The sequence below is a fragment of the Chitinimonas sp. genome (assembly GCF_036568685.1).
GTDB lineage: Bacteria > Pseudomonadota > Gammaproteobacteria > Burkholderiales > Chitinimonadaceae > Chitinimonas.
Window position 1 is genome coordinate 1 of sequence record NZ_DATCSC010000125.1, and the last position, 57,175, is coordinate 57,175.

Genomic DNA, 57,175 nt, shown 5'->3' on the forward strand with positions numbered 1-57,175 from the left:
GAGTAAGACTGTGACTGCGCCACCGCCAGTTGCAGCCCCCGCCGCCAGCCCGGCCAAACCGGTTACCGCGCCGCCCCCCACCACCAACACGATGGCGGGCAACAACAAAGGCAGCCTGGTCCTGGCACCGCCACCCAAGGCCTATACACCACCGCCACCACCTACGCCTGAGCAGACCATCACCTCCTTGGCCGCGGGCGCCCTGCCACCCGGCAGCCGTGGCTTCACCGTTCAAGCGGGGGTATTCCAAAGCAGCGACAATGCCAGCAAACTGATCGAGCGACTCAGCGCGGCCGGCATCCCTGCGAGACTCGAAACCCGCGTCCAGGTCGGCCCCTTCAAAAACAAGGAAGAGGCCGACCTGATCATGCGCCGTCTGCGTGACCTCGGTATAACACCGATATTGCAGTCGCCGGCACCGTAATTGCAAAGGCGGTGGCGGGACACCCTGCCACCGCGGCCTCTGCCCGCTCAATGATCGCGACTGTCTTGCTGCAAGCCTTGTTTGCAGCGAGTTTCACCGGGAGGAGGCTGGTTGCTGAAGCGCCCCTTGCACAGTTCGTTCTTTATGCGGTCACGACACACCACGCCAAATAGACCCCGCGCACACTCGGCCGCCACGCGGCGGTTGTATTGCTCATCAATGCTGACTACCGGCGGCGGCAGGCTGGCCTCTGCCGGCGCAGCAACCGCTGCAGATGGCGGCGCAGGCGCATAGCGCTCGGTCGGCGCAGCCGCACACTGAGTCACAAATACCCGCGATGCCAATTTTTGCGCCTGCTTGGCTGGCAAACCATATTGCCCCTCCAACCAGCGCACACCTTCATCGCAACTCTCCGGTTGTGGGCGCAGGGCTTTGGCAGCAGTCTGCATCTGCGCCAAACTCGGCTTGCCCTCGGCCTTGGGTATCGCAACCGGCTCGGACCTAGTATCGACCGGCATTGCTGGCGGAGGTGCAGGCGCAGGCGCAGGTGCAGGTGCAGTTTGAGCTTGTCGCCCGTTGGCAAGTGGCATTTCCTGCGGCGATGGCCTCACCACCCCTGCCGGCACAGGTCGAACCTCGGCAGCCGGCACCACAGTAGCCGGGACTGGTTGCGAGGCCGGCGCCACAGCCTGGCCGCGCCACCACCAACCACCGAGGGCAAGCACTGTCACGACAAGCAGGCCAGTTAAATAGCCACCCACGCGCCCCGCAGAGGTTACCGATGCAGCCACTTGCGCCGGACCAACCGGCGCGAGTGCCGCGACCGGAGGCGGCGCATCAGCCAGCTCGATCACCAATTCAGATCCCGGCGCCGCAGCAGTCAGCGATGCACCGCAGGCCTCGCAGACGCTTGCACCCGGCAGATTCTGCCGACCACAGGCAGGACACGCCATGCCACCCTCCCCTCGCACCAGGCCTGCGGGATCGGTTGATCCCAATCGGGCTTTACAGGTTTGGTATAGCGTGCAATTGGCCGAACAACCACGCCTTGCGCATGGTGCTTACGACAACCCGCTCAGCCGGTGAAATCCGGCCAGTCTGCCGGTCGCCAGGCGGGCCACAATCCCTGGTCAGCCTGGCTATCCGCAGCGACCGCGATTCCCGCCACCGCAACCAGGCGCTCGCCCTGCCAGAGCAGGGGCCAGCGGCTGCGCAGCCAGGGCGGAATGCCGGCCTCCTGCAACAGCAATTTGACCTGCCGATTCGGACCACCCGCGCGCGGCCGTATCTGCTCGCCGCCGCGACGGGGGCGCAGCCAGAGACCGTCACAAGCCGCCGGCGCCAGGCCCATATCATGGCGCTGCCAGAGCAACTGACCATGCCAGGCCGGCAGCACGACCCTCTCGCCAGCCGGCAGCAATTGGTCACCCACCTCAGCACCATGCCACGCCAGCCAGACTTCGCCGCGGTAACGGTGCACAGCGCGATCACCCAGGCGCAAGGTGGGGTTGGCATCTTCCCGCGCGTTCAGCAACTGATCGAGCAGGAGCAAAAGCTGCCGCTCATCGGGCCGCACATCGTGCCGAGCCAGGAACCAACGCAGCAGATTGCGCTGCCGGGCACCCGCCAGCGCAGCCAATCGCGAGACAGGCAACCGCACGCCGGCACCCTGGGCGTCCTCCTCGGCAATCGCGTCGAGCAGACCTGCCGCCTCGGCAAAGTGGCGAGCCGCACGACTCATGGCTGCCTGAGCCGAGGGAAAGCGCATCAGCAGCGCAGGCATGACCCGCTGCCGCAGATAGTTGCGGTCATAGTCCAGTTCCGCATTGCTCTCGTCTTCGACCCAGGTCAACGCCTGGCTGTCCGCGTAATCACGCAAGATGGAGCGCGGCTCATCCAGCAAGGGGCGCCAGATCTGGCCGCCACCCGCCAGCGGCCGATGCGGTGGCATGCCGGCCGCACCATGCACCCCCGTACCGCGCGCCAAACGGTAGAGCACGGTTTCTGCCTGGTCGTCGCGATGGTGCCCCAAGGCCACAACATCCACCCCAAGGCGGCTGTATGCGGCATAGCGGATCTGCCGCGCGCGCGCCTCCAGGCTGTCCGCTGCATCGGCATCCAATTCGGCACGCTCAAACGAAAAAGGAATGGCACGCTGCTGACAATAGTCGGCACAAAAAGCCAGCCAGGCATCCGCATTCGGGCTCAGCCCGTGGTGCAAATGAAATGCCTGCAGCGTGAAAGACTGCTCCTGCCGCACGCGCTGCAACAGATGCAGCAGCACCGTGGAATCGAGCCCGCCAGAAAAACCGACCGCCACCCTGGCGCCGGGCAGCAAGAACTGGCCGGCAAGGTGGCGGAAACGGCGATAGAGCGCCTCAGCGCGATCAGGAGGCGGCAACTTCCTTGAACTTGCCATAGCTCATGAGCCGCTCGAAACGATTTTCCAGCAGCTTGTCGACCGGCTTGTCCTGCAGATTCTTGAGCGCATCCTGCAGACTCTTGCGCAAGGTCAACATCATGGCCTGGGTATCGCGATGAGCACCGCCGGTGGGTTCGGTCACTACCTTGTCAACCAGGCCCAGGGTCTTGAGCCGGGCGGCGGTGATACCCAAGGTTTCGGCAGCCTCGGGAGCCTTCTCTGCACTCTTCCAGAGGATGGAGGCGCACCCTTCAGGGGAGATCACCGAGTAGGTGGCATATTGCAACATCTGCACCGTATCGCCGATGGCGATGGCCAGCGCACCGCCCGAGCCACCCTCACCGATTACGGTGACAACGATGGGCACGCGCAGTTTGCTCATTTCGAACAGATTGCGGCCGATCGCCTCGGACTGGCCACGCTCCTCTGCGCCAATACCAGGGTAAGCCCCCGGGGTATCGACAAAGGTCAGGATGGGCAAGCCGAACTTTTCAGCCAGGCGCATCAGTCGCAAAGCCTTGCGGTAGCCCTCGGGGCGCGGCATGCCGAAGTTACGGTAGATCTTTTCCTTGGTATCGCGCCCCTTCTGGTGGCCGATCACCATGACCGACTGGCCGTTGAGCCGGGCCAGGCCGCCAACGATGGCGGGATCGTCCGCATAGGCCCGATCTCCGTGCAGCTCCTCGAAATCGGTAAATATCTCGCGGATATAGTCGAGCGCGTAAGGGCGCTGGGGGTGCCGGGCGACCTGCGAAATCTGCCAAGGCGACAGCTTGGCGTAGATCGACTTGGTCAGCTCCTGGCTCTTTTTCTGCAGATGGTCGATTTCGACCGAGATATCGACCGCCGAATCATCCTGCACAAAGCGTAGCTCGTCGATCTTGCTTTCGAGCTCGGCGATGGGTTGTTCGAAGTCGAGAAAAGTGGTTTTCATACTCGCTGCTGGCCACGTCGCTTGATGCGTACGCGCTCCCTAGGTGCCGGACGTTCGGCGAAATCGCGCCATTATGGCGAAACTCGGCCGCCCCGCAAGATTGACATGACGGTCGTTCGAGCAGCCGTCCGGCACTTTTACCCTCAGCCTACTCGTTGGTGAAAACGATTTCCGCCCGCACGCCGCCCTTCTGAAACGCCAGTCGGCTCGCGACATTGAGCAGGATGGGCGCCTGGGTATTGGCCCGGATTCCATTGCCTGCGCCGTCGCGTATCAGCGTCAGCAAGAGTGCGAGATTTTCTTCAGCTGGGTTGTCGATCAAGGCCATTTCCTCGTCAGACAGCCGCAAATTAAAGTTCAGACCCAACACACGGCTGTCGATTACACTGAAAACAACCGAGGGCTCATCCAGCGACTGCAGCCACATCACCTTGGGGTCAGGGCTTTCCTCATGCAGCAATTTGAAGCGCGTACACGCCTCAAAGCCCGGCAGACCCTCCGGAAAAGTGATGACCGTGCTTTCGTCGATCTCAATAACGCCGAAGCGAGGGGTGGTAACTTGCATAGAAAAGTAGGCTCCGCGCGTTCAAGTTGAACGAAATCTAGCCGAAATAAGGGACGCAAGCCAAGGGTGATGTAGCACAGATACGAATGTAAACACCTGTTTACAGATTTTTATTCGCCAAGCGCTAAAGTTTTTCAATATTCTGTCGATATGGCGGATAGACCATAGACAGGACTCGGCCAATGTAGCCGAGAGAGGATCGTTATGAAGATCGACAATTCAGGCAAGCCGATCAGCTCGACGCCCTCGCGTAGCGAGGCGAAAGCGGCAGCCAAGGCCAGCGGCGGGGAAACTGCGGCCACCGAGAGTCGCAGCGACAGCGTTGACCTCAACGCTTTCAGCGCCCGGCTTTCCTCGCTGGAATCGAGCCTCGTAAGCCAACCAGTCATCGATGAGAGCAAGGTGGCGGAAATTCGCCAGGCCATCAAGGAAGGCCGCTTTACCGTCCATGCCGATGCAATTGCCGACAAGCTGATCGCCAGCGTCAAGGAATTGCTGTCCGGCAACAACTGACGCCGCCTCGCGAACAAGGCATACTAGCCAGAGACCGGCCGCCGACTTGCTCGGTAGGCCGGTTTGCTTTTTATTACGGCCCTGCGACTGGAATACGCGATGTCCTCTCCCCTGCTCCTGACCACCCTGGAAAATGAGCTTGCCCATATCCAGACCTTTATCGAGACGCTGGAGCAAGAGCAGCAGGCATTGATCGACAACACCTTGGCCGAGCTGGAAACGCTCTCCAAGCAAAAGACCGCCCATGCCGCCACGTTGGAGCAACTGGCCCGTGAGCGTAAGCGCCTGTTTGACGTCAATGGCGTGGAACTCTCGCCACACCCACCGCACCAACTGGTGAGCGCACGCCACCTGCCAGCCGAGCAATTGCCAGCCCTGCAACAAGCCTGGGACAGACTGATCCAGGCCGCGAGACAAGCCAGCGCGCTCAACAACACCAATGGCCAGCTGATCCAGACCAGGCAGCAGCAGAACCAGCAACTCATGAGCCTGCTACAGAACAGCCAAAACGCCAACTTGTCCTACGATGCCCTCGGTCAACCGCGGCTTTCTCGTTCCTCCGGCTCGCTCGGCAAGGCCTAGACCTCCACCCATCGGCCGGCGGGACGACCCGCCTGCGCTGCAAGCCAACGGGGACGGCCCCAACACTTCAAACGAGGGGGCTTCCATGGCCTGGATCATTCTTATCGTCGCCGGTCTGCTGGAAATAGGCTGGGCGGTCGGGCTCAAATACACCGAAGGATTCACCCGACTCTGGCCCAGCGTCGCTACCGGTGCAGCCATGCTTGCCAGCGTCACCCTATTGGGATTGGCCGTACGCAGCCTGCCGCTGGGCACGGCCTATGCTGTATGGACGGGCATAGGTGCGGTCGGCACGGTCGTTTTGGGAATTGTGCTGTTTGGCGAATCAGCCCAACCGATGCGGTTGCTGTGCATGGTGCTGATCGTCGCCGGCATTGCCGGCCTTAAGCTGACCCACAGCGGGGCCTGAGCCTTCCCCAGCCTCAACGCGGCTGCGCAGGTGCTGGCGCAGGCTGGGCGGGCACTTGCGTGCCCGGCATAGGCAAGGTCGCCACCTCATCCTTGTTATCAGCGAGGATCTGGATAGTGACACGCCGGTTGCGGGCACGGCCTTCTGCAGAGTCATTGGGCTCTACCGGCCGGTTTTCGGCATAGCCCAGCGCCACCAAGCGCTTGGCTGCCACGCCATTGGCTTCAAACAGCCGCACCACGGTACCAGCCCGGGCCGCCGACAGCTCCCAGTTGGAAGGGAATTGGGTGGATGCGATGGGCACGTTGTCGGTATGCCCTTCGATCTGAATCAGGTTGTCACTACCCGCCAGCTTTTGGGCAATGGAGGACAAGGAACCCGCCGACTTGGCATCGAGCGTGGCCGAACCCACCGGAAACAGCAGGCTGGCATTGACCTCGATGGCGATACCCCGCTTGCTCTCGGTCACCCGCACCTGCCCCTGGTCGATCAGCTTGGCCAGGTCCTGCTTGAGCTCGACCGCCATATCCTTCATGGCCGCCGCCTGCTGAGCGCGCTCCTGCACCAATTGTTGCACCTGGGCCGCTTCCCGGCGCTGCCGGTAAGGCAAGGCGATCAGGCTCTGGTTATTGCCATTGGGGTCGTTCTTGATCAGCGCATCGGTCGAGGCGTCAGGTTTGTTGAAGGCCACGGTCAAGGAGTTGGAAAGCACCTTGTACTTGCCCTCGTTGACCTGGGAGATGGCATACATGACCACAAAGAAAGCAAACAAGAGCGTGATGAAGTCCGCATAGGACACCAGCCAGCGCTCGTGGTTTTCGTGGTCTTCCGGTTTGTGCTTGCGCGCCATACCTCTCCCAGACTCCTCCAAGCCGCCCCAGCCAGGGCGGTAACGGGCGGCACGAAGCCGCCCGCCGATTCGTTATTACTTTAGTTTGAACTCAAGATAGCTGCCCAGCTTGGTACCGGCAGCAGCACCGATGGAGCGGGCAAAACGTTGCGCCCAGTCCTCATGCGGGGTGAAGTCGACAATCTCTTCGGCCTTGATCACGTCGCGGGCCACGGTATCGGCCGAACCCAGCGCATCCGCCAGACCCAGCTCAACGCTTTTCTCCCCGCTCCAGACCAGGCCGGAGAACATATCCGGCGTTTCTTTCAGGCGCTTGCCACGACCTTGTTTCACCACATTGATGAACTGCTGGTGCACCTCGCCCAGCATTTGCTTGGCGTACTCAACCTGAGTCGGCGACTGCGGCGAGAACGGATCGAGAAAGCCCTTGTTGGCGCCGGCAGTCAGCAGGCGACGCTCGACGCCCAGCTTTTCCATTGCGCCGGTAAAGCCAAAGCCATCCATCAACACGCCGATCGAGCCGACCAGACTGGCCTTGTCGACAAAGATCTTGTCTGCGGCGACGGCCACATAGTAGCCACCAGACGCACAGATATCGTCCACCACCACGTAGAGCGGGATGTCCGGATGCAATTTGCGCTGGCGCTTGATCTCGTCATTGATCTGCCCCGCCTGCACCGGGCTACCACCCGGGCTGTTGATGCGCAGGATCACGCCCTTGGTGTTCTTGTCCTTGAACGCATTGCGCAGGCCTTCATTGATATTGTCGGCATTGGCATTGTCGCCGGCAGAAATGACGCCATTGAGCTCAACCAGGGCAGTGTGCGGCCCCAGGCTGCGGCTGCCGCCTTCGCGCGCATCGCCACGATGCCAGGTCACGATCACCGCCAGGAACAGGAACAGCCAGCCAAAGCCGACAAACTTGAAGAAGATGCTCCAATTACGCCCCTTGCGCTGCTCCTTCAGGGCGGTGACCACCAGTTTTTCCAGGACCTGACGTTCCCAGCTCGGCTCTTGCTGCTCGCTCATGCTTACCCTCGATTTCGATCAAACCGTCATTGGGAGCCGCTAACAAAACCCTTCTGCGCCTTGTGGTACAAGCCGGTCGTGCCAACTGCAATGTCCTCGCTTGCACACTTGGCCAGAACCACTTCGCCGGGTTTTGTTAGCGGCCCCTACTTTTATATAGCTACATCGGGCAGGAAGTAGACCTCCCCACCCTCCTCCTCTACCGCCAGCTTGGTCAGGCGGGCGCCCTTGCAAGGCCCACCCAGGCACAGCCCGGTATCCGGCCTATAGTAAGCGCCGTGCGTTGCGCAGATCAAATAGGAGCGGCTCAGATCAAAGAAGTCGCCTTCGTTGAAGTCCATTTCCACCGGAATATGTGCACAGGCATTCAGGTAGCCGTGCACCCGGCCGCCCCAGCGCACCACGAAACCTGGCGCCGGAATGCCCGCCCACTCGGCCTGAAAGCGCTTACCCAAGCCACCATCCTGCAGCTCTTCCGAGCCGCAGATACGCCAGCGACGCGGTTCGCCCGGTACCTCAACCATGGCGAACCAACCAGGTGTCGAGTTCGCCAAAGCTATCGAACAGACCCAAAGGCTGCAGCGCCGCCAGCTCCTCCTTGGGGTGTGCACCATAGGACACGCCCAAGCCGGCCGCACCGGCATTGATCGCCATCTGCAGGTCGTGGGTGGTGTCGCCGATCATCACACTGCGCGCAACCGGCACATCAAGATCCTCGACCAGCTCCAGGATCATCTGCGGGTGGGGCTTGGAGTGGCACTCGTCGGCACAACGGGTGGCATCGAAGTAGCGCCCGAGCCCGGTCTGCTCGAGCACCCGATCCAGCCCGCGGCGCGATTTGCCGGTCGCCACCGCAAGGCGGTAGCCGGCCTGCTGGTAGCGCGCCAGGGCTTCGGCCACACCATCGAACAAGGCGATCTCGCCATCACGCGCCAGATAATGGTGCTTGTATGCCTCTACCACCCGCCCCACCACATCGGGACCAGCACCCGGGGCCAGATACTGCATGGCCTCATTCAAGCCGTAGCCGATCACGAAACTGGCCTCCCGCCGGCTCGGTACCGGCAGGCCGGCATCGCCAAAGGCGGCCTGGATGGCATGGGTGATCAGCGCGGTGGAATCAGCCAGCGTACCGTCCCAGTCAAAGATCAGCAGGTCAAAACGTTCAGCCATCGCGTTTTTCCAATGTATTCATATAGGCCTGCAGCTCTTCGGGCAGCGGCGCCTCCAGCTTGAGCGGCTCGCCGCTCAGCGGGTGATTGAGATTTAGCCGCCAAGCATGCAGAAACATGCGCTTGAGCCCCTGCTTGGGCAAGGCCTTGTTGAGCGCAAAGTCGCCGTACTTGTCGTCCCCAAGGATAGGGAAGCCCGACTGGGCGCAATGCACCCGGATCTGGTGGGTGCGACCGGTCTTGAGCTCGCATTCAAGCAAGGTCGCCTCACTGAAGGCCGCACGCCGGTTCAAGACCGTGTGCGAGTCCTGCCCATCGGGCGTGACGCTGACCCGGCGCTCACCATCAGCGGTCACATATTTTTGCAGTTTGAAGCGGACATGGCGGCGCGCATCGGGAAACACCCCCTTGACCAGCGCCAGGTAGCGCTTGTCCATGCCGCGATCGGTGCGCAACATTTCATGCAGCGCAACCAGCGCGCTACGTTTCTTGGCGATCAACAGAATGCCGGAGGTCTCCCGGTCCAACCGATGAACCAGTTCCAGGAATTTGGCCTGCGGGCGCTGGGCGCGCAATTGTTCAATGACCCCAAAGCTGACCCCGCTGCCACCATGCACCGCGAGGCCGGCGGGTTTATCCACCACCAGCAGTGCCTCGTCCTCAAACAGGATGGGCAGGGCCGGACCACGTGCCGCGGCGACCGAATGATCGGGCTTGGCATCCGGATCGGCGAGCCGGATGGGCGGTATGCGTATCTGGTCGCCACCCTGGATGCGGTAAGTCACATCCGCACGGCCTTTGTTCACCCTCACCTCGCCGGAGCGGACGATGCGGTAGACCAGCGACTTCGGGGCACCTTTGAGGTGCTTAAGCAAATAATTGTCCAACCGCTGACCAGCTTCTTCGGCATCGACGGTTAGGTAGGAAACTTTGCTCGGGTTGTGCATCTGACATATACTCATGCGGTCTTGCCAACCGCTCAGGCCGGTCCTACCGGTACCCCCGGCAACAAGACCATCCGTTCCACCGAACCGGCCACGATGTCGCCGATACGGTCTGTTAAAGCGGCGGATTATCTCACGCGCGACCGGCTCGCGCGGCCTTTCCCGCTCTTTTCCCGCGTCTTTTTCTCTCTTGCCGTGCCAGACCATCCCGTCGGCACCTAGCGCGCAAGTCAGACGCAAGCGCTTGATGCGCCCCAGGGGAAGACACGGTCCAGGCCAACAGCCGGTGCGGTTAACGTCGTTCACCGCCAAGCAACGACGGTACAAAGTGACAAAACGCACGACCGGACATGTGCAGGCTGATGCCCCAACCCTGGCTATCAGTCGGCAAAAGAGAACACACCCGTGCGCGGCAACGACCTTTCGGCCGCGACGACAGTACGGAATCCCAGGAATCCTCGCCTTGCATATCCATAAGCAACGCCATTTCGCCTGAGTCCTCCCTCGATGGCCAACCGCCGTCGGTGTGTTCGCCCCTGCCCGTCCGGCGGCGGGAGAACAAAACATGAAACGCATGCTGTTCAATGCGACACAAGCTGAAGAGCTACGTGTCGCCATCGTTGACGGTCAGAAGCTCATCGATCTGGATATCGAGACCGTTGGCAAGGAACAACGCAAGAGCAATATCTACAAGGCCGTCATCACCCGGATCGAGCCCTCCCTCGAAGCCTGCTTCGTCGACTACGGCACCGACCGTCACGGTTTCCTCCCCTTCAAGGAAGTTGCCCGCGCTTATTTCAAGGAAGGCGCCGATGGCCGCTCCCGCATCCAGGACGCGCTCAAGGAAGGCATGGAGCTGATCGTCCAGGTTGAAAAGGACGAGCGCGGCAACAAGGGCGCAGCCCTCACCACCTTTATCTCGCTGGCCGGCCGCTACTTGGTCCTGATGCCCAACAACCCGCGTGGCGGTGGTGTTTCCCGCCGTATCGAGGGTGAAGAGCGCCAGGAATTGCGCGCCACCATGGATCAGCTGGATGTGCCGCCCGGCATGTCCATCATTGCCCGCACCGCCGGCATCGGCCGCAGCGCCGAAGAACTGCAGTGGGACCTGAACTACCTGCTGCAACTGTGGCGTGCCATTGAAAACGCCGCCGGCTCGCAAAGCGGCCCCTTCCTGATCTACCAGGAAGGCAGCCTGGTCATCCGCGCCATCCGCGACTACTACCAGCCCGATATCGGCGAAATCCTGATCGACACCGAATTCGTGTACGAGCAGGCCCGCCAGTTCATGAGCCATGTGATGCCCGGCTTTGTGAACCGCGTGAAGATGTACAAGGACGACGTCCCGCTGTTCTCGCGCTTCCAGATCGAACACCAGATCGAGACCGCCTTCTCGCGCGAAGTCGCCCTGCCTTCCGGCGGCGCCATCGTGATCGACCACACCGAAGCCCTGGTGTCGGTCGACGTGAACTCGGCCCGTGCCACCAAGGGCGGCGATATCGAGGAAACCGCGACCCGCACCAACCTCGAAGCTGCCGACGAAATCGCCCGCCAGCTGCGTCTGCGCGACCTGGGCGGCCTGATCGTGGTCGACTTTATCGACATGGAAAAGGCCGGCAACCAACGCGAGGTGGAAAACCGCCTGCGTGATGCCCTGCGCCATGACCGTGCCCGCGTACAGACCGGCAAGATCTCGCGCTTTGGCCTGATGGAGCTGAGCCGCCAGCGCCTGCAACCCTCGCTGGGCGAGACCGCCCACCAGCCCTGCCCCCGTTGCCATGGCACCGGTTTTATCCGCGGCACCGAATCCTCGGCCCTGCACATCCTGCGCATCATCCAGGAAGAGGCCATGAAGGAAAACACCGGCGCCGTCCACGCGCAGGTGCCGGTCGACGTAGCCACCTTCCTCCTGAACGAGAAGCGCGCCGAGATCTTCTCGGTCGAATCCCGCCTCAAGGTGGGTGTGGTGCTGATCCCCAACATCCACCTCGAAACCCCCAACTACACCATCACCCGTCTGCGCCATGACGACCTCAACCATATCGAGGAAGTCTTGCCGTCCTACAAGATGATGGAAGCACCGGCCGAGGAAGAACACGGCCATGGCAAGGGCAAGGACAACGAGCCTGCCAAGCCGCGCCAGGAAGCCGCCGTCAAGGGCATCACACCGACCCAACCGGCACCGGTTGCTGTCGAGAAGCCCGAGCCGGTCGTCACCAAGCCCTCGCTGTTCGACCGCATCATCCGCTTCTTCAAGGGCGAAGAAGCCGAAGAAGTGAAGCAGCCCGTGCCTGCCAGCAAGGGCGGCCGTGACCGTGGCAACCGCCGCGGTGGCGATGGCCGTCGCGAGCGCAATAACGAACAGCGCAACGAGGGTAAGCGTGGTGAAGAGCGCCGCGCCGGTGGCGGCAAGCCGCGCATCGAGGAGGACGAGCAGCCGCGTCCGCCACGCGAGCGCCGTGAGCGCGGCGAGCGCGGTGAAGGCCGTAACGAGCGTCAAGGTGGCGAAGGCCGCAATGAGCGCCAGAACGATCGTCAATCGGAAGCCCGCAGCGAGCGCCAGGAAGGCCGTGAGCAACGCGAGCCGCGCGAACCGCGTCAGGGTCGTGAACCGCGTGAAGGTGGCGAAGCCCGTGCTGAGCGCGAACCGCGTCAGGAACGTCAGCCGCGCGAACCCCGCGAACCGCGTGAACCACGTCAGCCGCGCGAACCACGTGAAGGCGGCGAAGCCCGTGCCGAACGTGAACCGCGTCAAGAGCGTCAACCACGTCCGCAAGCCGAGCCCAAGCCGCAACTGGAAGCCAGCGAAGAGCCGAGCCAGCAGGAACTGTTGCCGGTAGATGGCGCCCAGGGCGAAACTCCGGAAGCGACCGGTGAAGGCCGTGGTCGTCGTCGTCGCGGCCGTCGCGGTGGCCGTGGTGAGCGTGGCGCCGAGGCGCAAGCATTGGCCGGCCAGGAAGGTGAAGCCCAGGCCGAGTTGCCGGTTGAAGCGGGTGAAACTGCTGAAGTCGCGCCTGCTGCCGCAGTAGAGACCGTGGCTGCGGCCCCCGCAGCCGTCGCCGAGCAGGCCGTTACCATCGAAGCGCCCGTCGCCAAGGCTGTCGACGCTGAAGTAGCCGTAGCGCCCGAAGCCGTTGAACCGGCACCTGTCGCTGTCGAGCCGATCGCAGCGGCTGAGCCGGTCGCGGTCGCCACCGAGCAGCTCGCGCCGGTCGTCGAGACCAAGGTCGAGATCGCCAGTGCGCCGGTTGCACTGGTTGTCGTGGAAGCCGCACCGGTTGTGGCCGAAAGCAAGCCAGTTGCATCCAGCGTGCCGGAGATCGGTACGCCAGAAGATGTCGGCCTGATCCAGGTCGCCACCCAGCTCAAGGCTTTCGAGCCGCTGGACCTGCCCACCGTCGCCGCACCGACCCGCCGTCGTCGTAGCGAAGTGAAGCCGGAAGCCAAGGCTGCGCCGGTGCAAGAGGAGTTGGTCATGGTGGAAACCAGCCATGCCGCCGCCCCTGCCGAAAGCAAGCCGGAGCAGTCCGCCTAAGCAGCGAGACTAGCGCCAACGAAACAAGGGAGCCTACGGGCTCCCTTGTTTTTTGTCCGTCAAGTTAGCGCAGCTAACTGATCAACTGCACGGCCAGTTTGATCAACTACGCAACAGCGAGCGCGCCGCCTCGTAGCGGGTGGCGAAGTATTTGGTCTTGAGGCTTTCGATGCGCACCTTGCCGTTGGTGCTCGGGGCATGGATGAACTTCTCATCGCCGATATAGATGCCCACATGGGAAAACGGCCGGTTCATGGTATTGAAGAACACCAGATCCCCCGCCTGCAGGTCATCGCGCCGCACCGAGCGGCCGCGCTTGGCAATATCGGCGGCACTGCCGCTGACATCCAAGCCCAGCGCATTGCGGTAGATGAAGGTGACCATGCCCGAGCAATCCAGCCCTGCCTCGGGGTTCTTGCCGCCGAACTGGTAACCCACGTCGATCAGGCCCAGTGCGTACATGACGATCTCGCGGCCGGAATCATCGGCTTCAATGCGCGCGGTACTGGTATCGGGCCTGGACTCAGGTTTGACCACCACCTTGCCGCCGCTGGCTGGGCGCGAACTGGCTACCGGTTTGGGCGGGGCACTGGCGCAACCAGCCAGCAACAGCCCGGCCAGCAGCAAGCTGCCGCAACCCGCGGCGGAGGAAGGCATCCGCACTATGCGGCTCGTTACTGCGATCATGGCAAAGTCTCCAACCAGCTTGCTACAGCACTGGCCGCAAGCGGCCAGGCCTGATCCAACATCAACATATGCCCCATGCCATCCAGATGCTGGGCAGGAACGCCCAGTTGCATAGCGGTCTGCTCGATCAGATGAGTGGGCATCAATTTGTCGCCATCGCTGCCCAGTACCAGCACCGGCGGCAAGCCCAAAGGCGGCCGCTGGTCCCATTGCGGCAAGGTCATCTCCAGCAGCGCCCTGTCGGACTCATGCTGGAAGCGGCTGGCATAGCCCAGCAGCGTGGCCTCATCAAGCCCTTCGGAGAACAGCAGCTCGCGCAGCTTCTCCAGGTGGGGCGGGCGACCGCCGTGCTGCAACAGGTTCAACTCCCACAGGAGTTGCGGGTGCTGCCAGAGCATATGCATGGCCGAGCCCAGCAAACCACCAGGTGGCACGCTGGCCAGGAGCGCCAGACCGGCCAGGCGTAACTCGCGCGCGCAGGCCAGGGCCACAAAGCCACCCATGGAATGGCCCAGCAAGATAGGTTTGCATCCATGCAAAGCCGTTATCTGCTCCGCAACACGCCGTACATCGGCGACATAGTCAGCCACCGAAGCCTGCGCCAGCGTGTCGCGCCCTTCGCTGTGACCATGCCCACGCAAGCTCAGGGCATAGCCGTGATAGCCGCGAGCGGAAAAATAAGGCAGGAAGTTCGGTTGCCAGCACCAGGCAGCGCCGTAGGCCCCGTGCACAAACAGAAGCGGCGGTCTTCGACGCGCTCCGGCGGGTGGTGATTCGACTATTTCCAGATGATTTTCAGTTACTTGCACTGGTTTCTTGTCAAATCAGGTGAATATTAGCGAACACCATACGACAAACCTTGCTACGAGACAATCATCTCCGCCCTTCTTGTTGACCTTGGGTTCATTAAGTAATAAATTACCGCTGAGTCATTAGCTCAGGAAGCACTATGGACACCACCCCGCCGCGCTGGAAGCGCCGCAAGGAAGCGCGCCCGGCCGAGATTATCGAATCTGCGCTGACGCTTTTTGTCGACAAAGGCTATGCCGCGACGCGGTTGGATGATGTAGCCAAGCTGGCCGGCGTTACCAAGGGAACGGTCTACCTCTACTTTGACAACAAGGAAGAGCTGTTCAAGGCCGTGGTGCGCGAAACCGTGTTGCCCAACCTGGAGTTTGCCGAGACCGTCGTCGCCGAGCACCAGGGCAGCAGTGAAGCCTTGCTCTGGCACCTTTTGGAGCGCTGGGCCGAGCGCATGACCGAATCCCCGACCACCGGCATCGCCAAGCTGATGATCGCCGAGGCCGGCAACTTCCCTGAGCTTGCCCGCTTTTATATGGATGAAGTGGTACTGCGCAGCCGCAAGCTGTTTTCGGCGGTCATCGAGCGCGGCATCCAATCCGGTGAATTCCGCCCGGTCGACGTTGCCTTGGCCACCCGAGCCACGACCGCGCCCCTGATGATGACCAAGGTCTGGTCGCAGAGCTTTGCGCTGTGCGACCCCGAGATCATCGACCTCAGGACCTTCGCCCGTTTTCATTTCGAGCTGATGATGGCTGGCCTCAGGGCCTGAGTCTGCAGCCGCAAAACCAACCAGAACATCCGGATACGGATGCCGCAGCACCGACTACAGGAAGCCTCATGAGCGACGCTCCACAAGCACAAAAGCAAAGCAAGGCCCGTCTGATCCTCGCCCTCGCCGTTGTTGGCATCGGCGGCTGGATCGCCTACCACTGGTGGCATGGCCGTACTTTCGTCGAGACCGATAACGCACAGATCGAGGGCCATATCGTGCCCATCGCCGCCCGTGTCTCGGGTTATGTCCAGGCGGTGAATATCAGCGACAACCAGACCGTGACTGCCGGCAGCCAACTTGTGAAGATCGATGACCGCGACTACGGCGCGCGGTTGGCCCAGGCCAATGCCGACCTGAATATCGCCATCGCCGCTGCCGGCGGCAAGGGCACCACCGGCCAGGCCGAGGCGCAGATCGGTTACGCCCAGGCCAGCGCTGCTGCGGCCCAGGCCACCATCGCCATGGCGGAGGCCAATGCCGAACGCGCCCGTAACGACCTGGTACGGACCCGCTCGCTGGCCACCAAGGGCATGGCCACCTCCGCCCAGCTCGACGCAGCCGTGAATGCCGAGCGTGCCGCCGAGTCGCAACTCAAGACCGCGCGCGATACCGCCAGTGCAGCCAGCCAACAAGTTGGTGTGGCCGGTGCCGGCCTCAAGTCGGCCCAGGCCAAGGTGGATTCGGTCCGTGCCCAGCGCGACCTGGCTGCCATCCAGTACAAGGACACCGAGGTCAATGCCCCTATCACCGGCGTGACCAGCAAGAAGTCGGTCGAAGTCGGCCAATTGGTGCAGCCTGGCCAGACGCTGTTCTATCTCGTACCACTCAATGACGTCTGGGTGACCGCCAACCTCAAGGAGACGGAAGTCGGCAACGTACGCGTCGGCCAGCCGGTTGAGGTGGAAGTAGATGCCTACCCGGGCAAGACCTTCAGCGGCAAGGTGGATTCCTTCAGCCCGGCCACCGGCGCCAAGTTCGCGCTGCTGCCGCCGGACAATGCCAGTGGCAACTTCACCAAGGTGGTGCAACGCGTTCCGGTCAAGATCAAGCTCGATACCTTTGACGAGAAGACCACCCCGCTACGCCCCGGCATGAGCGTGATCGCCAGCGTCCGTATCCGCTAAACCACGAGCGCCACCATGCTTGGTACCCACAACCTGGCCTTGTTCATCGCTTCCGGCCTGCTGCTCAGGCCGGATTCGCTGTTTATTGCCAGCCGCGCCGCCGGGCAGGGCTTTCGTGCCGGTTCGGCTGCTGCACTGGGCATAGGTGCGGGTACCTTCGTCCATATCCTGGCGGCAGCCTTCGGCCTCTCCGCCTTGCTGGCGACCTCGGCCGCGGCCTTCACCGTGGTCAAGCTGATCGGCGCCGCTTACCTGTTGTGGATAGGGCTGCAGATGCTTCGCAGCCGACCGGTTGTGGCAAGCACGGACGTACCGCTTGCTGGGCAAGCTGCGCCGCTGGCCCGCATCTTCTGGCAAGGCTTCTGGACCAACGTGCTCAATCCGAAGGTGGCTTTGTTCTTCCTGGCCTTCGTGCCGCAGTTCATTGCGCCGGAAGCCCCCGGCAAGGCCTTGGCCTTTCTGTTCCTGGGCACCGTGTTCAACTTCAACGGCATGCTGTGGTGCCATCTCCTGGCCTATAGCGCCGCGACGGCCAGCCGCCGTTTCAAGGCCAGCCAGCGCCTGGTGCAGTGGCTGAACCGCAGCATCGGCGCACTGTTCATTCTGCTCGGCGCGCGGCTGGCACTGGCCCGCCAGGCCTGAGTCACGCAGCCCCTTTCGCTCCATCGACAAGACTCGATCCATGAAGCCCATACTTCCCGGCCTCTTGCGCAGTACCGACGCCGCCAGCATCCATCGCAACCGCTTCATCATCGCCATGATTGTGACGCTGGCCTGTGTGCTGGAGCTGCTCGATACCAGCATCGTCAACGTCGCCGTGCCGCACATGATGGGCACGCTCGGCGCCACGCTGGACGAAATCACCTGGGTCTCCATCGGCTACGTGGTCGCCAACGTGATCGTGCTGCCGATCTCGGGTTTTCTGGCCAACCAGTTTGGCCGCCGCAACTACCTGGCCATGTCCATCCTGGTATTCACCTTCGCTTCCTGGGCCTGCGGCAATGCCCATAGCCTGGGCGAGCTGGTGTTCTGGCGCATCATCCAAGGTCTGGGTGGCGGTGGCCTGATCGCCACCGCGCAAGCCACTTTGTTCGAGGTCTTCCCTCCCAAGGAGATCGCCACCTCCATGGCCATCTTCGGTATTGGCATCATGTTCGGCCCTTCATTAGGGCCAACTGTTGGCGGTTGGTTGACCGAGGCCTACTCCTGGCCTTGGATCTTCTATATCAACCTGCCCCTGGGCGCTGCCGCCCTGCTTTTGGTGCTCACCTACGTGCCGGATTCCGCCCATAGGCGGATCGCCAAATCCGTGGACTACCCCGGCCTTCTATTGCTCGCACTGGGCGTGGGCACGCTGCAGCTGATGCTGGAGCGTGGCGAGAAGCAGGACTGGTTTGAATCCACCGAGATCATTGCCTACACCATCATCAGCTTTATCTCGCTGTTCGTATTCGTGATCCGGCAGCTCGAGATCGATCACCCCATTGTCAATCTGCGGATCCTGCATGATCGGCAGTACTCCGTCGGCCTGATCTTTACCTTCTTCCTCGGTGCTGCACTCTTTTCGACCGTATTCCTGTTCCCGGTCTACGCCCAGACACTGATCGGCTTTGACGCCTTCCAGACCGGCATGATCATCCTGCCCTCGGCACTGGCTGCCGCCTTTACCATGCCGGTGGCGGCCAAGCTGCTAGCGCGCGGCGTACCCGCACGACTGGTCATCACCGTGGGCGCTTTCATCTTCATGTACGCCATGTGGGGTCACCACCTGTTCACCACCGAATCGGGCCAGGACGACTTTTTCTGGCCGCTGCTGATGCGCGGCTTTGGTCTTGGCCTTGTGTTCATGCCGCTCAACAACCTGACCCTGGCCGCCATCGCACCGCAAGAGATTCCCGACGCCACCGGCATCTACAACCTGACCCGGCAGCTCGGTGGCAGCGTGGGCATTGCGCTCTCGGCCACCTTGTTGACCAAGTTCGAGAACAGCAAGCGCGCCAGCCTGGTGAGCCACCTGGCCAGTGACAATGACGCCATGGCCGAGCGGCTGAGCATCTTTACCCAGTTGTTTCAGCAAAAGGGCCACGCAGCCAGCATGGCCGGCCAAAAGGCCTATGCGCTGATCGACGGCCAGGTCAACAAACAAGCCATGATGCTGGCCTTCAGTGATCTGTTCCTGCTGTTTGGTCTGGCCATCTGCCTGCTCCTGCCGCTGCTGCTTTGGATGAACAAGCCCCCCCGCATGGCGAAGGCCACGGAAGTCTCGCACTGACCTGCATCCGGCAATTCGGCGGGCCTTAGGCTCGCCGGGCAGTTAGAATTCACCCCATGCATACGATTTCCACCGATATTGACGCAGCCCTGGCGCTCCTGAAGGCTGGCGAGCTCGTCGGCATCCCTACCGAATCGGTCTATGGCCTGGCGGCGGATGCCGCGCAGCCGGAGGCCGTGGCTAAGATTTTCGCCATGAAGGGACGCCCGGCCGACCACCCGGTGATCGTCCACGTGGCCGGCAAAGCACAGTTGGCCGATTGGGCCCGCGACATACCGGACGAGGCCTGGAAGCTGGCCGATGCCTTCTGGCCCGGCTCGCTGACCATGATCCTGCCACGCCAGCCTCATGTGCCTGATGCAGTCACCGGTGGCCAGGATACGGTCGGCATACGGGCCCCAGCCCACCCGCTGACCCACGAACTGCTGCAGCGCTTCGGCGGCGGCTTGGCAGCCCCTTCGGCCAACCAGTTCGGCCACGTTAGCCCCACCACGGCCCAGCATGTCTATAACGAGTTCGGCCCTGCCTTGCGGCTGATCCTCGACGGCGGTCCTTGCCGTATCGGCGTCGAATCTACCATCGTCGGCCTGACAGGCGAGCAGCCGACACTGCTACGCCCTGGTGGCGTGCCCGCAGCGGCGATCGAGGCCGTGCTCGGTCGCAAGCTGGTCCATCACGAGAAGCCGAGCACCGCCAAGATGCGAGTCTCCGGCCTGCTTGACTCGCACTACGCACCGCGTACACCGCTCCTGGTCGGTAGCCTCAAGGCACTGGAGAACGAGGCTTATACCCGCTTCGAAGCCGGTCAGAAGGTTGCTTTGTTGCATCACAGTGACTACACCGCCAACATCTGTGGCCTGGAGAGCCAGCGCATGCCGGCGGAGGCCGAAGCCTACGCGCGTGCCCTCTACGCCACCCTGCGGCAGTTTGACCTGGGCGGCTTTGATGCCTTGCTGCTGGAGGCCCCACCGCAGCACCCTGACTGGCTGGCGGTCAACGACCGCGTCAAGCGGGCCACCACGCATCGGCTCGATTGATGCCGCCAGCCAAGGCCGATCCGCACTGGTGGCACGACGGCCGAACGTTGGCCTTGCTGTCGGCGGCCGGCTTTTCGCTCAAAGCCATCTTCGTCAAGCTGGCCTATGCCGCCGGCCCGGTCGATGCCATTACCCTTCTGGCCATGCGCATGGGCCTGGCCCTGCCTGCCTTTATCTGGCTGGTATGGCAAGCCGGCGGTGATCCGCTCTCGACCGCCGACAAACTCGGCATGGTGGTCCTGGGCATGGTCGGATACTACCTTTCCAGCCTGTTCGACTTCCTGGGCCTGCAGTACATCACGGCCGGCCTGGAGCGGCTGATCCTGTTCACCTACCCTACCCTGGTACTGCTGATGGAGGCTGCCTGGCGGCGCCAGCGCATTGCCGGGCGGGTCTGGGCGGCAATGGGGCTGTGCTATCTGGGCCTGTTGGCTGCCTTTTGGCACGACCTGCGGCATACCGCGGTCAGCAGCCTGGTTCTCATGGGAGCTGGCTGGGTGTTCCTGTCTGCCCTGACCTTCTCTGCCTACTACCTGGGCACCGCCCGCTATGTGAAGCGGCTGGGTGCCAGTCGCCTCTCCGGTCTCGCCGGCGCGGTCGCCAGTGGCTTTGTGCTCGGCCACTTCACGCTGGTCCGCCCGCTTTCTGCCGTGTTTAGCCAGCCTACTGCCGTCTGGGGCTGGGCCCTCGCGATGGCGCTTGTCTCCACCGTTCTTCCCATCTGGCTTGCCGCCCGCGCGGTAGAGCGGCTGGGGCCTGGCCGGGCCGCTGCCATGGGCACTGTCGGACCGGTGCTGACTATCGTGTTCGGCTGGATCATCCTCAGTGAGCCCTTTTCGATGATGCAGCTCGTGGGTCTAGTGCTGGTTCTGGCCGGGGTAAGCTGGATAAGCAAGGCCAAAGCCAGCTAGATATTTGCATGCGGACCTGCTCCGTGGCAGAACAAAGCGGCCAGAGCCGTTACAATCGCGCCGTTCTGAAAGAAACAAACCGAGATATCGCGTGACGCCAGATCAATACTGCGAAGACAAGGCCGCCCAGAGCGGTTCGAGCTTCTATTACAGTTTCCGCTTTCTGCCGCTGCAGACGCGCCTTGCCATCACGGCGCTCTACGCTTTTTGCCGGGAAGTGGACGATGTGGTGGACGAAACCCACGATGAAGGCGTTGCCCGTACTACCCTCAACTGGTGGCGCTCGGAAGTCGGCAACCTCTACGCTGGCACACCGCAGCACCCGGTGACTCGCGCCCTGCAGCCCCATGTGGTGCGTTTGCAACTGCCGCAGGAGCAGCTGTTGCAGATCATCGAGGGCATGGAGATGGACCTGACCCAGGCCCGTTACAACGCCTTTGCCGACCTGCAGCGCTATTGCTATCTGGTGGCCTCGGTCGTGGGCCTCTTGTCCGCCCGTATCTTCGGCGTGACCGATGAGCGTACCTACCAGTATGCCGAGCGTCTGGGCCTCGCGTTCCAACTGACCAATATCATCCGCGATGTGGGAGAGGATGCCCGCCGCGGCCGTATCTACCTGCCGGTAGAAGAGCTGCAACGCTTCAATGTGCCGGCAGCGGACATACTTAACTACCGCGAAAGTGATAACTTCCGGGCCTTGATGCAGTTCCAGATCGAACGTGCCGAGGGCTACTACGCGGAAGCGCTGGCGGTGCTGCCCAAGGCCGATCGTCGCAACCAGCGGGCAGGCCTTGTGATGGCGGCGATCTATCGCGCCACGCTCGACGAGATCAAACAGGATGGCGCCGGCAAGGTGCTCAACCAGCGCCTGAGCCTGACACCTGTGCGCAAGCTCTGGCTGGCCTGGAAGACCTGGTGGTTCGCCTGAGCGAACGACACCGCCTGGCGGCTGTACGTAGGGCCGCACCGACCAACTGATGGACATGCTGGATGCGACTCTGAGCGCGTAAATGGACAAGCTGCCCTTCTCACCCTGGTACCTGTTTTTTGCAGCCCTGGTGATCGTTGCCATCCTGGTGGCCGGTTGGCTGGAGATGCGGCAGGCGGATAGGGTGGCCATCCGCCGGCGCAAGATCCGCGAGGCGCTGGAGACCTTCCGTGTCTCTCGCACCTACCAGCGCGAGGACGGCACCGCCGACCTGTTTCTCTACAGCGCCGACAATTCCAAGCGGCTCCTGGAGATGAGCAACCAGATCGCCAAGCACGGCCTGGGCTCGGCTTCCTGGCTCTATTTCATGCCGGAGCGGCGATTGTTCTTCATCCTGGAGCTGGTGGCGATCGAGCCGGCCGGCAATCTGCATTTCATCCAGACCATCCATCCCATCAAGCCCGACCGTGCCCGCCAGGTACTGGCGCGCTACCCAGACCTGTACCGCGATATTTTCCGTGAAGACATCTAGACGCACGGCCGTCATCGGCGGCGGTTACGCCGGCATGGCGGCCGCCATGACCCTGTCGACCGCCGGCTGCCCGGTAGACGTATACGAAGCCGGCCCCGTACTGGGCGGCAGAGCCCGCCGTATCGAAGTGGACGGCCTCGCACTCGACAACGGCCAGCATATGGCGATCGGTGCCTATGGCACCTTGCTAGGCCTGATGCAGGAAGCCGGCGTGGCAGAGGCGGATGCCTTTGTCCGCCTGCCACTGGAACTGGACGTGCTCGATGGCCCTGAACGTGCCATGCGGCTGGCCTGCCCTCGCCTGCCGGCCCCGTGGCATACCCTGCTCGGCCTCTTACGTGCCAAGGGGCTGAGCTGGGCCGAGCGGACCAGTGCGATCCGGACCATGAGTCTGGCTCGCTTGCAGGGTTGGCGCCTGAAGCAGGATTGCAGCGTTGCCGACTGGCTGGCGCAGCAGCGCCAGTCCACCAAGCTGGTGCGCTGCCTGTGGGAGCCCTTGACCCTGGCAGCCCTCAATACGCCGATAGCCAGCGCCTCAGCCCAGATACTGCTCAATGTACTACGCGACAGCCTGGCTGCAGACCGTGCCGCCAGCGACTTCCTGATTCCCCGTTGCGACCTGTCCGCCGTCTTTCCCGAGGCAGCCGGCCGCTATATCTCGGCTCGTGGCGGCCAGGTGCAATGTGGCGCCATGGTCCGTCATTTGCGCCGGGATAAGCATGGCTGGCAGCTGGACCGTAGCGAGGCGAATTACGAACAAATTGTGGTGGCCCTGCCCCCACACCGGCTGAACATGCTGACCCTGCCCGATGGCATGAGTCTGCCCACGCTGGCGGACTGGCACTGGCAGCCTATCTGCACGGTCTACCTGCGCTACCCTGCCGGCACCCGCTTGCCGCGCCCCATGCAGGGCATGGTGGGTACGACAGCCCAGTGGTTGTTCGATCGAGGCCAGCTATGCAATCAGGATGGCCTGATGGCCGCGGTGGTCAGTGCCGAAGGGCCGCACCAGCAATGGGAGCAGCGCCGCTTGGCCGAAGTGGTCGCCGCGGAAGTCGCCCGCAGCTTTCCTGCCCTGCCGGCGCCACTATGGCAACGGGTGGTAGCGGAAAAGCGCGCCACCTTTGATTGTCGCCCTGGCTTGCTACGGCCTGGCAACGCCACCTCCCTGTCTTCCTTGGTACTGGCAGGCGACTACACTGCCGGCGACTATCCGGCTACGTTGGAAGGGGCGGTTCGTAGCGGCGTGGCCGCCGCGCAAATCCTGCTGAACCGATGACGCCGTCCATCGGCTCAACTGCCTGGGTTCGGTTTTGCCGGGCGAGCCATCCATGGCGTGCAGATATAGTGGAATGACGTTGATCGCGACGCGCGCCATGCCACGTTTTTCAAACCTTGCCCTGCTAGGGCTACTGATTCCCACCTGTCAGGCCGCCGGCCCCGATCTGATCCTCTACACCGAGGATCTGCCGCCATTCAACTTTCAACTGCCCGATGGCCAGATCAGTGGCAGCGTCACCGAGAAGATTGCACTGATCAGCAAGCAGGCAAGCTTCCAGTACCAGGTGGTGATGATGCCCTGGGCGCGGGCGCTGAGCACAGCCCGCAGTCAGGCCAATGCCTGCGTCTATTCGACGGCGCGTACCACCGAGCGGGAAGCCTGGTTCAGCTGGATCGGGCCCATGGCCCACAATGAGGGCATACTCTTTAGCGTAGCCGAACGACCACCGGTGGCCAGCAGCCTGCAAGGGGCCATGACGGCGCGGATAGGTGGCTATAACGGTTCGGCCAGCGCCATTTATCTGAGCCGGCGTGGTTACAACGTGATCATGTCCGCCAACCACGATATCTCGATCAAGAACCTGCTGGCAGGCAGGCTGGACTACTGGCTTACCAATCGCCACACCGCCAATGCGATGAGCGAGCGGCTTGGCCTGCGCGGCCGGCTGGTGCCGGCCATACCAGTGGTTAACATGGAGCTCTACCTGGCCTGCAATCCGGCTCTGGACGGACAGCTGCTCAAACGCATCCGACAGGCCTACCTGCTGTTGCAGCAGAATGGCAGCCTGGCTGCCGTCGACCGCAAATATGGGGAATAGGCCCGACTCAAGCCTCGAATAGTTCTTCGGCAGTAGCGACGGCGGTACCCAGCTTACCAACCACGATACCCGCCGCCCGGTTGGACCAGCGCATGGCCTCGGGCAAGGTCTGACCCGCAGCCAGCATGGCGGCAAGCGTCGCGATCACCGTATCGCCCGCACCAGAGACATCAAACACTTCCTGGGCAAGCGTGGGCACGTTGGTCACGCCTGCAGCTTCGAACAGACTCATCCCCTCTTCGGAACGCGTCACCAGCAGCGCATCAAGCTGCAGAGAAGTACGCAGGGCTTGCGCCTTGCTGGCCAGCTCAGCGTCGTCGGCCCAACGGCCGGTCACCTGGCGCAGCTCGGCGCGGTTGGGTGTCAACAGCGTCGCACCAGCGTAGCGGGAGTAGTCGTCCCCCTTGGGATCGACCAGCACCGGCTTGCCGGCTGCACGAGCGGCTTCGATCATGGCACGGACATGGGTCAGGCCACCCTTGCCATAGTCCGAGAGAATGACCACGTCGTGCGCCGCCAGCGCGCCGCGGAAGTCGTCGAGCTTGGCGGTCAGGATTTCATGGCTGGGGCTGTATTCGAAGTCCAGCCGGATCAGCTGTTGCTGCCGCGCCACCACGCGCAGCTTGACCGTGGTGGTGATGCTGGGATCGCGGTGCAGGCTGGTCGCCACGCCGTGGTCTTGCAGCAAGCGCTGCAGGGCATCGCCCGCTTCATCCTTGCCGACCACCGACAGCAAGGTGGCCTGACCACCAATGGCCGCGATATTGCGCGCTACATTGGCAGCACCACCGGCCCGCTCCTCAACCCGGCTGATCTTGGCCACCGGCACCGGTGCCTCGGGAGAGATACGCTCCACGTCACCGAACCAATAACGGTCCAGCATGACGTCACCCACCACCAGTACACGGGTCCGGGCCAGCGCCTGGCGGATATCTTCATACTTCATGCGGTAAAACCCTTGTCTGCAGATTCATGCCTCTCACTGTCGAACCGGCTCCCAGGGCGAGCCGGCCGGAGTGTTTCAACGGCCGATCGCATCATAGGTAATACCAAGTTCGCGCATCCAGTGCGGATCATACAGATTGCGGCCGTCTATGATCAGTGCCTGCTTGAGACTGCGCTTGATCGCCTCAAAGTCCGGGCTGCGAAATTCCTTCCATTCGGTCGCGATCAACAGGGCATCCGCCCCGTCCACCGCTGCCATGGGGCTCACGGCGTAGCGGATACGATCCCCCAGCAGACGACGCGCGGAGGCCGCCGCCGCGGGGTCGTAGGCCACTACGCTGGCGCCACGCGCCAGCAACCCTTCGATCACGGCAAGACTGGGCGCCTCACGCATATCGTCGGTATTGGGTTTGAACGCCAACCCCCAGAGTGCGATACGGCGGCCCTGCAGATCGGCCCCAAGGTGGCCTACCAGCTTGTCCACCAGGCGCCGCTTCTGGGCCTCGTTGGCTTGCTCCACAGCCGCCAGCACTTGCATGGGTACCTCATGATCGGCCGCGGTACGGCGCAGCGCCTTGATATCCTTGGGGAAGCAGGAACCACCATAGCCCAAGCCCGGGTAGAGAAAGTGGTAGCCAATGCGCGGATCGGCACCAATGCCACGGCGTACCAATTCGATATCGGCGCCCAGGGCCTCTGCCAGGTTGGCCAGCTCGTTCATGAAGGAGATGCGCGTGGCCAGCATGGCGTTGGCGGCATACTTGGTCAGCTCGGCCGAACGCACATCCATGGTCACCAAGCGTTCGTGGTTGCGCTGGAACGGTTGGTACAAGGCCCGCAGCAACTGGGTTGCCTCGTCATCGTCGCTGCCGATGATGATGCGATCGGGCCGCATGAAATCCTCGACCGCCGCCCCCTCCTTGAGGAACTCCGGGTTGGAGACCACCGCATAAGGCAGGTCCCGGCCGCGTGCCCGCAGGACCTCGGCAATCTCCTGCCGGACGCGGTCGGCAGTACCCACCGGCACAGTGGACTTGTCGACCACCACCTTGTAGCCCTCCATCCGCTCGCCGATGGCGCGCGCCGCCGCGACCACATGCTGCAGGTCGGCCGAACCATCCTCCTCGGGCGGCGTCCCCACCGCGATCATCTGCAGGGTGGCAAAAGCCACCGCTTCGGCCACGTCGGTGGTGAAGTGCAGGCGCCCGGCCGCAGCATTACGCTGGACCATGGCATCCAGGCCCGGCTCGTAGAGCGGTATCTCGCCACGCTTGAGCTGCGCGATCTTGGCCGCATCCAGATCGAGGCACAGCACCTCGTTGCCAACTTCGGCGAGGCAGGCCCCGCTGACCAGGCCAACATAACCCGTACCGATGATGGTGAGCTTCATGCGCTGACTCCTGAGCCGTTTGGCGCAAGCGTAGCGAGGCGGGATTTCAGTCTGGCGACAGTCAGGTGACAGTATGGCGTGGCAGATAAGACAACGCCCCGCCGGCTTCAGCAGCCGGCGGGGCGTGTGTGGCGAGCGCGGTCAGACGCCGGCAATGCTGGTGTTGATAGCCTGCAGGGTGGCGAGCGGATCAACACTCTGGGTGATGGGACGGCCGATCACCAGATAGTCCGAACCCGCCGCAATGGCAGCCTCTGGAGTCATGATGCGAGTCTGGTCGTCAGCCACACTGCTGGCGAGGCGGATACCAGGCGTGACGAGCTTGAAGTCGGCACCGCAGAGCTTTTTCAGTACCGAGGCCTCCTGAGCCGAGCAGACCACTCCGTCCAGGCCGCAATCCAGGGTCAGACGAGCCAGCAAGGGCACCTGCACCGCAGGTTCCGGCAGGCCGATCTCGGCCAGGTCTGCACCATCCATGCTGGTCAGCACGGTCACGGCAATCAAGAGCGGGCGATGGCTGTGGGCATCCAGCGCCTCGCGAGCTGCGGTCATCATCTTGCGCCCACCCGAAGCGTGCACATTGACCATCCACACACCCAGCTTGGCCGAGGCCTTGATCGCCTGGGCCACGGTATTGGGAATATCGTGGAATTTCAGATCGAGGAAGATCTCGTAACCCTTGGCAACCAGCGCTTCCACCAGTTGCGGGCCGGCGGCGGTGAACAGCTCCTTGCCAACCTTGAGCCGGCATAGCGACGGGTTGACCCGATCGGCAAAGGCCAGGGCCTGGGCGGCGTCGGGGAAGTCCAGCGGGACGATGATGCGTGGGTCGTGCGACATGGTGACTCCTTGTTACTCGGCCTTGTCAGGCCTGGCAGCCCGAAGGCGCCGCTAAGATCGGGGCCGCATTGCGGCCCCCCTGATCAAGCCTTCAGTTGGCCACGGCTGGGCAAAAAGCTCTCCCAGTCGTTGCAGGCAGGGCAGCGCCAGAAATATTGCCGCGCCTTGAAGCCACAAGAGGCGCAGTGATACATGGAGAGGCCGCGAGTGGCCTCCTGCGTGAGGCGCAGCATGGTATCGAGCTCGGCCTGGCGCTCCGGCGGTGCCGCCTTGGCCTGGGCTTCCAGCAGCTTGAGCAGGCCAGCCATATTGGGATTGCGGCGCAGCTCCTCGCGCAACCAGTCGTAGGCAGACTGCTCCGACTCGGTGGCAGCAAGCCGCTCTACCACCACGTCCAGCATGTCGAGCTCGGGGTAGGTGGCCAGAAAGCCCTTGAGCAAGGCCGTGCCCTCCTCCGGCTTGCCCTGCTTGTCGTAAGCATCGAGCAGCTTGCGGGCGGCAAAGGGCAGGAAGCGATGATCCTGCGATTCGATCCTGAGCCAGGCCTCGACGGCGGCAGGGAAATTGCCCTCGGCAGCGGCCAAATCGCCCAGGAGCAGGTTGGCGCGCACGCATTTGCGATGCTCGGCCAAGGCCTGCTGCAGGAACTGGCGCGCCTCCTGCGGTTGCGAGCGGGTCATGGCACCAGTCGCCAGTTCACAATAGAACTCGGCAATTTCGTGCTGGTAGGTATGACTGGTATCGCGCAGTTGCTGGGCGGTCTCGATGGCCTTGTGCCACTCCTTTTCCTGCTGGTAGATATCCAGCAGGTGGCGGCGGGCGGAACGGGCGAACTCGGTGTCGTCGAGCTTGCCGAACAGTTCCTCGGCACGATCAAACAGGCCGGCCTTCATGAAGTCCAGCGCCAGCTCGAACTGTGCGGTCTGCTTTTCGAAAGGCTTGAGCTCGGGGCGGTCGAGCAGCTTCTGGTGCATGCGCACGGCACGCTCGATCTCGCCTTTTTTACGGAACAGGTGGCCGAGCGCGAATTGCAGTTCGATGGTCTCGTTATGGTTGCGGGCAAGGTCGACGAAAACCTCGACCGCCTTGTCGGTACGTTCGTTGAGCAGGTGATTCAGCCCTTCGAAGTACTGCCGTGGCAGAAGCTTGGAATCGGACAGGATATGGCGGATATCCACGCGGGCCGCCAACCAGCCGAGGCCAAAGCAGAGGGGAAACAGGATCAGCCACCAGGCTTCGAATTCCACAGGGTATTTTCCTTATTGTTATGGGGAGTCTCAGATCACCGCATCGAGGGGCTGTGCCGGTTCGATGCGGCGCATGGCGGCAGCGACCGGCTCGGTGGCGCTGGCCTCGGCCAGTTGCTGACGAGCAGCCTGCAGCTCGCGGCGCAGGCGTGTGAGCGGCAGCAGCAGGGTAAGCACGCCAGCAATGGCACCGAGCACAAAGAAAAGCAGCAGGAAGACCACCAGCGGCGCCTGCCAGCTGGTAGCCAGCAAGCCGTGCAGCAACACGGGGTGGGTGTTCTTGATCGCAAAGGCGAACAGCACCAGGAAGACGACGATCTTGACCAGCCAGGCGAGGTAACGCACGAGAACTCCCAGCCGCCCTCTGGGCGGACATGAACGAGGGCTGCATTTTAACCCGAGCACCCAAAGAAAAACGCGACGTCTTGCGACGTCGCGTTTCACTTGATGCTAGCCGATAAACAGTCAGGCTCATGCGTCCTGGCTGTCTACTCGCTCGCGCAGCTCCTTACCGGCCTTGAAATGGGGCACATACTTCTCCGGCACCGCGACTTTCGTCCCGGATTTAGGATTGCGCCCCACACGCGGCGGGCGGTAGTTCAGGTCAAAGCTGCCGAACCCCCGAATTTCGATCCGCTGGCCACTGGCGAGACTGGTCGCCATGGCATCAAGAATCGTCTTCACGGCCAGTTCGGCGTCCTTCGCCACGAGCTGCGGATAACGCTCCGCGAGCTTGGCGATCAGCTCGGACTTGGTCATGGGGCTACCGGACGACATCGCGGCTTACTCTTGGTTGCCCGAGAGCTTGGCCTTCAGCAGAGCGCCCAGGCTGGTGGTACCGGCGTTGCCAGCCGATTCCGAAGCAGCGAGCTTGCTGATAGCGCTGGAGTCATCGGCGCTGTCCTTGGCCTTGATCGACAGGTTGATCGAACGGTTCTTGCGATCAACGTTGATGATCATGGCTTCGACTTCGTCGCCTTCCTTCAGCACGGTAGCGATGTTCTCGACGCGGTCGCGCGAGACTTCGGTAGCACGCAGGTAGCCTTCGACTTCTTCGCTCAGGGCAATGACAGCACCCTTGGCGTCCATCGACTTGACGGTACCCTTGACGATAGCGCCCTTGTCGTTGGTCGACACGAAGTTGTTGAACGGATCGCCTTCGAGCTGCTTGATGCCCATGGAGATACGCTCGCGCTCGACGTCGATCGACAGCACGATGGCTTCGACTTCGTCGCCCTTCTTGAAGTTGCGAACGGCTTCTTCGCCAGGCAGGTTCCAGGACAGGTCCGACAGATGGACCAGGCCGTCGATGCCGCCAGGCAGACCAATGAACACGCCGAAGTCGGTGATCGACTTGATCGCGCCCTTGATCTTGTCACCCTTCTTGTAGGTGGCTTGGAAATCGTCCCAGGGGTTGGACATGCACTGCTTCATGCCAAGGCTGATACGACGACGGTCTTCGTCGATCTCCAGAATCATCACTTCGACTTCGTCGCCCAGTTGGACAACCTTGGTCGGGTGGATGTTCTTGTTGGTCCAGTCCATTTCGGACACGTGGACCAGACCTTCGATACCTTGTTCGATCTCAACGAATGCACCGTAGTCGGTGATGTTGGTGACCTTGCCGAACAGGCGGGTGTTTTGCGGGTAACGACGACCCAGGCCCACCCACGGATCTTCGCCGAGCTGCTTGAGGCCCAGGGAGACGCGGTTCTTCTCTTGGTCGAACTTCAGCACCTTGGCGGTCACTTCGTCGCCAACGGTCAGCACTTCGGACGGGTGCTTCACGCGACGCCATGCCAGGTCGGTGATGTGCAGCAGGCCGTCGATGCCGCCCAGGTCCACGAACGCACCGTAGTCGGTGATGTTCTTGACGATACCCTTGACGATTGCGCCTTCGGACAGGGTCGACAGCAGCTTCTCGCGCTCTTCACCCATGGTCTCTTCGAGCACGGCGCGACGCGACACAACGACGTTGTTGCGCTTGCGGTCGAGCTTGATGACCTTGAATTCGATTTCCTTGCCTTCGAAAGGAGTGGTGTCCTTGATCGGGCGGATATCGACCAGCGAACCGGGCAGGAAGGCGCGGATGCCGTTGATCATGACGGTCAGACCGCCCTTGACCTTGCCGGAGATCAGGCCAGTCTTGATGATGCCCTGTTCCAGTGCTTCTTCCAGGTCAATCCAGGCGGCGAGGCGCTTGGCCTTGTCGCGGGACAGCTTGGTTTCGCCAAAGCCGTTTTCGACGCTGTCGATGGCAACTTGCACGAAGTCGCCAACCTTGACGTCGACCACACCTTGGTCGTTCTTGAATTCATTGATGTCGATCAGCGACTCGGACTTCAGGCCGGCGTTGACGATCACCACCTTGTCTTCGACAGCAACCACCTCAGCGGTGATCACTTCGCCGGAGCGCATCTCTTGGCGCGCCAGGCTTTCCTCGAAGAGGGCGGCAAAACTTTCCATGGAAGAAACAGCGGTAGTCATTTCAGATTTATCCAGATAGCCCACGTGTACTGCCTGTGGGGTCAAGTTTAAAAACACCAGCCCGGCATTGCGCCGGGTCTGGCACCGCTGCGACGTCGATCTGGCATCGGCGCCGCAGTTTGCCCAGTCATCTGGGCGAAACTTCCTTCCACCAATCGAGCACAGTCCGGACGGCGGCATCGACGGTGAGCTGCGTGGTATCGAGCAATCTGGCGTCCGGCAACTGCTGCAAAGGCGCTACGCTACGGGCCCGGTCACGGGCATCGCGCTGCTCGATATCCTGCAAAATCTGCGAAATATTAACTGATTCCCCTTTTGCAATCAACTGCTTATAGCGGCGATTGGCGCGCTCCTCCGCGCTGGCGGTCAGAAATACCTTGAGCGGGGCCTTGGGAAAGACCACCGAGCCCATATCGCGGCCGTCGGCCACCAGCCCAGGCTGGCGCGCAAAGTCGCGCTGGCGTTGCAGCAGCGCTTCGCGCACCGAAGGCAGCACAGCCACCCTTGATGCGCCCTCGCCTACCGCCTCGGCCCGGATCAACTCGGTAGCATCGTCGCCCTCCAGAAGGATCATGCCCTCCAGAAAGGAAACATCCAGCGTGGCGGCCACTTGGCAGATGGCCGCCTCATCGTCGAGGGCGAGAGTCCGCCGCTGCGCCGCCAGTGCGGTCAACCGATAGAGGGCGCCAGAATCAAGGTAGTGCCAGCCCAAGGCAGCAGCCACCCGGGCAGCCACAGTGCCCTTGCCAGAGGCCGAGGGGCCATCGATGGCGATCACGGATACGGTCTTCATACATAATTCCAATCTATCTGCGCCTGGGCGCGAGCGGGCCGGATTCTGCGCGAATGAGGGCCCAAAGTCGACCCATCCGGCTGCGATTGCCGCGCGCGTCAACTTCCCCTGCCGCACGGCCTGCGGCTACACTGGCCCATTCGCCCCGCACTGCAACAATTCTAGCGCCCACCATGGAACACCTCGACCTCGCCCCTAGCTCTGCCTCCGCCGGTACCGTCCGCCTGCCCGGCTCCAAAAGTATCTCCAACCGTACCCTCTTGCTGGCCGCGCTGAGCGAAGGTCATACCGAGGTGAAGGGCCTGCTGGATTCGGACGATACTCGCCGCATGCTGGAAGCCCTGACCGCGTTAGGCGTGCACTGGGAACAGACCGGTGAACGCGACTATCGGGTCCAAGGTTCCGGCGGGCGCTTTCCGGTGCAAGCCGCCGACCTCTTCCTCGGCAACGCCGGCACCGCCTTCCGTCCGCTGACCGCCGCGCTGGCCCTGATGGGCGGCGAATACAAGCTCTCTGGCGTGGCGCGCATGCACGAGCGCCCCATAGGCGATCTGGTCGATGCGCTACGCGCCCTGGGCGCCCAGATCGATTACCTGGGTAACGAGGGCTACCCCCCGCTGGCCATCCACCCCTGGCAGAACCAGCGCAATGAGCACCCCGGCCTCAGAACCAAGGTGCGTGGCGATGTTTCCAGCCAGTTCCTGACCGCGCTCCTGATGGCGCTGCCGTTGAGCGGCGAGGACGTCCGCATCGAGGTGGTCGGCGAGCTGATCTCCAAGCCCTATATCGAGATCACCCTCAACCTGATGCGCCGCTTCGGCCTGCAGGTCGAGCGCCGCGGCTGGAGCGAGTTCCACCTGCCGGCCGGTCAGCACTACCGCAGTCCCGGCGCCATCCACGTGGAGGGCGATGCCAGCTCGGCCTCCTACTTCCTGGCGGCCGGCGCGCTGGGCGGCGGCCCGGTGCGGGTTGAAGGCGTTGGCGCCGATTCCATCCAGGGTGACGTGAAGTTTGCCGACACCCTGGCCCAGATGGGCGCCTTGATCGCCCTGGGTGAAGACTGGATCGAGGCGACCGGCCCGGTCGCCTCGCGCGGCGGCAAGCTCAAGGCGATCGACGCCGACCTAAACCATATACCCGATGCGGCCATGACCATCGCCGTACTGGCGCTGTTTGCTGACGGCACCACCACCATCCGCAACGTTGCCAGTTGGCGGGTAAAGGAAACCGACCGCCTCAGCGCCATGGCCACCGAGCTGCGCAAAGTCGGCGCCACCGTCGAGGAAGGCCCGGACTACCTGCGCATCACACCGCCTGCCGTGCTGACGCCCAATGCGGTGATCGACACCTACGACGACCATCGCATGGCCATGTGCTTCTCGCTAGTAGCTGTAGGTGGCACCCCCATCCGCATCAATGACCCGAAGTGCGTGGGCAAGACTTTCCCCGAGTACTTCGACGTCCTCGCCACCGTCGCCCGCTAGGCGCCACCAACAAAACCCTCCTGGCGTTGTTGTGCAAGCTTGCCGTACCACCTGTACTGCCTGCGCTTGCCCGCCTGAGCGTGGTTGTTGACGCTTTAGCGTCCTACAACCACGGCCTCCTCCTTGCGGGGAAGCCAGAATCGCTGCGCTGGGTTTTGTTGGCGGCGCCGGCAGAGTAGGCCCGGCCGGATTTGCCGGCCGGCCGGCTGAGCCCGTAAAATCGGGCAAACCCATACCTGCAGCCCCTCCGTGGAGGGGCTTGTCATTTCAGGACACATAACACCATGTCTCTACTCCCCCTGCTGAACGGTCGCTTTGCCGCCGCACTGGCCCAGGTCGGTGCCCCCGACGCCCAGCCCCTGGTGCAGCTCGCCGGCCGCCCTGAGTTCGGCGACTACCAGATGAACGGCGTCATGGGCGCCGCCAAGGCCCTCAAGCTCAACCCGCGTGAACTGGCGCAAAAGGTGATCGACGTGGTCGATCTCGCCGGCGTGGCACAGAGCCTGGAGATCGCCGGCCCCGGCTTTATCAACATCAAGCTCGACGACGCCTTCCTGGCCAAGCACGTAGAGGCTGCCAGCCAGGACGCCAAGTTGGGCGTGGAAGCCCTGCCCCGGCAAAAAGTGATGGTGGAGTACTCCTCGGTCAACCTGGCCAAGGAAATGCATATCGGCCACCTGCGCGGCGGCATCATTGGCGATTCGCTGGCCCGTATCCATGACTTCCTCGGCGAGGACGTGATCCGCCAGAACCATGTGGGCGATTGGGGCACCCAGTTCGGCATGCTGGTGGCCTATATGGTCGAGATGCGCAAGACCGGCGAAGCCTCGCTGGAGCTGACCGACCTCGACAGCTTCTACAAGAAGTCCAAGGTCCGCTTTGACGAAGACCCGGCCTTTGCCGATACCGCCCGCGAATACGTGGTCAAGCTGCAAAGCGGTGACGCCGAGGTGCTGGCGCTGTGGCGGCAGTTCGTGGAAATCTCGCTGGAGCATTGCAACGCCATCTATCGCAAGCTGGGCCTTTTGCTCACCAACGACGATGTGCGTGGCGAGAGCTTCTATAACGACGATCTACCGGTGCTGGTGAATGAACTGCGCGAGCAGGGCCTCCTGACCGAAGACCAGGGCGCGCAGGTGGTCTTCCTTGACGAGTTCAAGAACAAGGAAGGCGAGCCCGCTGCCTATATCGTCCAGAAGCAAGGTGGTGGCTACCTCTACGCCACCACCGACCTGGGCGCCGTACGCTACCGGGCCCGTACGCTCAAGCTGGACCGCTGCCTCTACGTGGTGGATGCCCGCCAGGGCCTGCACTTCCAGCAGCTCTTCACCACCGCCCGCAAGGCCGGTTTTGCACCCGCCAGCATGCAGCTGGAGCATGTGGCCCACGGCACCATCATGGGCCCGGACGGCAAGCCGCTGAAGACCCGCTCGGGTGATACCGTGAAGCTGGTCGACCTGCTCGACGAGGCGATTGAACGTGCCTACAAGCTGGTCAGCGAGAAGAACCCGGAGCAGGACGAAGCCACCCGCCGGCAGATCGCTGCCGCGGTGGGCATCGGCGCGCTCAAGTACGCCGACCTCTCGAAGAACCGCAATACCGACTACATCTTCGACTGGGACGCCATGCTGTCCTTCGAGGGCAATACCGCACCGTACCTGCAGTATGCCTACACCCGAGTACGGAGCATCTTCCGCAAGCTGGGCGACTGGGACCGCAAGGCCCAGGTGGTGCTGACAGAGCCGACCGAGCATGCGCTGGCACTGGAGCTGGCCCGTTTTGCAGACGTGGTCCACCAGGTGGCGCGCGACAGCCTGCCGCACTTCCTGTGCGCCTACCTGTACAACGTGGCAACCGCCTTCTCGCGCTTCTACGAGGCTTGCCCGGTGATCCAGGACGGTCAGGCACACGCCAGCCGTGTTCGCCTGTGCGACCTGACGGCCAAGACCCTCTCCACCGGCCTGGGTCTCCTGGGCATCCAGGTATTGGAAGCCATGTAAGCCGCTGTCTGCGGCCCGCCTTGGCGGGCCTGCAAGCAAAAACGGCCGGGTTTCCCCGGCCGTTTTGTTTTACAGCATCAATACCGCAGCGCTTACTTGGCGGTCTTGAACTGGTTGAAGGCCTTGGTCAGTGCCGACTGGGTGGGCAGGTCGATCACGGCCAGCGGCTGCAGGGTCTTGAGCGCAGCGTCGCTCAGGTAGACCTTGGCATCGCCGGTCAGCTTCTTGTCGACCAGGGCAGTGGCCTTGGCGTTCGGGTTGGCGTAGCTCACCTTGTTGGAGATATCGGCCACGACCTTGGGATCCAGGATGTTGTTGATCCACTTGTAGCCGTTGTCGGCGTTCTTGGCATCCTTGGGGATGGCCATCACGTCGATCCACATGATGGTGCCCTTGCTCGGCACGATGTATTCCAGGTTCTGCGGCTTCTTGGCCGCAGCCGCACGGTCCTTGGCCTGGTACACGTCGCCGTTGTAGGCCATGCCCACGCAGACGTCGCCATTGGCCAGGAGGTCGATCGGGCTGTCATTGAACACGCGCACATCCTTGCGGACCGCCTTCAGGGTGGTCAGCGCGGCGTCAAGGTTGGCCTTGGAGAAGTCATTGGCCGGCTTGCCGTTGTAAACGTTGACCATGGCGAACAGGTTCTTGGTCATCGTGATGAAGGAGATACCGCAGCTCTTGAGCTTGCTGGTGTACTTGGGGCTGAAGACCAGTTCCCACTGGTCCGCCGGCATCGGCTCGCTACCCAGGGCCTTCTTGACCTTGTCGACGTTGATGCCGAAGGCCATGGTGCCCCACATATACGGCACCAGATACTTGTTGCCCGGGTCCACGGTCTCAAGCTTCTTCAGGAACTCGGGGTTCAGGTTGGCCAGGTTGGGCAGCTTGCTCTTGTCGAGCGGGGTGAAAACGTTGGCGCCAATCCACTTGCCGGCGTAGTCAGCCGAGGGGTAGACCACGTCGTAGCCGGACTTGCCGGTCAGGATCTTGGATTGCAGCGTTTCGATGCTGTCGAACAGGTCGTACTTGGTCTTGATGCCGTTCGCCTTCTCGAAGTTGGCGATGGTGTTGTCAGCGATGTAGTCGTTCCAGTTGTAGACGTTCACATTGCCGGCTGCTTGCGCGCCAACGCTGACAGCGTAGGCAACGGCGGCGCCGAGTAGCGTGGGCACAAAGCGGAAAGTAGCCATGAGGGTAGGACTCCGAGAATTTAGGCGGTAACAAAGACGGGGAACCCCCGCCAAACCCTTGGCCGAAGCGGTTTTCGGCGCGCAGTATTACACCATGCAGGGTTGTCGAAATGGGGAAATATTTCCAGCTGCCAGGCGCTCGGCGGCACCTATGCGCCCCATGCTGTGGCATGGCCGCCACAGCGCCGCTGCCGATGGGCTGGTAAAATGCCGGCCTGTCTCCAGAAAGCCCCGCCATGCGCACCTATCTCGACCTGCTGCAACACGTCCTGGACCACGGCACCGACAAGACCGACCGCACCGGCACCGGCACCCGCTCGGTCTTTGGCCATCAGCTGCGCTTTGACCTGAGCCAGGGCTTCCCGCTGGTCACCACCAAGAAGGTGCACCTCAAGTCCATCATCCATGAGCTGCTGTGGTTCCTCAAAGGCGACAGCAATATCGCCTACCTGAAGGAAAACGGCGTCTCCATCTGGGATGAATGGGCCGACGAGCAAGGCAATCTGGGTCCGGTCTATGGCGTGCAATGGCGCAGTTGGCCCACTGCCGACGGCCGCCATATCGACCAGATCAGCCAGGTGGTCGAGCAGATCAAGCGCAATCCCGATTCGCGCCGGCTCATCGTCTCGGCCTGGAACGTGGGCGAGATCGAGCACATGGCGCTGCCGCCCTGCCACGCCTTCTTCCAGTTCTACGTGGCGGACGGCAAGCTGAGCTGCCAACTGTACCAGCGCTCGGCCGACCTGTTCCTGGGCGTGCCTTTCAATATTGCTTCCTACGCCCTCCTGGTGCTCATGGTGGCGCAAGTCTGCGGCCTCAAGCCGGGCGACTTTGTCTGGACCGGCGGCGACTGCCACATCTACAGCAACCACATGGAACAGGTGCAGCTGCAGTTGAGCCGCGAACCGCTGCCGCTGCCGACCATGCAGCTCAACCCGGCTGTGAAGGACCTGTTCGCCTTCAAGTTCGAGGACTTCACCCTGCAAGGTTACGAATCGCACGCCGCGATCAAGGCGCCGGTCGCCGTCTGACCCTAACGCCATCGAGCCGCAGCCTGCCCTGGCCGCGGCACTCAACGACGAGATGCCGTCCATGCTTTCCCTGATCGCCGCCCTGGCCCGCAACCATACCGTGGGTATCAACAACACCCTGCCCTGGCACCTGCCGGACGACCTGAAGTACTTCAAGGCCACTACCAGTGGCCACCCCATCATCATGGGCCGCAAGACCTATGATTCGATCGGCCGGCCGCTGCCCAACCGCCACAATATTGTGGTGACGCGCGACCTGAGCTGGTGCGCCGAGGGCGTGACCGTGGTGCATTCGATTGCAGACGCGCTGCGTGCCGCCGGCGAGGTGGACGAGGTTTTCCTGATCGGCGGTGCCACGCTTTATGCCGAGGCCCTGCCCCATGCCGACCGGCTCTATCTGACCGAGATCGAGGCCGAGGTGGAGGGCGATGCCTTCTTCCCAGCCTGGCCGCGTGAACAGTTCCGCGAACTGCGCCGCGAGTCGCGCGTGGGCCCGGAATTTGCATATAGTTTCGTAGTCTACGAACGTCTGAACTGACCGTCCCGGAGCCGACGGGGCGCTGCGCCGGCAGGAAGGGCCGCCACTGCATGAGTACAGACCCGCATTCATCCCTCCTCGCCGACATGGCCCGGCTCTCGCCGCTGCCCATGCTGGCCGTGTGTGCCGAAAGCGGCGCCATCCTGGCACTGAACCAGCTGGCACGCGATACCCTGGGCCTGTCCGGCAACGAGCCGGCGCTGCGTGATCTGTTCGACAACCCCAGCCTCGCCCGGCAATTTTTGTTGATCGCCCGTAACAACGGCTTTATCCGGCAGTTCGAGGCGCGGATGCGGCTCAGCGGCGGACAGCGGGTGTGGATGCTGCTCTCGGCACGGCTGGTGGAGGTGGAGGGCCGGGCGGCCCTGTTCGTCAATCTGACCGATATCCACGAACGGCGCCTGATCGAAGAAGCCCTGCGCGAGAGCGAACTCCGCCACCGCCGGGTACTGGAGACCGCCAACGAGGGCTACGCGCTGTTCGACGCCCGTACCGGTGAGCTATTGGATGTGAACCCTGCCCTCTGCGACCTGCTGCTCTATCCGCGCGACGAGCTTCTGCGCATGCGGCCAGAGCAGATCGTCACCGAGGACAGCGCCGCCAAGCTCAAGACCCCCATGGATCGCTGGGGTAGTGCCAGCAACCACAAGCTCGAACTGGGTATGCGTCGGGCCAACGGCGAGAAGATCACGGTCGAGGTCAGCGTCTCGGCCATCTCTGACCAGGATGGCAGGCTGACTTCGGTCTTTGCCCTGGTCAGCGACATCACCGCCCGCAAGCTCAGCGAGGAGCGGGTGCTCTACCTTGCCTTCTATGACACGTTGACCGCCCTGCCCAACCGCTTCCTGTTTGCCGAGCATGTGGAACAGGCCCTACGCCAGCGCTTGCGTAGTGACCGGCATCTGGCGCTGATGTTTATCGATCTGGACGACTTCAAGCAGGTCAACGACACCCGTGGTCACGACGCTGGCGACGAGCTGTTGAAGGTAGTGGCCAAGCGCCTGCTGGCCTGTGTGCGCAACACCGATACGGTGTCACGCCAGGGTGGCGATGAATTCATGGTACTGCTGGCCAACCTGAGCAACGCCCGCGATGCCGCCCAGGTGGCTGAGAAGATGCTGACCGCGCTGGCCATCCCCATACCGCTGGGTGACGGTGTAGTCACGGTGCACGCCAGCATAGGCATTGCACTTTGTCCTGAGCACGGCGAAAGCATGACCGAGCTACGCCGGCATGCCGACATTGCCATGTACCAGGCCAAGTTCGGTGGCAAGCACCGCTATGCGATCTACGATGCCGCTGCAACGGAAAGCTGAGTCCGGCCGAAATTAGCGGGTGTAGCGCACTGCTTGCAGGAATAGCCCCGCCACGATCACTAGCCCCAACGCCCAGACGGTGGAGCGAGCCGAGGCTTGGTTAGCCAGATAAAAGACACCATGCAGCAAGCGGGTGACTGTATAGGCGATGGCGGCGATATTGACCTGCTCTGCCGGTACACCGGCCTGGATGGCCGCCAGCACCGCCGCCAGGAAGGCCGGATGCGATTCGAAAGCATTGTTCTGCGCCCACAGCGCACGGGCCGGCAGGCCCTGCAGCTGCGCCTGCTGCAATCTGGGCGCACGGTTGTCGAAGCGCTGGCGATGACCGTCAGGTCCACGACCAAACTTGGCCAGATAGACCCAACCGTAGGGCAGCAAGATCACGATCAGCATGCAGCAATAGGCAACAGCCATGGCGGCCTCCTTATTTGGATAGGGGCCGATATTACCGCCATGCCCCGCCACGCGTGGAGCGGCGCGCCCGAAACCGCTAAAATGGCGTTTTCGGGGAACGGAGCCTAGCGCGCTGACCCGCCCCGCCGGACACACAACCGAGGAGAACACCATGTCCATGGCCGACCGAGACGGTTTTATCTGGTACGACGGCAAGCTGGTCGATTGGCGCGAGGCCAATACCCACGTGCTAACCCATACGCTGCACTACGGTTTGGGGGTGTTCGAAGGCGTGCGCGCCTATGAAACCAGCAAGGGCCCGGCCATTTTCCGGCTTGACGACCACACCGACCGCCTGTTCAACTCGGCCAAGATCCTGGGCATGAAGCTGCCCTACAGCAAGGCCGAGATCAACGAGGCCCACAAACTGGTGGTGCGCGAGAACAAGCTGAAGTCCTGCTACTTCCGTCCCATGGCCTTCTATGGCTCGGGCAAGCTGGGCGTGGCCCCGCCGGTGGACGACGTGCACGTGATCGTGGCCGCCTGGCCCTGGGGCGCCTATCTCGGCACTGACGGACTGGAGAAAGGCATACGCGTGAAGACCTCGTCCTTCACCCGTCACCACGTCAACGTGACCATGTGCAAGGCCAAGGCCAACGGCAACTATATGAATTCCATCCTCGCCAACACCGAGGCCACCCGCGACGGCTACGAGGAAGCGCTGCTGCTGGACGTGGACGGCTATGTGGCCGAAGGCTCGGGCGAGAACATCTTCGTGATCCGCAAGGGCAAGATCTACACCCCTGATCTGACCAGCTGCCTCGCCGGCATCACTCGCGACACCATCTTCCAGTTGGCCGCCGAATTCGGTTACGAGGTGATCGAGAAGCGCATCACCCGTGACGAAGTGTATATCGCCGACGAAGCCTTCTTTACCGGCACCGCCGCCGAGGTCACCCCCATCCGCGAACTGGATGGCCGCCCCATCGGCGAAGGCGTGCGCGGTCCGATCACCGCCCAGCTGCAGGCTGCCTACTTCGCCGCGGTCAAGGGCGAATCGGCCAAGCACGCCGGCTGGCTGACCCTGGTCTGACCCATCCCCATATCACCCACCTGGCGGGCCGCTTGGCCCGCCTAGCAACAGGAAAGCAACATGAGCCAACTCAAGGAAAACACCCAGACCCACATTGAAGTCGAGGCCAAGGACCTGCCGCTGTACTGCCCCATGCCCGACATGCTGAAGTGGAACGCCCATCCGCGCGTGGTGATCCCGGTCGGCAACACCGGCGAGGCCCTTTGCCCCTACTGCGGTACCAAGTATGTGCTCAAGGGCGGTCCGGCCGGGCACGGTCACTAATTGAACGCAATCCCCAAGGCTGAATAATTTGACCTCGCGGTACCGCATACTCGTCATCGCCCCGGCCTGGGTCGGCGACAGCGTCATGGCCCAGCCGCTGTACCAGCGGCTCAAGCAGTACCACGCCGACGCGCACCTGACGGTGATGGCGCCGGACTGGACCCTGCCCCTGCTGGAGCGGATGCCGGAAGTGGATGCCACCCTGCGCAATCCCTTCGGCCACGGCGCGCTCAAGCTCGGCAGCCGTTGGAAGCTGGGGCGCAGCCTGCGTGGCCAGTTCGAGCAGGTGATCGTACTGCCCAATTCGCTCAAGTCGGCGCTGGTACCCTGGTTCTCGGGCACGCCGCTACGTACCGGCTTTGTCGGCGAATCGCGTTATGGCCTCTTGAACGACGCCCGCAAGCTGGACCCCAAGGCATTGCCGCAGATGGTGGAACGCTTCGCCATCCTGGCCGAAGCCGATGGCAAGCCCCTGCCCCGGCCGGTGCCACCGCCACGCCTGACGGTACAGCCAGAAGCCCAGCAGGCGGCACTCTCGGCACTGGGTCTCTCTGCCGAGCGGCCGGTGGTGGCCTTCTGCCCCGGCGCCGAGTTCGGTCCCGCCAAGCGCTGGCCGGCCCGCCATTTCGCCGAGCTGGCCAAGCGGCTGACCTCGCAGGGCTTTGCGGTCTGGCTGTTCGGTTCCGGCAAGGACAAGGCAGAAACCCAAGCCATCGCCCAGATGGCCGGCGTACCGCTGGAGGATCTGGCTGGCCGCACTTCGCTGGCCCAGGCGATCGACCTGCTCTCGTTGGCCCACCTGGTGGTGACCAACGACTCCGGCCTGATGCACGTGGCCGCCGCCCTGCAGCGTCCAGTCGTAGCGCTGTATGGCTCCAGCAGCCCGGAATTCACCCCGCCCTTGAGCGACCGGGCCGAGATCGTCTCCCTCGACCTCGAATGCAGCCCCTGTTTTGAGCGGACCTGTCCGCTCAAGCATTTCGACTGCATGGAAAAGCTCGATAGCGATCTGGTCGAGGCAGCCATTGCGCGGACCCTAACCAAGCCGCCGGGCACGCCAGCCAGCCCCTACATTCCTATCATTCAGGCCTAAGGGGCATGGAGCATGAAAAAAGCGCCCTCCAGGGGCGCTTTTTTCATGGCAATCGCCGGGTTACAAGGTCCAGGAGCCCTTCACGAACACCTCGTTCTGCTTGCGCCGGCCATAGGCGTCAAGCTCGTGCGAGTTGGCAATGGTAGCCCCCACGTAGAGCGCCTTGCTCAGGCCCTGCTTGTGGGCATACACCAGCGACCAGGTGTTGTGCTTGTCGCCCCGGCTGACCGGCTGGGCGTAGGCGGCCTGGTTACGCTCCAGCAGACCGTGCTGCCAGATCAGCCGAGCGGTATCGCGGGCGCTGAAGTGCCAGATCGAGTTCCACTGATAAGCCAGTTCCTTGTAGGCCCGGTTGCCGGTGACCTTGCCGCCGTCCACCCAGACCTGATCGAGGTTCTGCTCCAGCTCGAAGCGCTCATGCAAGCGCATACGGGCGAATACCGACAACAGCCCACCCTTGCCAACCCGGTTGTTCTCATAGTCGATCTGATCACCCAGCTCCAGGGTGACCGTCAACCGATTGAGCAGCTTCGAGGGGGCACCATCGGCCGCGATGTGCAGGAAGTCGCGCTTGAGCAAAGGCCCGTCCGCCGCCAATCGCACCCGCTCGTTGCCATGCCACTCCAGATTGAAGAAGCTGTCGTACGGCCCGGCCAGGAAGAGCCCAGGCGTCAAACGCCGCGACACCACGCGCCTGTCACGGTCTTCCACATACTCGGCGTTGAGATATGGATTGCGCTCGCGCCAGTCACCTTCGAAGCCGAACTTGCGGTTCAGCTCTCCATAGAAGCTGCGTATGCCGGTCTGGGTGATAAAGCCGTCATCGGCCCGGAAGTCCTGGCCGATGTCGTTGTAGCGGGCCAGATAGTTCCAGTTTTCGGTCTGCTGGGAAGCATCCAGGAACAGGGCATGGCCGTCGCGCAATTCGCCCTTGGCCAGATTGCCATCGGCTTGCAGCTGGGCCGTGGTCTCGCTCCACAGGAGCTGGCTGCGTATACGGGTATGGTCATCGAACTGCCAGGTCGCCTCCCCGCCAGCCACGCGGTTGTAGCCGCGCCCTTCGGTCAGGGTTCGGTCGGTAAACAGCCCGCCGAACAACCAGTCGCCGCGCCGCAGATTGCCGTGGGCGATGGTCGCCTGTGACTTGAAGTCCTGCGAGGCAAAGCCGTTGCCGTAGGCGCCTGGCATGACCACCAGACCACCACCATCATCGCGCGTGGTCAGGACGGTCATGTCGGCCGTCTCGCCGCGCCAGGTGGCGCGACCACCCCAGGCCGGGTCGGTAATGGCCCGGCTATGGATGACCTGCAGCATGCCCTGCTGCGGATCCGGCGCCTGCAGAAGGTCCGCCCCTTCCAGGAAGAAGGGGCGCTTCTCGGGGAAGAACACGGCGAAGCGGCTGTTGCCGGCCAAAGCCGGGGTATCGAGTTCAACCTGGGAGAAGTCAGGGTTGACCGTCAGGTCCAGCACCCAGTCAGAACGCGGCCGCACCTTCACGTCCATGGACACGGCTACTTCATGGTCGCTGGTCTTGCTGCCATCAGGCTCGGTTTTCTCCGAGCGGCGGAGCAAAAGCTGCGGGGTGACCGACCAGTTCAATTCCTGCGTGGGTGGCGTCATCCCCGAGAGCGGCGCGCTGTAGCAAAGGAAGCAGTGGGTATCGCGCGGTATGGGGCCGCTAGTCAAACGGTAGCGATCGCCGCGCGTCATGCTGCGCAACACCATTACCCGCCATTCCTTGCCGCTGTTGTTGTAGGCCAGCGCCGAGAAGGGGATGCGCAATTCGCTCACCCAGCCATCGGCGGTACGGCCGGATGCCGCCTCGAACTCATAGTCCGGCGAGAAATCCTCGCCGCCGGTATCGGTATACATGCCGTCACCGATGGCGCCGCGCGGATTGACGCGGAAAAACTGGGCGGACTTGCTGTCGCCGGCCGGGTCCAGATAGAAGACAAAGAAGTCCTGGTCACCCACCACCTTGTCGCGGCGGGCGAAGGGTTCACGGATCTCGGCCGGATTCGGGTCTTTGGCCTCCAAAGCCACGTAAAGGTAGCGGCTATCATAGGCAAAGCGCACCGCTGTGCCCTGCATCGCAGGGCGCAGGTCATTGGGGGTATGTTCAAAGAATTCGCTGTTGCGCGGCACCTTTTGCCAGACGGCCTCGTCCAGTTTTCCGTCCAGCACAATCTGTTCACCTTCGCCCAGGTGGTAGGCATTGAACGGAGCTGCTGCGGCGGGGAGCGCGAAAGCCAGCGCCAGCAACAGGGTCAGCTTCTTCATGGCGACCTTTCTTAACTGTTACAAACTGTAAAGAGCGCGGACTATATAGAAGCCCAACAAAAGAATCGCCGCCGGTGCGACGAAGCGCAGGCGGCGGCGATGAGCGGTGCAGCAAGGTAAAGCCGGGAACCGCTAACAAACCCCAGCGAAGCGGTGCTTAATCGCGGAAGTTCTGGTACTGCAGCGGAAACTCCTCAATCGACTTGCGCACCAGGGCGATCGTGTCCTGCAGGATGTCGCGCTTGGCGCCGCTGACGCGGACGGCGTCGCCCTGGATGCTTGCCTGCACCTTGAGCTTGGAGTCCTTGATCACACGCACGATCTTCTTGGCCAGCTCAGTCTCGATGCCAACCTTGACCGTGATGACCTGCTTGACCTTGTTGCCGCTGATCTTTTCCAGCTTGGCTTCATCCAGGCAGCGGGTATCGACGCCACGCTTGGCAAACTTGCCGAGCAGGATCTCCTTGACCTGTTCGAGCTGGAAGTCGTTGTCGGCAAACACCGTCAGCACCTTCTCAGCCTGTTCGATACGGGCATCCGAACCCTTGAAATCGAAACGGTTGCCGACTTCCTTATTGGCCTGCTCAACCGCGTTCTTCACTTCCACTTCGTTGACTTCGGACACGATGTCGAAAGACGGCATAATCTTGCTCTCCTGAAGACCGGACGTGATCCGGCCAAAAACCGATAAAAACCTGATTTTACCCGAGCCCGCCATGAAGCAGCCCACCCCAGTCGATGATTTCACCCGCAAAACCGCCAGCCAGGTGGTCTACCAGATATTTCCAGAGCGGTTTGCCATCGGCGGCGGGCTCAGCAGCGAGGCCAAGCTGGCCCAGCCGGCCTATGATCTGCCGGGTGCGGTCAAGCGCGGCTGGGACGAAAGCACGCTCAACCAGCCCTGGGGCCAGCAGTTCTATGGTGGTGACCTCGACGGCATTGCCGATAAGCTGGACTATCTGACCGATCTGGGCGTGACCGGCGTCTATCTGACCCCGGTCTTCAGCGCGCCCAGCAATCATAAATACGATGCGACCGACTTCTTCAGCATCGACCCGATGTTCGGCGGTGAAGCGGCGCTCAAGCGTCTGTTGGCCGCCCTGCACAGCCGCGGCATGACGCTGACACTGGATGCGGTTCTCAACCATGTTTCCGACCAGCACCCCTGGTTCCTGGCAGCCCAGGCCGGGGATGCCACGATGCGCGACTGGTTCACCTTCCGCGCCGACGGCAGTTATCTGTGCTGGCAGGACTACGGCCTGATGCCCGAGCTCAACTTGGCCAACCCGACGGTGCGCGACGTGCTCTACCGTCAGCCGCGCAGCCTGGTGCAGCACTGGCTGGCACAGGGCATAGACAATTGGCGCTTCGACGTGGCGCAGGATGTGGGCATACAGGTGGCGCAGGAAATGGCCGCCTGCGTGGGCCGCAACTACCCCGAAGCCGGGCTGCTGGGCGAGCTGAACGGCTACTCCGGTGCCTGGTTCCAGGCCGGCGGCGGCTTTCACGGCATGATGAACTACTGGTACCGCACTGCCACCTTGGCCTGGCTGGCTGGCGAGATCGACGCGGTGCAGATGAACCGCTCGCTGCAGGACGCGCGCGAGGGCTACGGCTTGAACGGCCTCTTGTGTTCCTGGAATATGCTCTCCAGCCACGATACCCCGCGACTGATCACCACGGTGGGCAGCGTGGAGAAGGCCCGCCTTGCGCTCCTGATGCAGCTGACCATGCCCGGCGTCCCCCTGATCTACTACGGCGAGGAGATAGGCATGGAAGGTGGCGCCGACCCGGATTGCCGCCGGCCCATGCGCTGGAATGAGGCCGAGTGGAACCTGGCGCAACGCGATTGGGTGAAGCAGCTGATTGCCATCCGCCAGGCCAACCCGGCGTTGCAATATGGCGATGTGACCGTACTGGGCGACCGGCTGGCTGGCAACGCGTTGGTCTTCCTGCGGCACACCAACATCGCTGGCGAAGCGGCATTGGTTATCGTCAACCTGGCCGACACCCCGCTCGAAACCCGTTTACTGCTGCCTTATTCGCACTGGTACGACGGCGTCCCCCTGCGCGACGCACTGGGCAATGCCGGCGAGGCAAGAATGCAGGCCGGCAGCGTACAGCTGGCTATCCCGCCGCGCAGCGCCGCCGTCTATGAGGCGGTGGAGCCTTATAAAAACTACACCTTCTTCAAACCACGCAATCTGCGCTGAGCAAAACGTTTAGACTGGGGGCAGAGACAGGGCGCAGCGACCAGAGGTTAAACGTGGCGGACACGGCATCACTCTACAAGCGGAAAGTACTTTTGTTGGCGCAGAAGTTCTTTATCCAGGACAACCGGAGCGAGCTGCTGCTGTGTGCCCACAAGTACGACTTCGACATCCGTTTCTTTGATCAGATGGCGGACTTTGTCGCAGCAGCCACCCAGTCGGGCCAGGAAGACCTGTTCGTGGTGGACCTCGATGTACTCTACAACATGCAGCTCGACAACAACCGCACCATGTTCTTGAGCGACCTGCTCAAGCGCCTGCCTGAGCAGCATCACTACGTCTACTTGCAAACCGAAAAACAGAGCGGCCGCTTCCTCTTGCAGCGCATGCTGGTCGAACACCGCTGCCTCGCCTACGCCGACAAGCCGATCGCCAACGATGTACTGGTGGACAAGCTCTACAACCTGTTTGCCAAGCGCCGCCAGGATGAAACCAGTCGGGTACTCTATCTGGGCGATGAAGCCTGTTTCGACCTCGACCTGCTGGACGCCCACCATATCGAGCTGCTGGCCCATGCCGACGTGCAGACCTTGCATCTGCGGCTCAAGCAGAGCCAGGCTGCGGTGGTGGTGATCGAGGACAAATACTTCCTGCGCACCGAGGTCATCGTTCAGGTGCTCAAGCGCAACATGGAGGTCGACCCCAGCCTGGAGATCGTCATGCTGCAGGGTACGCCCGACCCGGCGCTGGCGCGGCGAGCCATCGAGGGCGGCTTTGACGAAATCATGCTGCGTAAGGACCGTGACGTGCTGACCCGGCAGTTGGTCAACCGCGTTGGCAAGATCCGGGTCAACAAGGACCTGATCAGCAAAGACAGGGCAACCGGCCTTTTGAACAAGATCGGCTTCCAGCTGCGCGCACAGGAGCAGATCCGGCGCGCGGCCGAGGCCAATGTACCGCTGGCGCTGGCGGTCATTGATATCGACAAGTTCAAGACCATCAACGACACCTGGGGCCACTACTTCGGCGACATCGTCATCAAACGCCTCTCCCTGTTGCTGAGCGGCCAGATGCGGGCGCAGGACCTCTTGAGCCGCTTTGGGGGTGAAGAGTTCGTCATGCTGCTATGGGACTGCTCCCCCCAACAGGCCTATGAACGGCTAGATCAGATGCGGCAGGGCTTTGGCGCCGTCGTGTTCGAGGTGGAACCCGGCCAGAGCCGGCAGTTCTCCTTTAGCGGTGGGCTTGCGGCCTACCCCGCCATCCGGACCGAAAACGAACTCTTCCTTCAGGCCGACGAACGGCTTTACGACGCCAAACAGGCCGGCCGCAACCGCATCGTCGCCTGACCCCCTGTCATCCGACACTGAAGCTCAGGCTGTCTTCGGGTTCGAATGAACCCATCCCCTCGGCCGGGGTCCCAGCTCAGCCGTTGTGGCCACCGTGCTCCCTTTCACCCTGCCATTGGGCCGACGGTATGCATGGAAGCGATGCATGAGCGGGCACGGGCCTGTAGAATGCCGCCGACCTCGCCAGGCCGTGGCGAGCAGCACCCCCATTCGTAGTGGAGATTTCATGCGTCACCTGATCCTGGCCGCCATGCTGGCCGCCATCGGCAGCACCGGCTATGCGACTGCCGCCACCAAGCCCGGCAAGCCCGCCGCAGCCCCCAAGGCCCCCGCAGTCATCGACGTAAAGGTTCGTGACTTCTCCGGCCGCTTTATGGACTTCTACGAGGCAGCCAGCCGCCCAATGCCGGTCGTGCCGGCAGCCCCGGCCCAGCCTGTCCCGGCTGACGGCAAGCAAGCCGCCCCCGCCACCCCGCCGGTACCGCCCGTACCGGTCGAAACCGAAGAGGAACGCCGCTGGCGCTTCTACAAGCTGGGTTATGACTTTGCCCCGCTGACCGGTAACGATGCCAGCCGCCCCTTGCTGAACAACGCCTGGCCGCGCTATGCCGCCGTGGTGCCGCAGATCAAGACCGGCTTCGATGGCGTCGCCGCCGAGCTGAGCAACCTGAATGAGAACCTGGGTGCACGTATCGGCGTCGAGAAGCCCCTGGCGCTGCGCTACATCACCTACGTCGGTCTCTTTGACGGTAAGGTCTGGAGCGAACTCGACGGTGACCGCACCAATATCTACATTCCGCTCGAAGTCAGCGCCGATACCCGCGCCCTGCCGCTGGCCCGCATCCTCGGCCGCCTGATGCTGGACAAGACCGCCGTGTTCGGCAGCCAGCCGCGCAATCTGGCCGAGCTGCTGATCGCCGAGGGCGTCTACGCCCATATCTTGCAGGAGGTCGCACCCGGCAAGCCGCTGGAGAGCTACCTTGATCTGAGTGCGGAGCAGTTGGCCAAAGCTCGCGAAGCCCGCAAGGCCGACCTCAAGAGCATCATCGACAAGCTGGCCGATGGCAGCATGGTGCCGACCTACGCCAGCGAGCAGATTGCCCTGACCCGCTATGCCGGCTGGCAGCTGGTCGAGAGCTTCCGCAAGGAAAACGTCAGCTACGCCGACCTGATCCGCCAAAAGCCCACCGACCTGGTGAAGAGCTGCCAGGTGGAAATGGCCAAGCTGATCCTGCGGGCCAAGTAAGCCATCCCGCTCCACAACAAGGCCGCCCCAGGGCGGCCTTGTTGCTTTGTGTTTACCTGGGCCGCCCATCGGCAGGCGGCATTGCGTATCATGCAAGCTGATACGCCGAACTCAGGATGAAACGCCGCCATGGCGGAAGACAGCGACCTCGAACGTACAGAGGACCCCAGCCCCCGAAGACTGGAGGAGGCCCGCGCCAAGGGTCAGATCGCCCGCTCTCAGGAGCTGGTGACCTTTTCCGTGCTGATCACCGCGGTGGTAGCCATGATGAGCCTGGGTGGCGCCATGTTCGACGCACTGAAGCGGGTGATGGTGGCCAACCTGCGCTTCGAGCGCGCCACCATCGACGACATGGACCAGCTGCTGACCCACTTCTCGCAGGCCTGCTTCGATGCACTGATGGTGGTACTGCCTTTTGCCGGCGCCATTGCGGTGGCGGCAGTCCTGGCCTCTATCGTGCTCTCCGGCTGGCTATTCACCTGGGATGCCATTGCCCCCAAGTTCAACAAGCTCAATCCCATGAATGGATTGGGCCGTATTCTCTCGGTCCGCAGCCTCGTCGAGATGGTCAAGGCCATCCTCAAGTCATCCCTGATCGGCGGCGTTGCCGTGGCGACCATCTGGTCCCAAAAGGCCGAGGTGGTCCAGCTGATCGCCATGTCACCGTTCGAGAGCCTGGCCTACCTCTATCAACTGATCAAATTCACCATGCTTATGGTGGTGGGCTCAATGGCGGTGATTGTACTGATCGACGTGCCCTACCAATTGTGGGACTACAAACGCAACCTGCGCATGACCAAGGAAGAGGTCAAGCAGGAGCACAAGGAGTCGGAAGGTGATCCGCAGGTCAAGGCCAAGATCCGCCAATTGCAGATGCAAGCGGCGCGTCAGCGCATGATGTCGGAGATTCCCAAGGCCAATGTGATCGTCACCAACCCGACCCACTATGCGGTGGCGCTGCGCTATGACGAGAAGATGAAGGCGCCGCAGGTAGTGGCAAAGGGCTCCTTTCTGCTGGCCGAGCGCATTATCGAGATCGGCAAGGACAACAAGGTTCCCATACTGCGGACACCGCCACTGGCACGGGCGCTCTACCACCACGCAGAGTTGGGCGAGGACATTCCCACCGGGCTCTATTCCGCGGTAGCCGAGGTATTGGCCTATATCATGCAGCTGGCGCACTACAAGCGCCACGGTGGCCATGAGCCGAGCCTGGCCACCTCGCTGCCGGTGCCGGCCGAGCTTGACCCAGGCGGAGAAGCATAGAAAGCCTCCCGGGCCCTGACCACGGACAAACAAAAAGGCAGCCTTGCGGCTGCCTTTTTGCGTGCTGGGCTCAGCTTGCGCTGGGCGATCAGCCCTCCGCGGCGCGGGTAGCGCGCTTGCGGTCGTGCTCGTTCAGGTGACGCTTGCGGATACGGATGCTGACTGGAGTGATTTCCACCAGCTCGTCATCATCGATGAACTCCACGGCCGACTCCAGGGTCAGCTTGATCGGCGGGGTCAGGCGCACGGCTTCGTCGGTGCCGGAGGCACGCACGTTGGTGAGCTTCTTACCCTTGATCGGGTTCACGATCAGGTCGTTATCACGGCTATGGATACCGATGATCATGCCTTCGTACAGTTTGTCGCCCGGGCTCACGAACATACGGCCGCGATCTTCCAGGTTCCACAGGGCGTAGGCCACGGCTTCGCCGTTCTCTTGCGAGATCAGCACACCATTGTGGCGGCCCGGCAGGTCTGCCTTGACCGGACCGTAGTCATCGAACACGTGGCTCATCAGGCCGGTACCGCGGGTCATGGTCATGAAGTCGGACTGGAAGCCGATCAGGCCACGGGCCGGAATGCGGTACTCGAGGCGGGTACGGCCCTGGCCGTCCGACTCCATGTTGGTCAGCTCGCCACGACGGCGACCGATTTCTTCCATGATGCCGCCCTGGTGTTCATCTTCCAGGTCGATGGTCAGGTTTTCGTATGGTTCGCACTTCTCGCCATTGATTTCCTTGTACACCACGCGCGGCTTGGCGACGGCCATTTCAAAGCCTTCGCGACGCATGCTTTCCAGCAGGATGGTGAGGTGCAGCTCACCACGGCCCGAAACGCGGAACACGTCGGCGTCGCTGGTGTCTTCGACACGCAGAGCCACGTTGGTCAGTAGTTCCTTGGTCAGGCGGTCGCGGATCTGGCGCGAGGTGACGAACTTGCCTTCGGTACCAGCCAGCGGCGAGGAGTTGACCATGAAGTCCATGGTCAGGGTCGGCTCATCCACGGTCAGCATGGGCAGACCAACCGGGGTTTCCTTGTCACAGATGGTGACGCCGATACCGATGTCTTCGAGACCCGAGATGATGATGATGTCGCCAGCTTCGGCGCCTTCCACCGGCACGCGCTCCAGGCCCTGGAAGCCCAGCACCTGGTTGATACGGCCGTTGGCGACCTGCTGCTCATGGTTCATCACTACGACCTGCTGGCCCGGCTTGATGCGGCCATTCAGCACGCGGCCTACGCCCAGGCGACCGGTGTAGGTCGAGTAGTCCAGCGCAGCCAGCTGCAGCTGCAGCGGCGCATCCGGGTTGCCCGGGGGGGTCGGGACGTGCTTGAGCACGGTCTCGAACAGCGGACGCATATTGTCCGAGGTCTCGGCCAGGTCCAGCTTGGCAAAGCCATTCAGGCCCGAAGCGTAGATGATGGGGAAGTCCAGCTGCTCATCGGTCGCGCCGAGCTTGTCGAACAGGTCGAAGGTCTGGTCCACTACCCAGTCAGGGCGGGCACCGGGACGGTCGACCTTGTTGATCACGACGATGGGGCGCAGGCCCAGGGCCAGTGCCTTCTTGGTCACGAAGCGGGTCTGCGGCATGGGGCCTTCAACGGCATCCACCAGCAGCAGTACGCCGTCCACCATACCCAGCACGCGTTCCACTTCACCGCCGAAGTCGGCGTGACCCGGGGTGTCGACGATATTGATGTGGGTGCCTTCGTAGTCGATGGCGGTGTTCTTGGCCAGAATCGTGATGCCGCGCTCTTTTTCCAGATCGTTGCTATCCATCACGCGTTCATCAACCTGCTGGTTGTCGCGGAAGGTACCGGATTGGCGCAGCAGTTGGTCCACAAGGGTCGTCTTCCCGTGGTCAACGTGAGCGATGATGGCGATATTACGTAGTGCGCGGCTCATAGAGAAACCTGTCTAGTTCGAATCTGGAAACCCGCGATGTTAACACGTTGCCACTACCGCACTGCACAATCTCTGCAGAAAGTCTTTGTGTTTTCCGTTTGTTTTCAGCATAATGCGCGCCGTTGCTGCAGTACATGCTGCAATATTCATCGATACCTGACCTCCGCGCCGCCGCAGTTTCAATGTTTTGGCGCTTCTTTCGGTTAGCGTCGATGTTGGCGCTGCCGATCCGCATCTCAGGCCAGTATCTCCGGCCCTGCCGATCTCAGCTTTGTTTGCCCGATAAACGGGCAGTAAATAGACGAAATCCGCGCTCGCCTTGCTGGACAGTTTTTGGCTGTCGGCCCGGCTCAAGGGGCCTGTATGGTCTTGGCGTAAGCTCGGGTTCGTTCGCTATCCCGTCAGCCCATGAGGGCGACGGAAGCAATACACCTAGGAAAACGCTTTGACCCAAGCTTCGTTTGCCGACCTCGGCCTCGCACAGCCTATTCTCGACACCCTGGTTACCTCGGGTTACACCGAGCCCACCCCGATTCAAGCCGCTGCCATCCCCATGTTGCTGCAACGCCGCGACGTGATGGCCTCGGCTGCCACCGGCACCGGCAAGACCGCAGCCTTCATGCTGCCGGCGCTGAACTTCCTGACCAACAAGTCGGAAAAGCCGGGCAAGGGCCCGCGCATCCTGGTTCTCTCGCCCACCCGCGAGCTGGCCGCCCAGATCAAGACCGCTGCCGAGACCTATGGCAAGCAGATCCGTCACGCCAAGGTAGTGAGCGTAGTCGGTGGCATGCCCTACCCGCTGCAGATCAAGCTGCTGTCGAGCCCGGTTGAAATCCTGGTTGCCACACCCGGCCGCCTGATCGACCTGATGGACCGCGGTCGTATCGACCTCGGCCGTCTGGAAATGCTGGTGCTCGACGAGGCCGACCGCATGCTGGACCTCGGCTTCCGTGACGACATCGCCCACATTGCCACCAAGCTGCCGCAAGAGCGCGTGACCGCCCTGTTCTCGGCCACGCTGGATGGCGACATCGCCTCCATCGCCCAGTCGCTGCTGAACAACCCTGAACGTATCGAAATCGCTCCGCCGCCCAAGCGCCAGGAACAGATCGTCGAAAAGCTGCACTACGCCGACGACATCACCCACAAGGCCAAGCTGCTGGACCGTATCCTGGAAGACGAAGCCGTTGGCCAGGCCATCATCTTCATCGCCACCAAGCTCGACGCTGCCGACTTGTCCGATCGCTTGCTGGGCCAAGGCAAGAAGGCCGCCGCCCTGCACGGCGATATGCCGCAACGCGAGCGTACCCGTACCCTGGCCCGCCTCAAGAAGGGCGAGATCGATGTGCTGGTCGCCACCGATGTGGCCGCCCGCGGTATCGACGTTGCCGGCATCACCCACGTGGTGAACTTCGACCTGCCCAAGTTCGCAGAAGACTATGTGCACCGTATCGGCCGTACCGGCCGCGCCGGTCGCGATGGCATTGCCATCTCCTTCGCCGCCAAGCACGAAGTGCCAGCCCTGCGCCGTATCGAGAAGTTCGTCGGCCGCAAGCTGAACCCGTATCAGCTGGAAGGCCTGGAAGCCCGTTTCGAGCCGCGCCCCAGCAATGGCAGCCGCTTTGGCGACAAGCGCGACGGCGGCCGCAAGTTCGGTGATCGTCCGCGTGACGGTGGCAAGCGTTTTGACGAACGCAAGCCCTACGGCGACAAGCCGCAAGGTGACCGCAAGCCCTTCGGTGAGCGCAAGTCCTTTGGTGATCGTCCGGCCTACGCTGGCGACCGTGACAATGCTGGCAACCGTGGCGATAACTTCGGCAACCGCGAAGGTAGCTTCAGCAACCGCAAGCCGGCTGGCGAAGGCCGTAGCTTCGATCGCAAGCCCTATGGCGATCGCGACAACCGTGGCAACTTTGCTGATCGCGACAACCGCGGCAACTTCGCTGACCGCGACAACCGTGGCAACCGTGGCAACTTCAAGGGCCTGGAATCGGATTCCACCGTCTACGCCGAGCAACCGCGCCTGACCTTGCACAGCCCGTTCGAAAACGGCAACCGCAAGGGCGGTAACCGCGGCCAGGGTAGCGGCAATGGCAACGGTAACCGCGGCCAGGGCTTCAGCCGTGGCGGTGGCGACAACCGCGGCAACGTGGCGCCCAAGCGCCCCGGCGGTCGTCCCTCCTTCGGCAACCGCGATTTCGACTAAGCCGTTAGCGCGTCATGAAAAGCCACCCCCAGGGGTGGCTTTTTTGTTGTCCGTCGAGCCCTGGCTGACCCGTACAGCGCGCTTGGCAACGCAGATGTTCTATAAATTCCGTCAGGGGGTACGAGGCCGTGCCCCGTCAGGCCGTCGGCTTGCCGGGTGCAATGGCACGGAACAAGAAAAATAGCGAGTGGAACGGAACTTCATGACCCTTCGGACCAAACTCATCTTGCTCGTGGCGGGCCTGCTCACCCTGATGCTGTTCATGGGGATCAGCAATCTCATGAAACTGGCCAGTACCAACGAGCATTTCGCCAGCACCTACAACGACCGGGTCGTCCCGCTGAAGCAGCTCAAGGTGGTCTCGGACATGTACGCGGTCAATATTGTGGACACGACCCACAAGCTCAACCACAAGGCGCTCAGTTGGGATGCCGCCAAACGCAACTATGCCGAGGCGCAGGCCAATATTACCCAGCAGTGGAAGGCCTATCTGGCCACCGAGTTGACCGATGAAGAGAAGCAGCTCGTCGCCCGTGCCGACGCCGACATGCGCAAGGCAGATAGCCTGGTGACTCAACTCAACCAGCTGATCGGTGCACAGGACAGTGCCGGTCTGGACCAACTGGCCCGCCAAGCGCTGTACCCGACCATAGACCCATTGACCGGTGCAATCTCGGATCTGGTTGAACTGCAGCTCAGGGAAGCCCGCAAGAGCTACGAAGCCGCCCAGCTCGACTATGCGCACACCCGTACCGTGACCATGGTCAGCCTGCTGCTCGGCTTACTGCTGGGCGCCGGGATCTCAAGCTGGCTCCTGATCGGCATGAACAACAAGATCGCCAGCCTGCGCAACACTTTGCGCACTGCGCGTGATGAAAACGACCTGACCTTGCGCGCGCCGGTACGCGGCGACGATGAGATCGACAGCATCGCGCGGGCCTACAACACCCTGGTGGACAATATGCAGGGGCTGGTCCGCACCGTGGCCGAGGCGGTGGATACCGTCAACCAGGAGGCCACCCAGCTGGCCACGACCACGGAGCAGGTGGCCGACGCCTCCAGCATGGGTTCGGAGGCAACCAGTTCCATGGCGGCAGCGGTTGAGGAAGTCACCGTCAGTATTGCTCATGTGGCCGATAACGCCCAGGAAGCGCATATCCGCGGCGAAGCCACGCTGCAGCAGGCACAGCAAGGTTCGCAGCGCATTCTTGCCACCGTCAGTCATATCAGCGAGATCGATACCGCAGTCTCGACCGCCGCCGACAAGGTCACCACGCTGGGTAACGATGCGACCAACATCACCTCCATCGTCGCCGTGATCAAGGACGTGGCGGACCAGACCAATCTCTTGGCACTCAACGCTGCGATTGAGGCAGCCCGCGCAGGTGAGCAGGGCCGCGGTTTTGCGGTGGTGGCAGACGAAGTGCGCAAGCTGGCGGAGCGGACCGCGGGCGCCACCCAGGACATTCAACAGATGGTCACCCAGATCAGCCATAACAGCCTGGAAGCGGTGGGAGCGATGTCGCAGACGGTAGCGCGTGCCCACGAGTGTGCCGAGCTGGCCAGCGGTGCAGGGGATTCGATCTCGGCGATTTCGGAGAGCATTGCCCTGGGCGAAGAGGCCATCGCCAGCATTGCGGAGGCGCTGCATGAGCACAAGGCAGGAACGCAGCAGATCGCCCAGCAGGTCGAGCGCGTCGCGCAGCTTAGCGAGGAGAACAATGCCGCCGTTGCAACCATGAGCCGAACCGCCGCCACGCTGGGTGGACTGACCGAACGCCTGCAAGGCGAGGTCCATCGCTTCCGCTACCACTGAGCCCGCCGCATGCTGCCATCCCCTCGCCTACCCAGCCTCAAACGCAGCCTCTGGCTGTTCTTTTCGATGCTGATCGCCGCCCAGATCGTCCTGGGCAGCCTGGTCTGGCTGGAAACCCACAGGCTGAGCATAGGCGGCCGGCTGTACGACAATATCGTGACCGCAAAAGACCTGGTCGCCGACATCCTGCCGCCACCGCTCTACCTGGTGGAAACACAGCTGGCCAGCTACGAGGTACAGG

General features: G+C 62.6%; 54 protein-coding genes (1 of these 54 cut by a window edge). 30 read left to right on the plus strand and 24 right to left on the minus strand.

Annotated elements, in window-relative coordinates; genetic code table 11:
• Window positions 1-424: SPOR domain-containing protein (locus tag VIM95_RS17590; protein WP_331988324.1), on the plus strand; the 424-nt coding region annotated here is incomplete at its 5' end.
• A gap of 47 nt (window positions 425-471) precedes the next feature.
• Here VIM95_RS17590 and VIM95_RS17595 read toward each other — a convergent pair.
• The 4 genes from VIM95_RS17595 to fliW form a co-directional block, all read right to left on the minus strand.
• A complete protein-coding gene (locus tag VIM95_RS17595) occupies window positions 472-882 on the minus strand; it encodes a hypothetical protein (protein ID WP_331988326.1) in 411 nt (136 codons plus the stop codon).
• Between the two features lie 617 nt (window positions 883-1,499).
• Window positions 1,500-2,825, minus strand: a complete 1,326-nt coding sequence (gene tilS / locus VIM95_RS17600; RefSeq protein ID WP_331988328.1) for a tRNA lysidine(34) synthetase TilS — start codon at window positions 2,823-2,825, stop codon at window positions 1,500-1,502.
• Entirely contained in the window at window positions 2,812-3,780 is a 969-nt protein-coding gene (locus tag VIM95_RS17605; protein ID WP_331988330.1) for an acetyl-CoA carboxylase carboxyltransferase subunit alpha, read from the minus strand. The genes tilS and VIM95_RS17605 overlap by 14 nt, the downstream gene beginning before the upstream one ends.
• A 148-nt stretch (window positions 3,781-3,928) precedes the next feature.
• Window positions 3,929-4,345, minus strand: a complete 417-nt coding sequence (gene fliW / locus VIM95_RS17610) for a flagellar assembly protein FliW (protein ID WP_331988332.1) — start codon at window positions 4,343-4,345, stop codon at window positions 3,929-3,931.
• A gap of 204 nt (window positions 4,346-4,549) precedes the next feature.
• Between fliW and flgM the strand changes: the two genes are divergently transcribed.
• From flgM to sugE, 3 genes are all read left to right on the plus strand, one after another.
• Complete coding sequence (flgM, locus tag VIM95_RS17615; RefSeq protein WP_331988334.1) at window positions 4,550-4,858, plus strand: flagellar biosynthesis anti-sigma factor FlgM; 309 nt, start codon at window positions 4,550-4,552, stop codon at window positions 4,856-4,858.
• Between the two features lie 99 nt (window positions 4,859-4,957).
• On the plus strand, window positions 4,958-5,440 hold the full coding sequence (locus VIM95_RS17620; RefSeq protein ID WP_331988336.1) for a flagellar protein FlgN: 483 nt from the start codon (window positions 4,958-4,960) through the stop codon (window positions 5,438-5,440).
• Window positions 5,441-5,525: 85 nt separating this feature from the next.
• Complete coding sequence (gene sugE / locus VIM95_RS17625) at window positions 5,526-5,849, plus strand: quaternary ammonium compound efflux SMR transporter SugE (protein WP_331988338.1); 324 nt, start codon at window positions 5,526-5,528, stop codon at window positions 5,847-5,849.
• A 13-nt stretch (window positions 5,850-5,862) separates the two neighbouring features.
• On the opposite strand, the gene motD is transcribed toward sugE, so the two are convergent.
• The 5 genes from motD to VIM95_RS17650 all read right to left on the minus strand — a co-directional run bounded on the left by motD (window position 5,863) and on the right by VIM95_RS17650 (window position 9,847).
• Window positions 5,863-6,699 (minus strand): flagellar motor protein MotD, encoded by an 837-nt coding sequence (gene motD, locus VIM95_RS17630; protein WP_331988340.1) that lies wholly within the window; start codon window positions 6,697-6,699, stop codon window positions 5,863-5,865.
• Window positions 6,700-6,774: 75 nt separating this feature from the next.
• Window positions 6,775-7,728, minus strand: a complete 954-nt coding sequence (locus VIM95_RS17635; protein WP_331988342.1) for a S49 family peptidase — start codon at window positions 7,726-7,728, stop codon at window positions 6,775-6,777.
• A 152-nt stretch (window positions 7,729-7,880) separates the two neighbouring features.
• On the minus strand, window positions 7,881-8,252 hold the full coding sequence (locus VIM95_RS17640; RefSeq protein ID WP_331988344.1) for a Rieske (2Fe-2S) protein: 372 nt from the start codon (window positions 8,250-8,252) through the stop codon (window positions 7,881-7,883).
• Window positions 8,245-8,901 carry an HAD-IA family hydrolase gene (locus tag VIM95_RS17645; RefSeq protein WP_331988346.1) on the minus strand — a complete coding sequence of 219 codons (657 nt, stop codon included), beginning with the start codon at window positions 8,899-8,901 and terminating at the stop codon, window positions 8,245-8,247. Before VIM95_RS17645 ends, VIM95_RS17640 begins: the two co-directional genes overlap by 8 nt.
• A complete protein-coding gene (locus VIM95_RS17650) occupies window positions 8,894-9,847 on the minus strand; it encodes an RluA family pseudouridine synthase (protein WP_331988461.1) in 954 nt (317 codons plus the stop codon). Before VIM95_RS17650 ends, VIM95_RS17645 begins: the two co-directional genes overlap by 8 nt.
• 562 nt (window positions 9,848-10,409) lie before the next feature.
• On the opposite strand from VIM95_RS17650, the gene VIM95_RS17655 reads away from it, so the two are divergent.
• Entirely contained in the window at window positions 10,410-13,379 is a 2,970-nt protein-coding gene (locus VIM95_RS17655) for an Rne/Rng family ribonuclease (RefSeq protein WP_331988348.1), read from the plus strand.
• 102 nt (window positions 13,380-13,481) lie between these two features.
• On the opposite strand, the gene VIM95_RS17660 is transcribed toward VIM95_RS17655, so the two are convergent.
• A complete protein-coding gene (locus tag VIM95_RS17660) occupies window positions 13,482-14,036 on the minus strand; it encodes a C40 family peptidase (protein ID WP_331988350.1) in 555 nt (184 codons plus the stop codon).
• A gap of 26 nt (window positions 14,037-14,062) precedes the next feature.
• The gene (locus tag VIM95_RS17665; protein WP_331988352.1) at window positions 14,063-14,875 is read right to left on the minus strand and encodes an alpha/beta hydrolase; all 813 of its coding nucleotides are present in this window, start codon (window positions 14,873-14,875) and stop codon (window positions 14,063-14,065) included.
• A gap of 140 nt (window positions 14,876-15,015) precedes the next feature.
• On the opposite strand from VIM95_RS17665, the gene VIM95_RS17670 reads away from it, so the two are divergent.
• The 10 genes from VIM95_RS17670 to VIM95_RS17715 all read left to right on the plus strand — a co-directional run bounded on the left by VIM95_RS17670 (window position 15,016) and on the right by VIM95_RS17715 (window position 24,545).
• Complete coding sequence (locus VIM95_RS17670; RefSeq protein WP_331988354.1) at window positions 15,016-15,639, plus strand: TetR/AcrR family transcriptional regulator; 624 nt, start codon at window positions 15,016-15,018, stop codon at window positions 15,637-15,639.
• Between the two features lie 68 nt (window positions 15,640-15,707).
• Window positions 15,708-16,766, plus strand: coding sequence for an HlyD family secretion protein (locus VIM95_RS17675; RefSeq protein WP_331988356.1), 1,059 nt, complete (start codon window positions 15,708-15,710; stop codon window positions 16,764-16,766).
• A gap of 15 nt (window positions 16,767-16,781) precedes the next feature.
• Window positions 16,782-17,408, plus strand: coding sequence for a LysE family translocator (locus tag VIM95_RS17680; protein WP_331988358.1), 627 nt, complete (start codon window positions 16,782-16,784; stop codon window positions 17,406-17,408).
• A 40-nt stretch (window positions 17,409-17,448) separates the two neighbouring features.
• Window positions 17,449-19,038, plus strand: coding sequence for an MDR family MFS transporter (locus VIM95_RS17685; RefSeq protein WP_331988360.1), 1,590 nt, complete (start codon window positions 17,449-17,451; stop codon window positions 19,036-19,038).
• Between the two features lie 56 nt (window positions 19,039-19,094).
• On the plus strand, window positions 19,095-20,075 hold the full coding sequence (locus VIM95_RS17690) for an L-threonylcarbamoyladenylate synthase (protein WP_331988362.1): 981 nt from the start codon (window positions 19,095-19,097) through the stop codon (window positions 20,073-20,075).
• Window positions 20,075-20,986: a DMT family transporter gene (locus VIM95_RS17695; RefSeq protein ID WP_331988364.1), complete on the plus strand. Its 912-nt coding sequence runs from the start codon at window positions 20,075-20,077 to the stop codon at window positions 20,984-20,986. The genes VIM95_RS17690 and VIM95_RS17695 overlap by 1 nt, the downstream gene beginning before the upstream one ends.
• Before the next feature lie 91 nt (window positions 20,987-21,077).
• A complete protein-coding gene (gene hpnD / locus VIM95_RS17700) occupies window positions 21,078-21,914 on the plus strand; it encodes a presqualene diphosphate synthase HpnD (RefSeq protein WP_331988366.1) in 837 nt (278 codons plus the stop codon).
• An 82-nt stretch (window positions 21,915-21,996) separates the two neighbouring features.
• Window positions 21,997-22,446 carry a hypothetical protein gene (locus tag VIM95_RS17705; RefSeq protein WP_331988368.1) on the plus strand — a complete coding sequence of 150 codons (450 nt, stop codon included), beginning with the start codon at window positions 21,997-21,999 and terminating at the stop codon, window positions 22,444-22,446.
• The gene (gene hpnE / locus VIM95_RS17710; RefSeq protein ID WP_331988370.1) at window positions 22,433-23,725 is read left to right on the plus strand and encodes a hydroxysqualene dehydroxylase HpnE; all 1,293 of its coding nucleotides are present in this window, start codon (window positions 22,433-22,435) and stop codon (window positions 23,723-23,725) included. Before VIM95_RS17705 ends, hpnE begins: the two co-directional genes overlap by 14 nt.
• A 97-nt stretch (window positions 23,726-23,822) precedes the next feature.
• On the plus strand, window positions 23,823-24,545 hold the full coding sequence (locus VIM95_RS17715; protein ID WP_331988372.1) for a substrate-binding periplasmic protein: 723 nt from the start codon (window positions 23,823-23,825) through the stop codon (window positions 24,543-24,545).
• 7 nt (window positions 24,546-24,552) lie between these two features.
• On the opposite strand, the gene rfaE1 is transcribed toward VIM95_RS17715, so the two are convergent.
• From rfaE1 to cmk, 8 genes are all read right to left on the minus strand, one after another.
• On the minus strand, window positions 24,553-25,491 hold the full coding sequence (rfaE1, locus tag VIM95_RS17720; RefSeq protein WP_331988374.1) for a D-glycero-beta-D-manno-heptose-7-phosphate kinase: 939 nt from the start codon (window positions 25,489-25,491) through the stop codon (window positions 24,553-24,555).
• A gap of 75 nt (window positions 25,492-25,566) precedes the next feature.
• On the minus strand, window positions 25,567-26,880 hold the full coding sequence (locus tag VIM95_RS17725) for a UDP-glucose/GDP-mannose dehydrogenase family protein (RefSeq protein ID WP_331988376.1): 1,314 nt from the start codon (window positions 26,878-26,880) through the stop codon (window positions 25,567-25,569).
• Window positions 26,881-27,021: 141 nt separating this feature from the next.
• On the minus strand, window positions 27,022-27,720 hold the full coding sequence (gene pyrF / locus VIM95_RS17730) for an orotidine-5'-phosphate decarboxylase (protein ID WP_331988378.1): 699 nt from the start codon (window positions 27,718-27,720) through the stop codon (window positions 27,022-27,024).
• An 83-nt stretch (window positions 27,721-27,803) separates the two neighbouring features.
• Window positions 27,804-28,967, minus strand: a complete 1,164-nt coding sequence (gene lapB, locus VIM95_RS17735) for a lipopolysaccharide assembly protein LapB (protein ID WP_331988380.1) — start codon at window positions 28,965-28,967, stop codon at window positions 27,804-27,806.
• A 30-nt stretch (window positions 28,968-28,997) separates the two neighbouring features.
• Window positions 28,998-29,312, minus strand: a complete 315-nt coding sequence (locus tag VIM95_RS17740) for a lipopolysaccharide assembly protein LapA domain-containing protein (protein WP_331988382.1) — start codon at window positions 29,310-29,312, stop codon at window positions 28,998-29,000.
• Between the two features lie 126 nt (window positions 29,313-29,438).
• The gene (locus VIM95_RS17745) at window positions 29,439-29,726 is read right to left on the minus strand and encodes an integration host factor subunit beta (RefSeq protein ID WP_331988384.1); all 288 of its coding nucleotides are present in this window, start codon (window positions 29,724-29,726) and stop codon (window positions 29,439-29,441) included.
• Window positions 29,727-29,750: 24 nt separating this feature from the next.
• Complete coding sequence (gene rpsA / locus VIM95_RS17750) at window positions 29,751-31,454, minus strand: 30S ribosomal protein S1 (RefSeq protein ID WP_331988386.1); 1,704 nt, start codon at window positions 31,452-31,454, stop codon at window positions 29,751-29,753.
• 127 nt (window positions 31,455-31,581) lie between these two features.
• Entirely contained in the window at window positions 31,582-32,247 is a 666-nt protein-coding gene (gene cmk, locus VIM95_RS17755; protein WP_331988388.1) for a (d)CMP kinase, read from the minus strand.
• A gap of 173 nt (window positions 32,248-32,420) precedes the next feature.
• Here cmk and aroA point away from each other — a divergent pair, with 173 nt between their 5' ends.
• Together aroA and argS are read left to right on the plus strand one after the other, a co-directional pair.
• Window positions 32,421-33,731: a 3-phosphoshikimate 1-carboxyvinyltransferase gene (gene aroA, locus VIM95_RS17760; RefSeq protein WP_331988390.1), complete on the plus strand. Its 1,311-nt coding sequence runs from the start codon at window positions 32,421-32,423 to the stop codon at window positions 33,729-33,731.
• A 284-nt stretch (window positions 33,732-34,015) separates the two neighbouring features.
• Complete coding sequence (gene argS, locus VIM95_RS17765) at window positions 34,016-35,731, plus strand: arginine--tRNA ligase (protein WP_331988392.1); 1,716 nt, start codon at window positions 34,016-34,018, stop codon at window positions 35,729-35,731.
• 92 nt (window positions 35,732-35,823) lie between these two features.
• Here the strand turns inward: argS and VIM95_RS17770 are convergent, their stop codons facing one another.
• Complete coding sequence (locus VIM95_RS17770; RefSeq protein ID WP_331988394.1) at window positions 35,824-36,924, minus strand: extracellular solute-binding protein; 1,101 nt, start codon at window positions 36,922-36,924, stop codon at window positions 35,824-35,826.
• Between the two features lie 236 nt (window positions 36,925-37,160).
• Here VIM95_RS17770 and VIM95_RS17775 point away from each other — a divergent pair, with 236 nt between their 5' ends.
• The 3 genes from VIM95_RS17775 (at window position 37,161) to VIM95_RS17785 (ending at window position 39,809) form a co-directional block, all read left to right on the plus strand.
• On the plus strand, window positions 37,161-37,955 hold the full coding sequence (locus tag VIM95_RS17775) for a thymidylate synthase (protein WP_331988396.1): 795 nt from the start codon (window positions 37,161-37,163) through the stop codon (window positions 37,953-37,955).
• Between the two features lie 61 nt (window positions 37,956-38,016).
• Window positions 38,017-38,493, plus strand: a complete 477-nt coding sequence (locus tag VIM95_RS17780; protein WP_331988398.1) for a dihydrofolate reductase — start codon at window positions 38,017-38,019, stop codon at window positions 38,491-38,493.
• A gap of 50 nt (window positions 38,494-38,543) precedes the next feature.
• Entirely contained in the window at window positions 38,544-39,809 is a 1,266-nt protein-coding gene (locus VIM95_RS17785; protein WP_331988400.1) for a diguanylate cyclase domain-containing protein, read from the plus strand.
• Between the two features lie 12 nt (window positions 39,810-39,821).
• On the opposite strand, the gene VIM95_RS17790 is transcribed toward VIM95_RS17785, so the two are convergent.
• Window positions 39,822-40,226, minus strand: a complete 405-nt coding sequence (locus tag VIM95_RS17790) for an MAPEG family protein (RefSeq protein ID WP_331988402.1) — start codon at window positions 40,224-40,226, stop codon at window positions 39,822-39,824.
• Between the two features lie 151 nt (window positions 40,227-40,377).
• Here VIM95_RS17790 and VIM95_RS17795 point away from each other — a divergent pair, with 151 nt between their 5' ends.
• From VIM95_RS17795 to waaF, 3 genes are read left to right on the plus strand one after another with little or no spacing between them, the layout of a single operon-like run.
• On the plus strand, window positions 40,378-41,298 hold the full coding sequence (locus VIM95_RS17795; RefSeq protein ID WP_331988404.1) for a branched-chain amino acid transaminase: 921 nt from the start codon (window positions 40,378-40,380) through the stop codon (window positions 41,296-41,298).
• A gap of 60 nt (window positions 41,299-41,358) precedes the next feature.
• Window positions 41,359-41,562, plus strand: a complete 204-nt coding sequence (locus tag VIM95_RS17800) for a zinc-finger domain-containing protein (RefSeq protein ID WP_331988406.1) — start codon at window positions 41,359-41,361, stop codon at window positions 41,560-41,562.
• A 28-nt stretch (window positions 41,563-41,590) separates the two neighbouring features.
• Window positions 41,591-42,655, plus strand: coding sequence for a lipopolysaccharide heptosyltransferase II (waaF, locus tag VIM95_RS17805; protein WP_331988408.1), 1,065 nt, complete (start codon window positions 41,591-41,593; stop codon window positions 42,653-42,655).
• A gap of 60 nt (window positions 42,656-42,715) precedes the next feature.
• Here the strand turns inward: waaF and VIM95_RS17810 are convergent, their stop codons facing one another.
• Entirely contained in the window at window positions 42,716-44,935 is a 2,220-nt protein-coding gene (locus tag VIM95_RS17810; RefSeq protein ID WP_331988410.1) for a carbohydrate binding family 9 domain-containing protein, read from the minus strand.
• Window positions 44,936-45,092: 157 nt separating this feature from the next.
• Complete coding sequence (locus tag VIM95_RS17815) at window positions 45,093-45,578, minus strand: YajQ family cyclic di-GMP-binding protein (RefSeq protein WP_331988411.1); 486 nt, start codon at window positions 45,576-45,578, stop codon at window positions 45,093-45,095.
• A 73-nt stretch (window positions 45,579-45,651) separates the two neighbouring features.
• On the opposite strand from VIM95_RS17815, the gene VIM95_RS17820 reads away from it, so the two are divergent.
• From VIM95_RS17820 to flhB, 4 genes are all read left to right on the plus strand, one after another.
• Window positions 45,652-47,148: an alpha-amylase family glycosyl hydrolase gene (locus VIM95_RS17820; protein ID WP_331988413.1), complete on the plus strand. Its 1,497-nt coding sequence runs from the start codon at window positions 45,652-45,654 to the stop codon at window positions 47,146-47,148.
• Between the two features lie 92 nt (window positions 47,149-47,240).
• On the plus strand, window positions 47,241-48,494 hold the full coding sequence (locus VIM95_RS17825; protein WP_331988415.1) for a GGDEF domain-containing protein: 1,254 nt from the start codon (window positions 47,241-47,243) through the stop codon (window positions 48,492-48,494).
• A gap of 226 nt (window positions 48,495-48,720) precedes the next feature.
• The gene (locus VIM95_RS17830) at window positions 48,721-49,740 is read left to right on the plus strand and encodes a hypothetical protein (protein WP_331988417.1); all 1,020 of its coding nucleotides are present in this window, start codon (window positions 48,721-48,723) and stop codon (window positions 49,738-49,740) included.
• Between the two features lie 129 nt (window positions 49,741-49,869).
• Window positions 49,870-51,006, plus strand: coding sequence for a flagellar biosynthesis protein FlhB (gene flhB / locus VIM95_RS17835; RefSeq protein ID WP_331988419.1), 1,137 nt, complete (start codon window positions 49,870-49,872; stop codon window positions 51,004-51,006).
• A gap of 88 nt (window positions 51,007-51,094) precedes the next feature.
• Here flhB and typA read toward each other — a convergent pair whose 3' ends face one another.
• The gene (gene typA / locus VIM95_RS17840; protein ID WP_331988421.1) at window positions 51,095-52,912 is read right to left on the minus strand and encodes a translational GTPase TypA; all 1,818 of its coding nucleotides are present in this window, start codon (window positions 52,910-52,912) and stop codon (window positions 51,095-51,097) included.
• A gap of 445 nt (window positions 52,913-53,357) precedes the next feature.
• Here typA and VIM95_RS17845 point away from each other — a divergent pair, with 445 nt between their 5' ends.
• From VIM95_RS17845 to VIM95_RS17855, 3 genes are all read left to right on the plus strand, one after another.
• Window positions 53,358-55,118, plus strand: a complete 1,761-nt coding sequence (locus VIM95_RS17845) for a DEAD/DEAH box helicase (protein WP_331988423.1) — start codon at window positions 53,358-53,360, stop codon at window positions 55,116-55,118.
• 202 nt (window positions 55,119-55,320) lie between these two features.
• The gene (locus tag VIM95_RS17850; RefSeq protein ID WP_331988425.1) at window positions 55,321-56,934 is read left to right on the plus strand and encodes a methyl-accepting chemotaxis protein; all 1,614 of its coding nucleotides are present in this window, start codon (window positions 55,321-55,323) and stop codon (window positions 56,932-56,934) included.
• A gap of 9 nt (window positions 56,935-56,943) precedes the next feature.
• On the plus strand, window positions 56,944-57,175 hold the 5' portion of the coding sequence (locus VIM95_RS17855; protein ID WP_331988427.1) for a methyl-accepting chemotaxis protein. It continues 1,286 nt past the right edge of the window; 232 of the gene's 1,518 nt are visible here — the first part of the coding sequence; its start codon is at window positions 56,944-56,946; its stop codon lies beyond the right edge, outside the window.

Excerpts from the sequence above, each read along its gene's own strand:
- motD (WP_331988340.1), bottom strand. The coding sequence starts at position 6,699 with ATGGCGCGCAAGCACAAACCGGAAGACCACGAAAACCACGAGCGCTGG.
- rpsA (WP_331988386.1), bottom strand. The coding sequence starts at position 31,454 with ATGACTACCGCTGTTTCTTCCATGGAAAGTTTTGCCGCCCTCTTCGAG.
- VIM95_RS17685 (WP_331988360.1), top strand. The coding sequence starts at position 17,449 with ATGAAGCCCATACTTCCCGGCCTCTTGCGCAGTACCGACGCCGCCAGC.
- VIM95_RS17770 (WP_331988394.1), bottom strand. The coding sequence starts at position 36,924 with ATGGCTACTTTCCGCTTTGTGCCCACGCTACTCGGCGCCGCCGTTGCC.
- VIM95_RS17850 (WP_331988425.1), top strand. The coding sequence starts at position 55,321 with ATGACCCTTCGGACCAAACTCATCTTGCTCGTGGCGGGCCTGCTCACC.
- VIM95_RS17820 (WP_331988413.1), top strand. The coding sequence starts at position 45,652 with ATGAAGCAGCCCACCCCAGTCGATGATTTCACCCGCAAAACCGCCAGC.
- VIM95_RS17785 (WP_331988400.1), top strand. The coding sequence starts at position 38,544 with ATGAGTACAGACCCGCATTCATCCCTCCTCGCCGACATGGCCCGGCTC.
- VIM95_RS17800 (WP_331988406.1), top strand. The coding sequence starts at position 41,359 with ATGAGCCAACTCAAGGAAAACACCCAGACCCACATTGAAGTCGAGGCC.
- VIM95_RS17620 (WP_331988336.1), top strand. The coding sequence starts at position 4,958 with ATGTCCTCTCCCCTGCTCCTGACCACCCTGGAAAATGAGCTTGCCCAT.
- VIM95_RS17745 (WP_331988384.1), bottom strand. The coding sequence starts at position 29,726 with ATGACCAAGTCCGAGCTGATCGCCAAGCTCGCGGAGCGTTATCCGCAG.
- VIM95_RS17650 (WP_331988461.1), bottom strand. The coding sequence starts at position 9,847 with ATGCACAACCCGAGCAAAGTTTCCTACCTAACCGTCGATGCCGAAGAA.
- typA (WP_331988421.1), bottom strand. The coding sequence starts at position 52,912 with ATGAGCCGCGCACTACGTAATATCGCCATCATCGCTCACGTTGACCAC.
- VIM95_RS17705 (WP_331988368.1), top strand. The coding sequence starts at position 21,997 with ATGGACAAGCTGCCCTTCTCACCCTGGTACCTGTTTTTTGCAGCCCTG.
- VIM95_RS17605 (WP_331988330.1), bottom strand. The coding sequence starts at position 3,780 with ATGAAAACCACTTTTCTCGACTTCGAACAACCCATCGCCGAGCTCGAA.
- VIM95_RS17795 (WP_331988404.1), top strand. The coding sequence starts at position 40,378 with ATGTCCATGGCCGACCGAGACGGTTTTATCTGGTACGACGGCAAGCTG.
- cmk (WP_331988388.1), bottom strand. The coding sequence starts at position 32,247 with ATGAAGACCGTATCCGTGATCGCCATCGATGGCCCCTCGGCCTCTGGC.
- VIM95_RS17775 (WP_331988396.1), top strand. The coding sequence starts at position 37,161 with ATGCGCACCTATCTCGACCTGCTGCAACACGTCCTGGACCACGGCACC.
- VIM95_RS17660 (WP_331988350.1), bottom strand. The coding sequence starts at position 14,036 with ATGCCTTCCTCCGCCGCGGGTTGCGGCAGCTTGCTGCTGGCCGGGCTG.
- VIM95_RS17725 (WP_331988376.1), bottom strand. The coding sequence starts at position 26,880 with ATGAAGCTCACCATCATCGGTACGGGTTATGTTGGCCTGGTCAGCGGG.
- sugE (WP_331988338.1), top strand. The coding sequence starts at position 5,526 with ATGGCCTGGATCATTCTTATCGTCGCCGGTCTGCTGGAAATAGGCTGG.
- VIM95_RS17655 (WP_331988348.1), top strand. The coding sequence starts at position 10,410 with ATGAAACGCATGCTGTTCAATGCGACACAAGCTGAAGAGCTACGTGTC.
- VIM95_RS17810 (WP_331988410.1), bottom strand. The coding sequence starts at position 44,935 with ATGAAGAAGCTGACCCTGTTGCTGGCGCTGGCTTTCGCGCTCCCCGCC.
- pyrF (WP_331988378.1), bottom strand. The coding sequence starts at position 27,720 with ATGTCGCACGACCCACGCATCATCGTCCCGCTGGACTTCCCCGACGCC.
- fliW (WP_331988332.1), bottom strand. The coding sequence starts at position 4,345 with ATGCAAGTTACCACCCCTCGCTTCGGCGTTATTGAGATCGACGAAAGC.
- VIM95_RS17680 (WP_331988358.1), top strand. The coding sequence starts at position 16,782 with ATGCTTGGTACCCACAACCTGGCCTTGTTCATCGCTTCCGGCCTGCTG.
- VIM95_RS17640 (WP_331988344.1), bottom strand. The coding sequence starts at position 8,252 with ATGGTTGAGGTACCGGGCGAACCGCGTCGCTGGCGTATCTGCGGCTCG.
- VIM95_RS17645 (WP_331988346.1), bottom strand. The coding sequence starts at position 8,901 with ATGGCTGAACGTTTTGACCTGCTGATCTTTGACTGGGACGGTACGCTG.
- aroA (WP_331988390.1), top strand. The coding sequence starts at position 32,421 with ATGGAACACCTCGACCTCGCCCCTAGCTCTGCCTCCGCCGGTACCGTC.
- flhB (WP_331988419.1), top strand. The coding sequence starts at position 49,870 with ATGGCGGAAGACAGCGACCTCGAACGTACAGAGGACCCCAGCCCCCGA.
- VIM95_RS17670 (WP_331988354.1), top strand. The coding sequence starts at position 15,016 with ATGGACACCACCCCGCCGCGCTGGAAGCGCCGCAAGGAAGCGCGCCCG.
- VIM95_RS17690 (WP_331988362.1), top strand. The coding sequence starts at position 19,095 with ATGCATACGATTTCCACCGATATTGACGCAGCCCTGGCGCTCCTGAAG.
- VIM95_RS17695 (WP_331988364.1), top strand. The coding sequence starts at position 20,075 with ATGCCGCCAGCCAAGGCCGATCCGCACTGGTGGCACGACGGCCGAACG.
- flgM (WP_331988334.1), top strand. The coding sequence starts at position 4,550 with ATGAAGATCGACAATTCAGGCAAGCCGATCAGCTCGACGCCCTCGCGT.
- VIM95_RS17830 (WP_331988417.1), top strand. The coding sequence starts at position 48,721 with ATGCGTCACCTGATCCTGGCCGCCATGCTGGCCGCCATCGGCAGCACC.
- VIM95_RS17780 (WP_331988398.1), top strand. The coding sequence starts at position 38,017 with ATGCTTTCCCTGATCGCCGCCCTGGCCCGCAACCATACCGTGGGTATC.
- rfaE1 (WP_331988374.1), bottom strand. The coding sequence starts at position 25,491 with ATGAAGTATGAAGATATCCGCCAGGCGCTGGCCCGGACCCGTGTACTG.
- VIM95_RS17635 (WP_331988342.1), bottom strand. The coding sequence starts at position 7,728 with ATGAGCGAGCAGCAAGAGCCGAGCTGGGAACGTCAGGTCCTGGAAAAA.
- VIM95_RS17675 (WP_331988356.1), top strand. The coding sequence starts at position 15,708 with ATGAGCGACGCTCCACAAGCACAAAAGCAAAGCAAGGCCCGTCTGATC.
- VIM95_RS17815 (WP_331988411.1), bottom strand. The coding sequence starts at position 45,578 with ATGCCGTCTTTCGACATCGTGTCCGAAGTCAACGAAGTGGAAGTGAAG.
- VIM95_RS17790 (WP_331988402.1), bottom strand. The coding sequence starts at position 40,226 with ATGGCTGTTGCCTATTGCTGCATGCTGATCGTGATCTTGCTGCCCTAC.
- argS (WP_331988392.1), top strand. The coding sequence starts at position 34,016 with ATGTCTCTACTCCCCCTGCTGAACGGTCGCTTTGCCGCCGCACTGGCC.
- VIM95_RS17715 (WP_331988372.1), top strand. The coding sequence starts at position 23,823 with ATGCCACGTTTTTCAAACCTTGCCCTGCTAGGGCTACTGATTCCCACC.